Raw genomic sequence first — 57,671 nt, 5'->3', positions numbered from 1 at the left:
TCGTGTTTAGCATCCTCTTTATCATGATTAGAAAGTATCGCAAGAACAATTGGTTTTTTATTTGGTGGCCAAATAATTGCGATATCATTTCTGGTTCCATAAGATCCCGAGCCAGTCTTATCAGCTACTTCCCATCCTCCTGGAACTCCGGCACGAATTAAGTTGTCTCCGGTAGTATTCCTTTTCATCCAATCTATTAATAAATCCCGTTTCTCAGTTGAAAGTACATCTCCTAGCGTAAAAGCCTGAAGACTAGTAGCTAATGCCTTTGGGGTACTAGTATCACGTACGTCTCCTGGAGGCACTTCGTTTAATTCTGGTTCAAAACGTTCAGGATTTGTAACGGTGTCTCCTACTTCTCTTAGTGATTTTTTGAATTCACTAGGTCCACCTAATTGTTTAAGAATAAGATTTTGTGCAGTATTATCACTATATCGAAGAGAAGCATCTGCAAGCTCTTTCAGGGTCATACCACTATCAACATACTTTTCTGTAATTGGATTGTAATTAACAAGATCTTCACGGGTATACAAAACTCTTTGATTTAGATCTTCTATTGATTTCTTTTGTAAAAGTACTCCCACAGCTAAAGCTTTGTGGGTAGATGCGTATGCAAACCGTTCATCTGATTGATAAGTAACGGTTTGATTCGTATCAGTGTCCAATGCATAAATACCGAGTTTAGCATCAAATTCTTTTTCAAGTTTAACAAAAGAATCATTACCAGTAATTTCTTGTTTGATTTGATTTGTTTGTTTCGTTTGTTTAGGTAATTCAGATTGAGTATTACCATCAGAACAGCCTATAAGCGTTGCACATGAAAGAAATACTACAGGTACCATCTTTTTGTAATGTAAAATGTTAAAAAACTTGTTTAAGACTATCATACATTTTCAACCTCTTTCAAGAATATATGTTTTTTAGATGTTATACATATCGATACAATTAAAGAGTGTATCGGATATCACTCTCTTGCATCTCACTTTTCATAAAATGAGTGAACTATCATGAACCCCTGTTTTATACGTATACTTAATAGACAACCTAAATAACAAGTTTGTTCCATTTTTATCAGTAGTCGTATCTAGAAATCTAAAAAAGTCCATTTAGAAAATCTAAATGGACTTTTTCACTCATATAATCCTATCTATAGTTAAACGAATAAGATTAAATAAATTTAATTTTTCTTATTTTATCTAATAAACTGTTTAGGCATTTCTTTAACGTGCTTATCGTCATCACGCCAATCATAGGTTTCTTTCTGTGAAACATCTAAAGTTTGATCTCCAATTCTAACAATATTCTTATTTACCCATTCAATATATGGATCTGTATCTGGATAGTTCCAATATATATTTTTCTCTGAATCTGTATCAAGGTTAACTAATTCACCCCTAACAGCATCCGCACTTAATGATCCTGCATTATGAAAATAAGTCTTGATGAGATATTTTCCATCTGGAGATTTCACTGTTCGAATTAATTCCCCTTTTGGAACACCTTGCAAACTAAAAAGTTTCCAATATCCAAATCCAATTATAATTACTAACATAGTAAGTATAGTTAGTAATACTTTTCTTTTCGTTTTTTTAATTTCACCTTTTGTATTTATAATACTCATTCAACTCCATTCCACAGAACGCATACCATATTATACCATTAAATAAATGGTATAATATATCAAAAATAAAAATCCTCCCGTAATAGCATTATAAAAAGGGCATGTGATGGTCTCCCTATTTATAAAGTGAAACTTTAATCACCCTCACCAATCTGGCTGCCCGTTAATGCGGGATAATCATGAAAATTCCCCTTTAAGAAAAAAATAAAAAATCAGACAGTATACTTGAATTGCTCTTCGCAAGAGAATATACTAATAAAGCAGGCTATGACGTTCCTTCCTTCTAACTTCTTTGGCCAAATAGGGATGTTACTTTCCTGCTAAACACATAGGCTATGACAATTCTTCCTTCTTTGTAGAAATTTCAAATTGTTTTAGAGTTGTCAATTCCCTATGAAAAATAATTAGACTATAAAACCTCTTTCTTCTTTGGGATTGCATAAACTTTAGTTTATCAACCATTGATGTAGAGGTTTTCTTTTCTTAATTAACAAATTACCACTTAACAACTAAATGTTATATCCCTAATTTTCCACTAAAAAATAGCTATGTACCCTCTGTGCATTTTTCTACAATTAGTGTGTTTATACATATAAAAATAAAAATCTACCACTGAAAGGAGGACAGTCAGACTATTCCCCTCTTTTATAAGGCGTGAATAGCTGGCGTTCTCATGAAAAATTCTATTTACATAAGAAGAAGTTTGAAAGTAATTATAAAAAGAGAAGAAAATAAACTACCGAACATTTATTTAGCCACTGTTTTAAAAAACTTGGAAAATTTAGGATTTACTTTTTCCGAGCCTTTAATAGAAGAGTTGCAAACACTTTCGGTTGATGCATTCACATCGTTTTACAAAGAATTGGTAAAACATTTAAAAGAAATGGTTGGAGCACATATTCAGTTTACTCCTATGTATCCAAACTTTCCGCAACAAATGATGGATTTAAGTGACGCTGATTTATACATTAATGCCATTATTCATTATGTGACGTTGCGCCTACCTGTATCAAAAGTAGAAGAACGACTCCCTCTTTTAGATAGAGTTGATTTGAAAGTTATTGACTTAGGAAGTGAAGAAGATTTCAATCAAATGATTTCTCAATTGATTAGTGCAAACAGCTCTATTTCCTCAACTGATAAGACGGATGTAGAATGGGCTATTACACACACTGAAGATGTTTCCTGTTTTCTACCTAATGTAATTCCTCATAAGGAAAATATGTCTTTTATAATTGGGGTTTTATTAATAAACAGAAAAATATCAGCCGATGCTGCTGCAAAGTATTTTAAAACAGCAACTGATGTTCTTCGCCTTGCAGTTGCTTTATCTGAAGGCGATGTGAGTTTAGCATCCTCCGTCCGATTCAAGAAGTTTAACCGAGCAGAAAGACGCTTCCTTTTAGGATTGTTAGAGCAATGCGGAAACATTACCGAAGATATGCTTCGATACAAAAAACGTTGGATTCGTTTAGGTGAAATTCTTCATCCAGCAGAATATCATACTCGTTTCCCAAAAACCCACCGAGCATTTGAAGTGACCCCCGAAAGTTAGACAGGTCGTTTCATTAGGCAGCCTCTAGGGCATGAGCCCGGTATTGTACTGGGCTCATACCCTTTAATTTTGCCTTAATTCTTTTATGATTATAGTATTCTATATACTTTGCTAATTCTTGTTTGAAATGTGTTATACTTTCAAATTCTTTTCGATACAGAAATTCCGATTTCATGATACCGAAGAAATTTTCAATAACGGCATTGTCATAACAGTTTCCTTTGCGAGACATACTTTGAGTTATGCCACAATTCTTAAGAGAATGACGGTATTGTTTCATTTGATAGTGCCAACCTTGATCAGAGTGAATGAGGAGTTTATCCGGATTGGTTACACAATAAAGGGCTTGGTCCAACATCGTTGAAACAAGGGAATAGGTCGGTCTTGAACCAATTGTATACGTGATAATTTCACCATTAAATAAATCCAACATTGGTGATAGGTATAACTTCTCCCCAAATAACTTAAACTCCGTAATATCTGTAACCCACTTTTCATTTGGTTTTTCAGCTTGGAAGTTGCGATTTAAAATATTTGGCGCAATTTTCCCAACTGTCCCTTTGTAAGAGCGGTATTTTTTCATACGAACCAGACATTTTAACCCTAATTCTTTCATAAGGCGATACACTTTTTTATGATTTACTTTGTGTCCACGATTCATAAGTTCATCACGAATACGACGATAACCATAACACCCATCGTGTTCATTATAAATAGCTTGAATCAGTTCTTTTACCTCCGCATTTGGATCAGGACGATTAAAACGTTTCATCCAGTAATAGTACGTACTACGTGGAATGTTTGCGAGTTGAAGTAACTCCTTGATAGGAAATTCATGCCTTAACTCGTAGATTACTTGCGCTTTGTCTTGTTTGGTGATTTTTCTTTGTTTTGAACTAAGGCATTCAACTTTTTTAAATATGCATTTTCCATACGTAAACGCTCATTTTCCGCTTGTAAGGCTTCGATTGATCCTTCATCTACTGGCTTTATTTTTTTAACTTTCATGGTTGGACGCCCCTTTTTCTTTGATTGTAGGGCATCCAATCCTCCTGTTTCATAAGCTATTTTCCATTTCCGAAGTGTTTCATAAGACGGTATATTGAAAAGTGCCGCTGTTTCTCTGATAGATGTCCCGTGTTCATTCATATAATAAAGTACATCTAGTTTATACTGGGCTGGGTAGAATGTATAGCACTTTTCAAAGGCCTTTTCACCTGAAGACTCATATCGTCTAATCCACTCACGAAGTACGCTAGGGTTAACTCCTATAGATTTAGCAATTGTTTTTCCACTTTCTGTACCATCTAAATATCGTTTCACCGCTTGGATTTTTTCTTTTGAAGAAAATTTAGCCATAAAAAATGCACCTCCAATTGTTAGACTGTGTCTAACAATTGGGGTGCACTTCAATTTGAGATTCTTCGCAACAACATTAAAGTTGAAACATTTAATGGAAAAATAGAAGCAGCTTTGTTGAATCGTGATATCATGACAGCAAAAAATCTTTTAAAAACTCGCCCGGGGGAATTTGCCAGACGCTTGGATCATTTAATCCGTTTATGTAGTGATAAGTCAACAGATGTTTTCAATATTCTCGAAGATTTTCTAAGTATAATAGGAAACGTTTCTACTCCTGTATTACTTCAACTCACAGCTCATTTTAAGCATCGAAATGATAAAAATGAATTTCGTACCTTTTTTCCAAAGGGAAATGTAGCAAAAGCTATAGGTATCGAAAATACACTTCCATTTATCTCAGAGGATATTTGTTTAATGATTGTAAAAATGTGTGAAGATACTTTAAAAAATCGCTTCGCAGAACTTCCAAGTCTCGGAAAAGTATTTTTGGATGAACAGTTAAAAAATCACTTAGTTCCCTTCTCTCAACGTTCAGCCAGCAAAGCGCTTCGCACATTATCTCGAGGAAGTAAAGTAGATTTGCCAGAAGGAGATACGATTCGTTTTTTCCTATGGTGGAAAGAAGGCTATGTGAATGGACAACATACAGGACGTGTTGACATTGATTTATCTGCTGCAATGTACGACGAAGATTGGCAATACAAAGAACATGTATCCTTCACGAACTTACGTTCAAAAAATTTCAAAGCCTACCATAGCGGAGATATTACTTCTGCACCAAAGGGGGCATCTGAATTCATTGATTTCGATATTCCGTCTGTGCTGAAATATGGTGCACGCTATGTAGTAATGACTTTGCTTTCTTACACAGACCAACCGTATAAAGATTTACCAGAATGCTTTACTGGTTGGATGGTTCGTCAATATCCTGGTTCAGGTGAAATATTTGAACCTTCTACTGTTCAAGATAAAGTGGATATTACTGCCGACACCCAAATCTCTATTCCAGTTATTTTAGACTTAAAGGAACGAAAATTGATTTGGACAGATTTGTCTCTTACGAGAGATCTAACTTATGATAATACCATCGAGGCTAATCAAAAAGGTATGATACTAGTTGGGAAGGCTTTAACTAATTTAGTTAAACCGAATTTATATGACTTGTTCCGATTACATATTGAAGCTAGAGGTGAACTCGTTCAAGACATCGAAGAAGCAGAAAGCATTTTTTCTTTGGATAAAGGGATTACTCCTTTCGATATTGAAAAAATAATATCTGATTTTATAGCTGACTCAAAAGGCTAACTACATTACAAACATTGATAATGCGTGGAAAATATCGATGTATAATGTCTATGTGAAACAGGACCTGATAGATGCATATCAGGTCCTGTTTTTTATTTAGTAGATACTAAATAGTCCGGTTAATCACTATTCATCTAAATACACGATACTAATAAAGTGAAATTTATTCGAAAGAAGTTTATTAGTTAATATGTATCTAATTAAGAAACAGTCATATACCAGCCCAAACATCTTTTCCATATCGCCCTTCATCTTGCACACGATCCAACCAATTTCTTGCTTCTTGTTCACTGACTTCATGAATTTCTTGATACGCTTGACAAAGGGTATCTTCTACATCCGGAGCCATTTTACTTCCATCACCACATATATAAAGATGAGCTCCATTATCTAATAACGAAATTAAATTGATTCTATCTTGTTTTATTAAATGCTGTACATATGTTTTTGGATGTCCCTCTAGACGAGAAAAAGCTGTGTGTAAAGAGATTAATCCATCTCTTTCATCATTTTCTAGTTCTGTACGATAAAGATAATCTTTTTCAGGATGACGACAACCAAAATATAGATGTGCTTCTCCTAAGTTAATACCTTTTTGCTTTTGAACACGACGCGCTTGCAAGAATCCACGGAATGGTGCAATTCCAGTACCTGGCCCAACCATAATAATTGGTGTTTCTGGATCTTTAGGTAATTCAAAGTTTGATTGTGGCGTTCGAATGAAACAGATAATCTCATCTTTATTATGACGCTGAGCTAAGTAATTAGAAGCGACTCCTTCATATGTCCCTTCCCCACTCCATGCAGGCGCATTAACAACACCGACCGTAATGCTCAGACGATTCTGTACAACGAGTGGAGAGCTTGAAATAGAATAGTAACGCGGTTTGAGCGCAGGAAGAAGTTCTAAAAAGCGTTCAAATCGGATTTCACAAGCCTCATACTTTTCAAGAAGGTCCAACATTGAAATCCGTTTCTTTAGTATTTGTTCATGGTAAACTCCTTCTTCTAATAATGCTTCCAATTCTTTTTTATGAGGAGGACATGCTGTGAATGTTACCATTTCTCGTATTTGTGCTCGAGTGGCTGCTTCTTGAACTTCAACACTATAACTAAGAAGGTCCAATAAACTAACAGGACTGTCTAAAGGTATGTGATTTATACTTCGTCCACTTGCACTCAGTATAACTTGATCCTTCCCATTTAATCCAAAGCGTCTTAAAATTCGGTTGATATTTTTCTCGCTATTAACTGGCAGCACTCCAAGGTGGTCTCCTTCTTTATATGTAGCGCCTTCCGGCAAGGATACCTCGATATGTCGTGTACTTCTATCACTGCTGGATGATTGGAGTTCACGATTTTCTAGTATAGACGCATAAACTGCTTCATATGTTCGTGCAAGAGGAGATCCTCCAAGACGACTGACAAATTGCAGACTCAAAGTACTGCGCTCTTTTTCCATATTTTTGTTGAGCTCCAATCCAAATGCCTTCATCGCATCAGACCACATGCTTTGTTTCCATTGCTCGAGCTGTTCCTCAAAATCACCACTTGCATCTGCTTCTCCGCGTTTAGAAAATCTTGTTGCTCCTTTTTGAGCCATCTGCTCATCAATGTATCTTGGAATCCGTTGATAGGTACTAGCCCAATTATGATCTCCACAACCAAAAACTGCGTATTGAACCCCTTTTAGCTCATCTGTTTTTAGTTCCTCCAACCATTGCACAAACTGCCCTGCATTACTTGGCGGTTTTCCATTATAAGAAGAAGTCACAATAAGTACCGCTCCTTCTTTTGGCAAACTTCCAATTCGATCGTTAAGAGCTACCACTTCCGTTCGAACCCCTTCTAAACTAGCTGTATCTGCTAATTCTCTTGCAATACCTTCTGCTACCCCTGTATCCGAGCCATACAGAACAAGAAGTGAAAGATTATCGGCCCCAATAATAGAAGGTGTCTTCTGAACGTGCTGCTTAATTTCATCGTTTTTCAGCTTGTCCTCTGTAGGTGCAAGAGCAGTAGGATGGCTAATAGTTTGTTTTCGGGGTAGAATCCTAATCTTAAAATCACCGGGCTTTAGCGTTAATGTTTGTTTTACATCCTGCTGATAGTTTTGATAATCGATTAATTCAAAATGTTGAAGAAGCATTCCCATTACAAGAGTGGCTTCATGAAGTGCAAATTGCATACCGATACATGCTCTCTGGCCATTTCCAAATGGCTTATAAGCATGATGAGGAACCTTATCCAGCTCTTCAAATCGTTCAGGTTGGAATTCTTCCACATTGTCTCCCCATGCATCTTTATCCCTATGTAGCTGTGGAATAAGAACAGAAATACGATCTTCTCCTTTCTTAATTGGGTATTTCCCGCCAATCACTGTATCTTCTTTTGCATAGAGACTGAATGCTGGAGCGGTAGGCCATAGACGCAGTGATTCATTTAAAATCATCCGTATATACTTCAGTTTCATAACTTGTTGGTATGTTGGAGTAGGATCTGTCAAAACACGGTCTACTTCTTCATAGGCTTTTTTCAATTTATCCGGATTCTTTAATAAAAAGTAAATTGCAAAAGATAACAATCCACTTGTTGTCTCATGCCCAGCTATTAAAAAAGTGATAATTTGGAAACGAATGTTTTCATCATCTAATTTTTCACCAGTTTCCGGATCTTGTACATTTAACATACGGGAAAGTAAATCATTTTCTTCCTGATCTCCACTACTTTTACGTTCAGCAATAATATTATCTACTAAAGAAAACATAGACTGGATATCATGCTGAAATTGACGTTTCGTTCTCCACATAAGTTTGTCTTCTATATCTAACCGCTGTAATTGGTGCATCGCCTCATCTAGAGCACGGGTCATGCTAGTAATAAAAGGATGAGGGGTCTCACGATAAAAGCTATTAAATCGGTAATTAAAACCACATAGACCAATTGTATCTAACGTAAGACGAGTCATATCCTCCGGAACATCCACGTTTTCATTCGGATTAAGCCGTGCCCATTTTTGAACGAGTTGTACAGCAATATCAACCATCATAGCATGGTAATCTTTCATTGCCCGTTGGCTAAATGTAGGCATCAAAATATTATGAGCTTTTTTCCAGTTAGGCTCGTGAGTCTCGCTTGTAAATAATCCGTCTCCAGCAAAGGCGCGAACTTTTGCTAAAGCACCCTCTATACTTTTATCGAACCGTGTTTCGTCACAGACTTCTGCTACCAGTTCATGTCCGGAAACGACAATAATGGTATCACTTAAAGTTTGAATTTGAAAAATGGGACCATACTCTTCCGCTATCTTGATAAAGGATAGGGTCGGTTTATCTTTATCGATTAATGGGAGATTACCCAGCGGTCCATATGTTTTCGGCTGAGGAATGGCAGATACTTTTTTTTCCATTTAAAACACCCTTTCAAAAAAGCATGAAATAACATATCCCATTTAATAAAGAGGAAATAGCAACTAATCGCCTGGGATAAAGATATGTAATTGATTACCTTATTTTATCTTTTCCCTAACTATTCATGATTATGATATTACGTATAAGCTTGGCAATTAGACTTATAACTTGTAGAAAAATACTAAATTAAAATGAAGCGAATAAATATAGTTGGAGCCTTTTAATGTTGGTGTTAAAAGATAATCTAAACTTGTAATGTTTATGAGAAATTGCAAACGGATCTCATCTCTTGTATTTGTTTATAAAAACGATTATTTTGATTCATTTTTCTTCTAAAACACCCCAAAAATAGAGAAGTTGACGAGCTTAAGATTGTAGTATTCGAAAAATCAGTAGTTTAGTTAAACCAATACGATAAGCAAGTATACCGTGTTACTAATGAAAGAGGACCTGATATGAACATCAGGTCCTCTTTTACTATATAATTATTTCCCTGCTTCTTTTAGTTCTTTTCCAGCTTTAAATACCGGCGCCTTAGCAGCAAAAAACTTGTTGGAATCATTATCAAGCGTTTTATTTTTCTCTACCGATTTAGCTTCTCGACAGCTTCCGCACTTGTATCTACACGTTTAACGAAAAAAACTAATAGTAGTGCAACAACATTCATGCCAAGCGCTACATAAAACGAATATTGAATTCCAGATAATAAAGCCTTCTGAGTTACTATTGCCTTCGTAGTTTCTGTAAAGGTTGTTGGATCTATATGAGACATTAAACTTTCAGCTTTTGTTTTTGTTACAGAGTTCATAATCGTAACAAGAATAGCAGTACCAATCGAACCGGACACTTGTTGAGCCGTATTATTAACAGCTGTACCGTGCGGGTTTAAGCGAGTTGGCAATTGATTAAGACCATTTGTCATAAGTGGCATCATAACCATCGCCATCCCAAACATCCGCAGTGTGTAGATAAGAATAATATGTGTGTGACTAGAGTCAATTTGCAGACTTGCCAACATATAAGTTGAAACAGCTGTAATGGAAAGCCCCACTATGCCAAGAATCCGAGGACCATATTTATCAAATAGTTTACCTGTAATTGGTGACATAATCCCCATTATAACCGCACCTGGAAGCATCATCAGTCCAGAGCTCAGCGGAGAAATGCCACGGACGTTTTGTACATAAGCTGGTGTTAAAATCATACCCGAAAACATGGCCACCGCGTTGACAATTGCAATTACAGACGCAAGTGCAAACATTGGGTACTTGTAAACACGTAAATCCAATAACGGCTCATCCATTTTTAATTGACGAATAATGAAAGCAATTAGGGCAATTGCGCCTATGATTAAGGTTGTTAAGACAACTTTATTTGTCCAACCATCGGAGCTTGCAGAACTGAATCCATATAACAAACCGCCAAAACCGACAGAAGATAATAGTAATGAGAGATAATCAAGTTTTGCATTTTTGTTTTGTTTCATGACATTCTCAGATTTCCAAATCCCTAACAGTAAGCTAATGATTGCTAACGGTAAAATCATTTCAAAAAGCAAACGCCAGTCATAATACTCTACAATATAACCTGATAGTGTCGGCCCAATTGCTGGAGCTGTAATCATAACTAGTCCAAAAATCCCCATTGCTGTTCCCCTTTTTTCTCTTGGAAAGCTTACTAGCATAATATTCATTAACAAAGGTCCCATAACTGAAGAGCCTGCCGCTTGAACCATCCGACCAGTAAGTAATAAACCAAAGTTAGGTGCTACAGCCGCTAAGGCAGTACCAAGAATAAAAATCACCATAGATGTAATAAATAGGCTCCTATTCGAGAAACGCGTTATTAAAAATGCTGAGGCCGGAATTAATATACCACTTACAAGCATATACCCTGTAGAAAGCCACTGGATCGTTGAATAATCTTGAATGTTTAAATCTTTCATTATTGATGGCAAGGCTACATTTAAAAGGGAGTTATTTAGAAATGAAACAAATGCCCCAATAAAAAGGATTACAAGCATTACATATGGTGGTTTTCTTTTATGTAATGTTTCACTCATATATTTAATTGCCCCTTCATTATAAATTTCATTGATTCGTTTAAATCGTTTACATATTTGCACAAGAAAACATTACCCTTACAGTATTTTGCCAAACTCTTCGAATGGATATTCTCTTTTTAGCAATTCCACTTGCTCAACATACCATTTTAAAATCTTTTTGTTGATTAAACCTTTATAAAAATGTTTGTTAACGGAATTTAAATTAGGCTGAAATACAAAAAAGAAGCAACTGAAAATCCCCTTCTAAAATAAAGTGAAACTTTACATCAATGGGAATTTTACAGGCAGCGAGAAAAATCAAAAAGACTACGCACCCATTCCTTTAAATACAGGCTTGTAGATCTAGTTATGTAACCATCCATAAAAAGGAATATTACATAGGCTAAGTCTAACATTACATTTTTAAAGTGAGGAGAATAAGCGTATGGACCAATATTGGTATTTGAATTCAAAGGGAAATGGGCAACAATATACTAACCAAATTTCATTATATTCACAGCCCGAAATAACTACATCTGAGGTAATGAATGATTTGAAGCTTCCTGAGAATTGGAGTTACCGAGTCTATCCAGTTAGTTGGGATTCATCAGCCAATTATACGGGGTTCAATCCCCAACCTCCTCCCTTCTCTTGGGGGCAGCAGCCAATTAATTATGCAGAGATACTACCACAAGGTCACCCTGCTAATTGGACTCCATTACCAGGTCATGCAGGTTTTAATTTTCAAAAACCTCCCTTCCCCTGGGCGCAACCATTCAATCATACAGGGATGTTCGCACAAGGTCATCTCGCAGCTTTACTATCGCCGCCAGCTAAGGCTTTTAAATTCAATACCAATAACGGGGGTATTTTCGGAAACTCTCCAGGATGGGGAGGACAGATAAGTCCCATGGGATGGGGGAATAACGGAGGTTACGGGCAGCTGGGAATGATTGGAAACTTACTTACAGCAGGAAAAGGTACCATGAGTGGAATAGGAATGATCAGTAGTCTAATCGGGATGGGGAAGTTCTTCTTTTAGTTAATTAGAACAGGAGAATGTGGCTGTAGCTTTAATCAACCACATTTAAGGACAGTAATCTCCCACCTAACTTCCTAGCATAGCATTCGCGGAAATTTTAGGTGGATATGTATTATTACAAGTTACTGTTTTACTTTGAGTGCTCCTTTACTTTCTTATCAAGTGCCTTACTATAAGCATCTTTGTTTTCCTGTGATAACTCATAAATTGCTTTTTTCCAATGCTCTCCGTCTACACCTGATAAAAATTCAGTACCTTTCATTGTAGCTTCTTGAATCTTCTGTTTATCTTCTTTACCAGCATCCTTAATTAACTTCGTTGCTTTTCTTGCCTCTGTTACCCCTTCTTGTATGGATTTGTGAATGTCTTTGTATGTATCAGGTACTTTTATGTGTTCCATATTGTCTAAAATTTTATCTATCTCGTTTGATGTTTTTAAAACAGCTTTTGCTTTTTCTTTGTCCTTTAAGGATTCTCCTAAGTTTAGTAACAATTCATCCTTCTTAAATTGGAACTCTACCACTTGCTCACATATGTAGTACAGATACTGTTGTTCAGAAATTACTGTTTTCGTTATTGCTTTACTAGTTTGCTCAGTCTTATGAGTAGAATCTTTATCTCCTACCTCGCATCCGACTAACAGCATAAATGGAACTGCTAACGTTACTAGTTTCTTTGCTCTCATTATGTATTCTCCTTGTAGAAAGTATTGTAAGTAATTAACATATCAAACTATAACATACATTACATTATGGTTCACTTCCATTACGCTTTTAAAATGTAAAATAAGAATACACCCCATAAGCCACAAATAAGATTAATAGAATAGAAATGCCGAGTACCGTATATATAATCCATTTTAAATTTGAATTCATATCATCCTCCCGCCTCCCAGCAATTCCATTATATAACAAAAAAGCATTGGATACCCAATGCTTTTTACACTTAAGCAAATAAAGAAGTATTCGCATATAAAGCTGGTGAACCACCTGAATGTACGAATAAAATATTGTCTTCCTTATTAAATTTACCTTTTCTAATTAAATCGATTAATCCCGCTACCGCCTTACCTGTATACACTGGATCAAGTAAAATACCTTCTGTTTTCGCAAGTAACTGAACTGCCTCTACCATTTCCGGCGTTGGTAACGCATATCCTGGCCCTACATATTCATCAAAGCACGTAACAGCGTCGCGCGGGATAAAGTTTGGAATACCAACGTGTGCTGAAGTTTCATCTACAAGTTTTGCTACTTTCTCTTCTTGCTCAGCTTTTCCTCTACTTACGTTAATTCCGATTACAGGAATCTGGCTTTGCGTTCCAGAAAAACCAGTAATTAAACCGGCATGCATACCGCCGCTTCCACTTACACAAACAACTGAACTGAAATCAATTCCTTGCTCAAATGATTGCGCCATAATTTCTTGGGCACAAGCAACGTATCCCATAGCACCCGTAGGGTTTGATCCACCAACTGGAATTACATATGGTGTATTCCCTTTTTCACTTACTTCTTTTGCTACTTTATGCATTTCTTCCATAAGATCTGCTCCGTTCGGTACAACAATTACATTTTCAGCACCTAATAAGTGATATAAGAAATAGTTCCCGTTAAAGTCTCTCTTCTCTTCTGGCTCAAGCCCTTCCTCTAATACAAGGATACATTTCATTTTTTCTTTTACCGCAGCAGCAAGTGTCAGGCGGCAATGATTTGACTGAATACCACCAGCTGTAATTAACGTATCTGCACCATTTTCCTGTGCATCTGCAACTAAAAATTCTAATTTTCTCGTCTTATTGCCACCAGCTGTTAAACCAAGTAAATCATCTCGTTTAAAATAAATAGTCGGGCCACCAAGTGCTTCAGAAAAGTTGTTTAACTTTTCAATTGGTGTATATGATTCTGTATATTTTTTTCTCGGGAATTTAGCTAAATTCATTGTAACGCTCCTTTTGTACTTCTTTCACAATATATGTAACGTTACTATTATTACACGTAAAAATGGTGAAGTCACCTTTCTCGGTTAAAAATGTATTAGAATTTCGTTTTGATAAGTAAAACCGTATTAATGATTTTAACTTAATTACGGTACATGAAATTTACATCAACGATTTTTCAAATATATCGTTCATTCCTTACAATATATCAACAATTTTTCAAATGTATCTATCGTAACTTGCAATATATCAACGATTTTCTTAATATATCGATCTATCGACAAAAAACGACAGACAGGCACCTCCTTTCTCATCAACAAAAAAAGAGCCTACACATTCAAATGCAGACTCCCTCCAATCACTTATTTACCGAAAAACGAAGTAACTGTGTTAATCCCGGCTCTAAATTCATTTCACCTTTATGGCGTACGTATACGACTTTATCCCCATCAAATTTCGGAGGGTTTGCTTTACTATACGTATGCCACTCATTCGTTCCTTCTATAGAATACTCCATATATTCAGTTGCACCGACAATTATATTTTCACTATCATCTGCCGTTACATTTGGTGCCATCTGCGCAATTTTTGAATCACTAATTAATAACTTCTTTATATCCTTATCACGTTTGTAATCGTAAGCTGTCACAATTACATCGTTACCATATGCTTTCACTTGTAACCCTTGTTTAAATGAATAGCCATCTGGAGCAGTTTTCTCTCCTCCATTTGGCCCTGCTGACATCCAGCCTGTTTCAATCCCGCCCGTATTTACAACAGTGAAACCTTTTTCATCTCCGCCTTTAATTTTCTTTTTACCAGCCCAGTCAGGTAAGTTTAAATCCCAATGCGTATGACTCGTGAAGAAAACAACCTGCGGATAGTCTTTTAATATATCGTACAATTTATCCACGTTTAAATAATCTTGTAAATATGGTGATTGTCTTGATCCAGATACTGTATCAGGTAAAACGTGATGAGAGAAAATAAAGATTGGTTTATTTTTATCTTTTTGACTATACTCTTCTAAATTTTGTTTTAACCAACCTAATTGCTCATCACTCATATATACTTCATCCCACATTTTTGAATCGTGGTATTTCATATATTTTTCAGTTCCTAAAAATAAAAGTGGATAGCCATCTAATTCTTTTTTATGATATACCTTTTCTTGTCCACTAAATTTCAGATAGCGGTTAAATAAAGTTTCCTCAGTTACACTATTTGGCCATGTACTTTGAGAGAGTTTCCCATCTGCTGTCCATTTACCAGCATAAAACTCATGATTCCCAACAGTAGACCATACATTTTCTGGATGCTTATTTTTATTTAACACACGCTTTACATCATCATATTGTGACTGTTGTCCAGTCGGCGTTATATCCCCATTCATAATAAGCGCTCTAGAAAGTGGCGTTACTTTATTCATATCTTTTAATACGTGATCAAAATCTCCTAAATCACCTTGAATGTCACTAATAACATTAAAAGTTGTAGCTGATTTTCGAACTTGCTCTTTCCCTTCCGCATGTGCTGAAAATGTCGGTAATAATGCCGCCATAACTGCTAACGAAGCAACTGTCTTTTTCATACAAATTCTCCCCCTAATAATAGAATGTACCAACTGACATATTCTGCTTCTCTTAGGTGCTTGTCCAATTCACATTATAGGGGGAGATTGTAAAGATTAATGGAATAAAAAATTAAGTGTTTTTTAAGAGATTTTGTCTTTTCTACACACTCCACAATTAGCAATTCGCGCCAATCTAGCTTTTTAGTCTTTAACATTACATAAATGTAAATGAATATGATGAATCTCTTAGTTTAATATGTTGTCTTTTTAATCTCTGTTATATAACCGCCACAAAATATGCTATCTTTTCAAGTTTTCTTTCTTTAATAAACGTTACTCCTCTTTTAATTAGCCTTAAAATTGTAAAGTGGCTTAATAATATGTTTAATATCAATTGTTTCTTTTGTATTCTCAATAATTTCATCCATTGGCTTATATACCATTGGTGCTTCATCTAAAGTACTTTCTGCAACAGATGTAGTCCAAACCTCTGTCATTGTATTTTGAAAATCCTCTAAGTTAAGTACTTCTTTCGCCTTCTTGCGACTCATAATACGCCCTGCTCCATGAGGGCCAGAAAAGTTCCAATCTGGATTTCCTTTACCAAATGCAATGATTGAACCATCTCTCATATTGATTGGAATGATTACTCGTTCATTTTTCTGAGCTGAAATAGCACCTTTTCGTAGAATCATATTTTCCATATCGATGTAGTTATGAATTGTAGTGAATTGATCGGTTACTTTCCAATCCATTTTAGTGACGATTTCATCAATCATTGCCTTACGATTTAACTCTGCATATTTTTGTGCAATTTTCATATCATTCATGTAATCTTTAAATCCTTGTCCTTCTAAATAAGCTAATTCTTTGCGAATCACCGGTTTCTTAATTTCACGTAAAGCTTCATGTATTTCTTGTTGTCTACCTTCTTTCGTTAAACGCTCAATCAGTTCTTCTTTAATAGATTTAACGTTTATAAGTTGCTCGTAAGCAAAGTTTTGATAATACTCTGCTACTTGTTTCCCTAAATTACGCGAACCACTATGAATGACAATGTATACATTTCCTTTATCATCCTCATTCAGTTCGACAAAATGATTGCCCCCGCCAAGTGTACCAATACTTTTTTGAGCACGTTGCAATGTAAACGGGGCTCTTACACTATCAAAATCAATCATTTTTGAAAATCTATGTTCCTTATCTCGAATACGAAAACCACTTGGGACAAATTTACGTATCGTTTCGTCTAAGTGATCGAAGTTGATTTCCTCTTTTTTCTTATTAATCATAACAACTTCCATGCCACAACCAATATCGTACTTACCTCTCAGTTTCCTGAAAGAGTGGACTATACCTTCTCTACAGTCATCGAGATATGCAGTCTCTACTGTAGGCTCACCGTATTAATTATTCCTCTTCAATTCAAAATAGATGAGGAATAATTCTGTACCTTAGTCTGCTAACATGGTACAAGTCTCTGAACCATTCGATTATGTCACCATAACCACTGGCTGCTGATTGCCCTCGCCTTTTATCGTTAGGGTTCCCAGTCAATTGAGTGAGTAGTTTAAAGTCTGAGCCGATTAGTTAACCCCGACTAAATTAGGAACAATCTTATCTTGAATTGTCATTGTTGTCCCAATCGTGCAACCTGCACCCGCATGTGTATCTGGCATAATACGAATCTTGCTATCCTTTACGAATTCTTGGTTACAAAGATCAATAATTTGACCTGCTGCAGTTTTTTCTACATTCGTAGTAAACACTTTTGCTTCATTGTATTTCCCTTGTAATTTCAACATCTTCTATTTCCCCTTTCCTTTAGTTTCTACAAAACATTAATTTATATATATTTATAATTATATTTTCCACCACTACAGCTCATTTCCTTTTTTATAAAAAAAGACACAGAGATTCCTCCCCATGCCTACTAATTTCCTACCTTTTCACCGCATGCACATAATGCACTGTCTCAAAAGCTTTCAAATAATCGTTTCGTCCTTCAAAATATAATTTATTTATGTCTTCTGGCGATAAATGTTCATAAATGAGTAAGCCCGCCTTCTCTAACAGTGCTTCCATTTCGGCATAAGAAAAACATGATTTCATCGGTTCTCCGCCTACCGCAGCCATTTTTACCATATTTTCAACTCGATTGGACAGTCCCTTTTCCGTAAACAAGTTTTCATCGGGATAATCGAAAACGATAGAACTTCCTGCCGGAACCACCTCAAATAAACATTCTATTAAACTAGAAAGTTCCTCTTTCGTTAAATAGTACGTTACACCTAATAGACTAAAGAACGTCTTTTTATTTTCAAATCCTTCATTCCGTAACTGCTCATAGAAAAATCCTTTCGTGAAATCCATCGAAACAAAATGAAGGTTATTTGGAACTTCAAGTTCTACTTCTTTTATTCTTTCCTTCTTAAACGCCTGCGTAGAAGGATGATCCACTTCAAATATTTCTATTTTATTCTCTAACTCTCGGTTTCTAAAACTGAACGTATCTAAGCCTGCACCGAGTATGACGTATTGTTTCGCTCCTAATGTAATTTCATGTAGTAATACTCTTTCACAATATGCGGCACGTGCTAAAGGTGTTGGTGATAACTGAACTTGTGTAATCCATTTTAATATTTCTTTTGGATTGTCTTGAAACCGCTCTGCAATGTCTGTATTGAAAAAGTGAATCCCTTGAACCATGTTCGTTTCAATATTGTTACGTTCTTTTGGCGATATGAATTCTTTAGCGATATAATCATCAAAGACCTTCGGATTATCAAATTCACTATGATATGCCCTGCTGAAAGCTGATACTAACGACGTTACACTTGCTTCACCTTGTTTCACGTACATACACTCTCCTTCATTTTTACAACAAAAATAGGGTTCCCCTGGCCAGGAGAACCCTATTATACACTTTATTTTTATATTGGTAAATTATAGCATAAATAAGTTTTTTTGTCAAGTTTTCAGCCTACTAACGCTCAACAATTTGTGTAATCTCTAGCAGGAAGATTTCGATCTACACCGAATATTCCAGTTCATAACAATACAAATGGAGGGCGTCATAAAAAGATTAGTCATCATTACAGTTGGAAAAACACACAGTGGAAAAACTACATTTGCAAGAGCATTAGAAAAAGAGTTACCCCACTCTTTCGTTATGGATCAAGATAAACAAGCTGAATTTATTAACACGCATGATGAAAAATTACAGCCGGCTGAAGGTGCTAATACATTTAAGCACGGTCTTTCTAAATTCATTGTTGATTATGCGAAAGAACATACAAATTTACACCTTATTATTAGTAACTCCAATCGCAGTAAAAATGGAAGGTTATATTTACTAAACGAATTATTTCCACAGAATGAATATGTACGCATACTCGTTCATTTTGACATTCCAGATGATGTACTTTACGAAAGAGTGGCTCGAAGCACGCGAAGTACCAATATTTTTAGAGGTGGATATTCTAGTTTCAAAGAAGTATTTGATCAACAACAAACTGAATCACTTCACGATGATGTGGTAGATCCTATAGAAAATGAGGCTGATTATTTGTTTGTTATTCGCAATAATAAAGATATAAGCTTTACTATTGAAGAAATTGTTCATCTAGCTAAAGATTTATCCCCTACTCCAAAATAAGAGATTATAAAAATTACATAATCATAGATTATTATGCAAATACTTCCTCTAGGCAGCGCAGATGGTATATAATGATGGAAGAATCTACTTCTATATGCTCAATTTTACACAAAACAGCTCATGCATATGAAAGAAAAGAGGTACAAAAATATGAAAACAAAACAAACAATCGCTGCGTCTACACTAGCTTTAGCAATGATTGCTGGCGCGAACTCTGCTCATGCGGAAGTAAATGATACTACTCCCCAGCAAAGTACAGGAGATCGATTAGCTGAAATTAAGCAACATAAACAAGAGTTAGATGCGAAATTACAGCAACAAAAAGAAAACGTGGATCAAACATTAAACGAACTTAACAAAGTTAAGGAAAATGTTGATACGAAGGTGAATGAACTACATGAACGTAAACAAGTTGCTGATGAAAAAATTAACGAAGTTAAACAGCATAAACAAGAACTAGATGCAAAACTGCAGCAAGACAAACAAATTGCCGAAGATAAAATCGCTGAAATTAAAGAGCATAAAAAACAAGTAGAAGATAAAGTTGCTGAAGTAAAAGAACATAAGCAAAATATCGATAACAAAGTGAATGAGATTAAAGAACATAAACAAACTGTCGATGAAAAAGTGAATGAAATGAAGCAACATAAAGAGAACATTGATCAAAAGGTTAATGAACTTAAGGAAGTTAAAAAACAAGTAGATGAAAAATTAGCTGAGTTAAAAAAAGCGAAACAAACTGCTGAGGACAAACTCGCTGAACTAAAAGAAAACAAGCCGAATACCGGTAACACGTTAGAGGAACTTAAGAAAATTAAAGGCAATTTAGACAGTCTTTCCGCTAACTTAGAATTAGCTAAACAAGATGTAAAAAACAAACTAGCTGTTTTACAAGAAGCTAGACAAGATTTAATTAATAAAATTAACGAAATTAAACAATCGAAACAAACTGTTTCAGATGATTTATCAAAGAAAAAACAAGACTTAGATATTAAAATCAACGACTTTAAGCATACTGAGAAAAAAATTGACGACAAATTAGCTGAGTTACATACAACGAAGCAAAATGTTGACAACAAGATTAATGAAGTATCACAGTCTAAACAAACGCAAGCAGATAATGGTACTAAAAACAATAACGCTAAAGAACTTCCTAACGCTGGTAGCGAGCAATCAAACAATATGGCTCTAGGAATGCTATCTGTATTAGGCGGTGTTTTATTACTTACTCGTAATAAAATTAAAACGTTATTCTCTAAATAAGTCCATAAAAAAAGGAAAACCGCACATACATGTACGGTTTTCCTTTTTTTATATTAACTGTCCATCTCGAAGCGTCAATATACGATCACATACATCAAGCATTCTTTCATCATGTGTAATCATAATTGCTGCTTTTTGGCTCTCTTTCACTTCGCGTTTCATCATTTCAACAACTTCACGTGCGCGTTTTGAGTCTAAGCTTGCCGTTGGCTCATCCGCTAATATTAAATCTGGGTTGTTCATGAACGCACGAGCGATTGCTACCCTTTGTTTTTCCCCGCCAGATAGTTGATTTGGATAATGATTCTTTCTTTCTCCTAATCCAAATGCCGCTAATAAATGATCTGCACGCTTTCCGGATTCTTGTTTACTTTCTTTTTTTAGCTTTGCAATGTAAAGTAACTGTTCTTTCACATTTAAATATGGAACAAGGTTTGCAAACTGGAAAATGAAGCCGATTTTTTTCAAACGAATGTCTGTCATTTCCTTTTCTGATAGCTTCGTAATATTTTGCTCGCGAATGTAAATATCCCCTTTTGACGGTGATAATAAAGCACCAGCAATTGATAATAACGTACTTTTCCCTGATCCAGAAGGACCAACGATTCCGATAAACTCTCCAGCTTTCACATCAAGCGACATCGGATGAAGGGCTGTTACTTCCGTATTTCCTTCTCCGTACACTTTACTTACTTTGTCTAATTTTAATAATGAAGTCATTACATCCCGCCTCCAATTGCTTCTAATGCATCAACTTTTAATACTTGATATAACGAAATAAGTGTTCCTAAAATACTAATAACGATAAAGATTGCCGCATATTGTGCAATCATCGGTGTTGTTAATAAGAATGGCATACCAGCTGGTAAAATTTGTTCTAACCCTTGTACAAGAACAATACTTATTACCATCGCAACGACTGATAAGAATAACGCCTGTACGACTAAGCTATTTGCTAAATAAGAGTTCTTCGTACCAATTGCTTTTAATACGCCTAATTGCTGTGTTTTTTGCAGTGTAATAACGTAGAAGAATACACCGATTAATAACGCAGCGATAACAAGTAAGAATGCAATGATCATCGTCAATGTTCCTTGCTCTTCTTTAAATCCTGGAATACTTTGCAGTACTTCTTTTTTGTCGATAACATGTGCATTTTTGATTTCTTTATCTGTATTCAGCGCAATTGCACTATAATCTTTTTGATTTGGTTGTGAAATAGATCCCCATACGTCTTCATTTACATACACAACTGGTGTATGGCTAAACATTTGATCTTTCGTAAATCCAACGATTGTAAATTCTTTCTTTGAAACAGGATCAATAATTGTATCTCCAATATCAATTCCTTTTTCTTTAATTGATTCGTCAGCAACCATTTCGTTATTTGCTGTACCTAATTTCTCACCTTTTACAATTTTTGGTTCTAAAAATGAATCACGTTCACTTGAGAAAATAGCGATATCAACCTTTTTCGAACTATCTTTCTTTTCATATGTTGAAACTTTCACACGAAACGGAACGGCTTCTTTCTCGCCTACTTGATTTACTACGTTATCTACATCGTCTTTCTTAATTTGTGAACGAAGTAATTTATTTTCCGCATCATCTGCTAAAACGAACTTATTTGCCTCCATATTTTGAATCGATGAAGCATTATCATATGATAGTCCATTTGCTAATCCTGAAATAACAAGAACTAAAAATGATAATAACACCATAATCAGTCCGATTAATCCGTATCTTAATTTTGATTGTTTCAATTCACGCAGAGCTAAAAACATTTCGCTCGCTCCTTCCTCTTTCTTTCTATGCACTTATCATAAAAAAGAAATATGAACGGAATATGAACAGAAGATTACAGAGGGGAAATTAAATTACATCTGATACTTTTTGAGCGCGGGAAAGGTGTGGCTTTATAGCAGAAATACAGTACGTGAAATTTATATCAGCGATTTTTCAAATATATCAGCGCAAATAGAATTATATCGGCGCAGCTCAAATTATATCAGCGATTTTCCGATTATATCGACTTGCCGACATAAAACGACAAAAAAGAGGCAGTTCCGAAACAGCCTCTTTCTTTCCATCTATTTCGGAAGCTCCACCCGAACGGTCGTTCCTTCCCCCTTCGTACTATACACCGAAACGTTTCCATGATGCAGTTCAACAATCTTCTGCACAATCGACAATCCTAAACCGCTACCTTCTACGTTTCTCGTCCTTGCTGTATCTACTTTGTAAAAACGGTCAAAAATACGATCCATTTCTTCTTTTTCCATACCGATTCCGTTGTCTGATATAGAAATAATGACACTAGACTCTAACTCTTCGACGAAAAACTCAATCGTTCCACCATCGTTTGAAAACTTAATGCTATTCGTGAAAATGTTACTCCAAACTTGATGAAGTAAGTTTTCATCACCTTTTATAGTGATATCTGGCACATTAAATTCAACGGCGATATCTTTTTCCCGCCATTTCCACTCAAGCATAAAAATGACGTCTTTAATTTGCTTCTGCAGATTGAATTCTCTTATTTGTAGAACCTTTTCCTCTTTATCTAATGAAGCGAGCGTAAGTAACTGTTTACATAAACTAGACATTCGCTTACTTTCACCCTCAATAATTTGTAAGTAATGATTTCTTTCTTCCTCACTCATCTTTTCTGTTTGCAACGTCTTTGAAAAACCTTGTATGGAAGAAAGTGGCGACTGAAATTCATGTGAAACGTTCGAAACGAATTCTTGTCTCATTTCATCTAGTTCTTTAATACTCTTCGTCATCTTTTGGAAGCTTGTAGATAACGTTCCTATTTCATCTTTTCGTTTTACATCTAATTCAATTTCATATTCCCCACTCGCAATTTTTTGCGTAGCCTTCGTAAATTTACGGATTGGGCGAACGATGTAACCTGCTGCAATCGCTATAAAAATAATACTTAATAGTACGATAAACCCTAATAATACCGCTAGAAAAATTCTCATCTCGCCGAATTGTTGTTGAACGTCAGGGCGAATGAATAAAGCGTACTGTTTATCACCGTGTTGTACTGGGACACCGACGCTATTAATTAATTCATTATCGAAAAAACCTGTAATAAAGAGGCGCGTTGGATAAGTAGAAACACCATTAAATGTCTCCCCCTGCAATACTTTATGAACGGTATCATCACTTATTGTCGTCTTACGAAACGCATTACCGATACGCTTTCCATTCTTTTGATCATCAACAATGTAAATCTCATACCCTAATTTTGCAATAGAATGCAAATACGTCTCTTGATTTTCTTCACTTTGCTTTTCATATAACGATTTAACTTCTTCCGCATACTTTAAAATCTTTTCACTGTTATATGGTTTTAACTTCACTTGATAATATACGTTCGTTAATAAAAAGCCGATAATACTACTAAGTAGCATAATGCCGACCGTCATAAATACAAATCTAGAATATAGTGATTTCATCTTATTTCAACTCCAACTTATACCCGAGGCCGCGCACTGTTGTAATTTGAAAATCATCCGTTCGTTTTGAGAAACGATCTCGCAGCCTTTTCACATGAACATCAACTGTTCGTTCATCTCCTTCAAAATCCATTCCCCATACTAATTCAATTAGCTCTTCTCTTGAAAATGTTCTTCCAGGATAACTAGCAAGTTGTGATAATAACTCAAATTCCTTTAAAGGAAGCAAAATTGTTTGACCGTTACACTTTACTTCTACACCTTTTCGATCAATTGTCGTTCCGTGCAACGTAATAATATCTGCACTCAGCATTTGATAACGTCGTAATAAAGCTTTCATACGGAAAATCACTTCAGCTGGTTCAAATGGTTTTACGATATAATCGTCCGTACCAGAAATGAATCCTTTTTCTTTATCAACTAACTGATCTTTCGCCGTTAATAAAATAACCGGTATATCATGATACTTCCGGATTTCTTCACATAACGTATAGCCATCAACGAACGGCATCATAATGTCTACGATCGCAAGATGAATATTTTCCTTCTCTAAAACATCTTGCGCTACCTTTCCATCTTCTGCTTCAAAAACTTTAAACCCCTCTTTTTGTAAATGATAATGCAACAACTCTCTAATATGCTTATCATCATCAGCTAATAAAATATGTATCATCTTCATTAAACCCTCTCTCGTTCATCCTTCTACATCACTACATTAAGAAACAATTGGATTTTTTGCAAGAAAAAGAAAAAGAATCTATTTTGAAAAAAGATTATTCAAAATAGATTCTTACGTTTTAGTATTAAGATTATTTTAATCAAAAACAATTTCTAAGCCTTCGAAATATCAACAAATCCTTCTCCGAACACATCACGAACATCGTGTATAGCGATGAACGCCGCCGGATCCGTAGTTTGAACAATCCGCTTTAGCTTCACTACTTCTTGCTTATTAATAACAACATAAAGAATTTCCTTCGGCGTTTTCGTGTAATAGCCATGACCTGAATACACGGTAACCCCTCTCCCCATTAAGGTTGTCACCTTCCCGGCAATTTCATCTGGATTATCAGAAATAATCGTAATAGCCTTCTTCGGATTTAACCCTTCAATTACAAATTCCATCACTTTCGTTGCTACATATAGCATAATAATTGTTATCATCAGTTTTTCTGCACCAATGATGAAATAAGATGAAAATGCAACGATTAAATCGAAGAACAGTAGACCGTAGCTAATGCTCCAGCCTAAATATTTATGTGTCATCCTTGCTAAGATCGTAGTACCTGCAGTTGTTCCGCCAACGCGAATGATAAGACCAATACCACACCCGATAAATATTCCTCCGAAAATGGCATTTACAAGCATTTCATCCGAAGCAATCGTCCAGCCTTCTGTTAAATGAAGAAATAGCGAGTTAGTCACTACAGCGATAATCGTATAAATTGTTGTGATTTTATTTAAAAATTTATAACCGACTATTAACAAAATCGCATTTAAAATTAAGTTAACTAAACCTGGTGACCATTCAAATAAATAGTACGTAATAATCGTGATACCTGTTACCCCACCCTCACCAAACTCGTTCGGGATAACAAATAAATTGACACCTAAAGCAAAAAGAAATGCACCAATAATAATAAAAATAATGTCTGTCGTTCTTTTTTTCATACAGTACCTCACTTCTTATGTAAATATTTATTCTGTCATAAACTCTCACCATTATATCGTGGAATATTCAAATCGAACAGTGGTTTGTTTTTTATTTTAATATAGGATGATAAATCAACTTTATCCTATATCCACTTGTAATTAAGAAAGTAAAATAACTGTATTTATTATGTACTACAACTAAAGTTTTGATTTCACATGCAATTCATGCTAAAAATGAATAGGAACACGTACTCGCATTAACTTCGAGTACAAAACAAATAGGCGAAGCTATAGAATAGGCTTCGCATCAAACGTGTGCTCACAGAGATTTATATTCATAAATCTCTGATTTTTTCACTTATCTTTCTCCATATACTCTTTAATTTTTCGTTCTTCCCATTCTTTTCCGAATATCCCAAATGGAAAAGTTGTTAAACCATGTATAACGATACCAATCCCCCAACCTCCAAGTGGATATAAAAACCATAATTTACTTGAATCAGAGCTTATATTTATGAAAAAAAGCATTAAGTTAACTAATATATAGACCGTTAAATGAATGTAAAACGCTTTTAAATTCTCCACTCTTTTTTTAGCTCGTAAATAATTCTCATCTCGCTCCATATATAAACCCCTCTTTCATTATTGTATTTTTTAACTCGCACCGATTTAAACATCATATTCTAGTCGGATATCCCTTATTCTCAATAAAATACAAAGCAAAAAAGTATCCAGCAAATGGTCATACACATCACCATTTGCTGGATACTACATGATACATTTGTTATTTACAGGATTTTAATTAAGACCAAATCCATACACCATCATTATTTTCAGCGTTCGTCTTTGCTTCATGAACTTTTTCAATATGGTCAACTGTGTTCCAGTTAATAGAACTTCCACCCCACCCTACATACTTCATATCAATTTTCACTTTCTCACCCGCATTAAATACTTGTCCCTTTGTTAAGAAAACATCAATAATAGCTTTCTTCCCATTTAACGATGGATACTCAACTACAACATATTTAGTAGCACCGTCTCCCTCATCTTCCATCGTTCCTACTTTTGATACTTCTCCAATTACATAATTAGGTGAGCCATCTTCTTTCATGTGCATACCTAACTTGTTTGTTGTATTTTCAACTGCAGTTGCAACCATATATTCTGTAAAATTACGCATCATAGATCCAGTAGCTTTTACTTCATCTCCTACTTTCACATTTGAAAGTGAATCAATATACACACTAACCGGTTCCTCATATTGCTTAGATTTTACAACAATTACACCGTTATCTACTTCTACTACTCGTCCTTCTAACGTCGAGAAATTCGATTCAATAGAAGCTGCACTCGCTTTTGTTACTTCTAGTCCTGGTAAATTTGTTCCTGATAATGCTGCGATCCCTAAAGCACCTGCTAAAATTAATTTTTTCATACCCATTATGAAACATCTCCATTCACGATGATTTTATTTTTTTGATTGGTATCGACCAACCTGTAATCATTATAGTTACAGGTAGTGAAAATAACAACCGTTTTCCTCATGCAATGTTGCATACTTTGATTTTCAAATATAAATAGGTTATTCCTATATTCAACACTAAGACTGAATTCTTGAATCCCAGCAGGTAAACGGATTGATGATGAAGAAACTAATGTCATACATCATGTATTTCAATGATACAGTTTGTATAATCGTAATCCATTACATTCTGTAGCAGCGGAGTTAACATGTTAATAAAACCAAAGAGGTTACAAGCAGGAGACACCGTGACAACAGTAAGTCCTTCATGGGGAGGCGCAGGTGATTCTGAGATAAGATAACGATATGACAGGGCTCAAATAAATAAAAACACTCCTATAAGATATGACTGTGAATTAGTACTTTTTAAATGATATGGAGATTACTTATCTAATGATAAAGGGGGATTTACGTGTATGGAAGTAACATTTACAGTAAGTAAATGGGATGAAAAACTAATTGATGATACTAGAAAAGATTTCCCTATTAATATTGCCCATGTTGAATATGATATTGATGGAGAATTAAAAGGAAAAGCTTTTGTTGAATACTTATTATATTATCTAGACTCAAATATAAATGATGGTCACTTGGCTACGGCTAAAATTTCTGGATTTTTACACTTTGAAGGAATTTATAAGGGGCAACAAGGGACATTCACAGCTATAGAGCAAGGAATATTTGATAAAGGAAATTTAGATTCCCCAGGAACAATTATTAAAGCTACCGGTAACTTAGAAAATCTGAGAGGGTCCTATAATTATCAGTTTACAGGTCAAACTAGTAAACTGATTTTAGAGTTTGAATTTTAGCAAAATACCTTACATTTTAGCAGAAAGGACATTTCTTGTAATACTCGGAATGTCCTTTTTGTTGACGAGCTTATTCAAATTAAAAATGAACAGAGTATATTATCAATATACAGCAATGCATATCATTTTCGTTATGGTGGAATTAAAAACCTAAGCCCGAGTGACATGGCCCCCACCTATTCATTACTTTTCCTACTAACTAAAGAATAATCCCAGAAAAACTCCCCTTCATAACTTCCTTTTCAAGTTGATTCCTACATATAAACATCGCAGTAATATTTGTACGATTTTTTTCATCGGGTTCAAATTGTTCTATGGTTAAGTCACAACGAATTGTGTCACCACTAAACACAGGACGTAAAAATTCAAAATCCATCTTGCGAGCTAGTACGTTATAATCACCGCCAATTTTTGTAGGTAGTGTTGATGTTAAAAGCCCTTGTACAACAAATCTCCCCTGCTCATCTGGTGTAACATGATGAACACCTTCATCTTTCGATACTTCCGTAAATAACGCAACATCTTCTTTTGTAAACGTTCTTTCAAAGGTAATTTTTTCGCCTACTTGCAATTTCATCGATCCCCCTCCTCAAAAACACTTGTAAAATAAGAAAAACCGAAACTCAAATCATTTCGGTTTTTCAAAACTATAGAAGTCAATATTTACTTTAAAGAATGAACAAACAACCCACTACGCAGTTTCGGTTCAAACCACGTTGATTTCGGCGGCATGACTTCTCCGGCATCTGCGATTGCTAATAAATCTTCCATAGATGTCGGATATAATGCGAATGCTGCTTTGTATTCGCCGCTGTTCACAAGGCGTTCTAGTTCTTCTAGCCCCCGTATTCCGCCAACAAAATCAATGCGTGAATCAGAACGCGGATCATGTATTTCAAGTACTTGGCTTAATAAATGATCTTGCAGGATAGATACATCTAAACCTCTAACAAGATCATTCGCATCAAATGTTTCTTCTTTCACAGTAAGCTTATACCACTTCTCATTTACATACATTCCAAATGCTTTTGGTTCATTTGGTTTATACGGAGAAACAGGTGCTTCTTCTACATAGAAGTATTGCTTGATTTGTTTTAAAAACTGTTCTTCTGATAAACCGTTTAAATCTTTCACAACTCGGTTATAGTCCCAAATCGATAATTCATCATGAGGGAATAGAACCGATAAGAAGAAATTAAATTCCTCTTCTCCTGTGTAATTTGGATATTGTTCTCTTCTCATAAGTCCTACTTTTGCAGCTGATGCAGAACGGTGATGCCCATCTGCAATATAAAGATTAGGAATATCTTCAAATGCGTTTACTAAAGTCGTAATTACATCTTCATCTGCAATCTTCCACGCAACATGCTTAACACCGTCTTCTGCTGTAAATGTATAAATTGGCGCATGCTCTTCTTTCCAGCTTCTAATTAAATGCTTTACTTCATCTTTTGTACGGTAAGTTAAAAATATCGGACCTGTATTTGCGTCACACACATCTACGTGGCGAATACGATCTAGTTCTTTTTCATGACGTGTTCTTTCATGTTTTTTAATTGTATCATCTTCATACTCATCAATAGATGTACAAACGACAAGGCCTGACTGCGTTCTTCCTTGCATCGTCAGTTCATAAATATATAGCGCTGGCTCTTCATCTTGTATGAACACTTCTTCTCGTATAAATTGCTTTAAATTGTCGCCCGCTTTTTCATACACGCGATCATCATACGGTGACAATTCAGGATCTAAATCAATTTCTGCTTTATCAACATGCAAGAAAGAATATGGATTCCCTTTTACAACTTCCCTTGCCTCTTCACTATTTAATACGTCATACGGTAAAGCTGCCACTTGTGCCGCTTTTTCCTCTACTGGACGAATGGCCCGAAACGGTCGTATTTTTGCCACATTCCTCTCTCCTTTACACAATCATTCGAACGGCTACAACACCTGTAATTTTGCTTATATTTTCTACAATATTCTCTTTTATTATATCATCAATTCCGTTATCGATATCAATCATTGTGTATGCCCAAGAATGTTTACTACGATTAATCATATCGGCAATATTAATATGATGTTCCGCTAAGCATCCTGTAATTTGCCCTACCATATTCGGGACGTTTTGATGCATAATTGTAATTCGTTTCTTTCCGATATACGGCAATTCTACGTTTGGATAATTTACTGAGTTACGAATATTTCCTGTCTCTAAATATTCACGTAATTGACGCGCCGCCATTACTGCACAATTTTCTTCCGATTCAGACGTTGATGCGCCAAGGTGAGGCGTCGCTGTTACATTTTTCATCTTTATTACATTTTCATTCGGGAAATCCGTTACGTAATGTGTAATAATATCTTCTTCTAATGCTTTTTGAAGAACCTTTTCATCTACAAGTTCTCCTCTAGAGAAATTAAATAGACGCATCCCTCTTTTCATCTTCTCTACAGCGTGTTCCCCAATGATCCCCTTCGTTTGATTCGTAAGAGGAATATGCAGTGTAATATAATCACACGTTGCAAAAATTTCATCAAGGCTAAATGCTCTTTGCACATGTGTAGAAAGACGCCAAGCTGTTTCAACTGAAATATAAGGATCATATCCGATAACATCCATGCCTAACGCTAACGCATCGTTCGCAACTAAAGCACCGATTGCGCCAAGTCCGATAACACCTAGACGTTTCCCTGCAATTTCTGATCCAACAAATTGTTTTTTTCCTGATTCAACAAGCTGTGGTACTTCTTCACCCTCTAAGTTTTTCGTCCAACTTACACCATTAATAATGTTGCGTGAAGACATAATAAGACTGGCAATAATGAGTTCCTTTACTGCATTAGCATTTGCCCCCGGCGTGTTAAATACTACAATTCCTTTTTCTGTACATCGCTCGACAGGAATATTATTTACACCAGCGCCAGCTCTTGCAATCGCCTTTAAGTCTTTTGAAAACTCTTCTTGATGTAAAGAGTAGCTACGAAGCAAAATTCCATCTGGATGATTGATTCTATCTCCTACTACATAACGTTCTTCAGTAAAAACTTGCAAACCTTTTTCTGCAATTTGATTTAACGTTTGAACACGAAACATATCCCCATCTCCCTATCTATTCTCAAGCTCAAATTCCTTCATATAATCTACTAATCGTTTTACGCCGTGTGCTGGCATCGCATTGTAAATACTGGCACGCATACCGCCAACTGAGCGATGTCCTTTTAACGTAACAAGGCCGCGTTCCTTCGCTTTTTGTAAAAACTCATTGTTAAGTTCTTCTGACGGTGTTGTAAATGGAATGTTCATAAGTGATCGATACGCAGGATCAACTGGTGAAGTAAACAATTTAGATTCATCTAAAAAATGATAAATAAGTGAAGATTTCATTCTATTTTGTTCTTCAATCGCAGATACTCCGCCTTGCTCTTTCAACCACTCTAGTACAAGTTTTGTTACGTAAATACTAAAGGATGGCGGTGTATTATATAAGGAGTTATTTTTACTGTAAGTTTCATAATTTAACATTGTCGGACAAGAGCGATCTGCTCCCCCAATTAAATCTCTTTTTATAATAGCAATCGTTAAGCCCGCTGGTCCTAAATTTTTTTGTGCTCCCGCGTATATAAGACCAAACTTCGAAACATCATATTGTTCTGACAAAATATTTGAAGACATATCCGCAACGAGCGGCACTCTTTCTATATGTGGAATATCCACATATTTTGTCCCCTCAATTGTATTATTCGTTGTAATATGTACATAATCTAGTTTTTCATCGCTTAGTAAACCGTCCAGTTTAGGAATCGTAGTAAACTTCTCTTGCTCGGAAGAAGCAATCACTTGTACTTCCCCAACTTTTTCGGCTTCTTGCAGTGCCTTTTTAGACCATGAGCCAGTTAGTACGTATCCAGCTTTTTTATACGTATTCATTAAGTTCAGTGGTATCATAGAAAATTGTAATGACGCACCGCCTTGTAAAAATAAAACATCATACTCATCAGGAATGCTCATTAATTCACGAAGTAAGTTACTCGCTTCCTCTATAATACTTTGAAAATAAGAAGATCGATGACTCATTTCCATAATAGACATGCCTGTCCCGTTATAATTTAAAAGCTCCTTTTGCACTTTCTCTAAAACTGGCAAAGGGAGTATTGATGGCCCTGCTGAAAAATTATAGACTCTCTCCATTACCCTCATAACCTCCCTATTTCTTATTTGGATATTTTTAAACTTTCTGAATTATAACCTAAAATATAATATACGGTCAATTTGTTTTCTATTATTATGGCGCAAGACGCGATGGAATCGCTTGCAAGTGCAGACTTTTTTATGGACATATAAAAAAGTGTTAAGTACATAATCGTACTTAACACTCTAATAATGAAAGAATAATAGCTAGTCGTTCGTAAAGAACCGATCAAAAATTTGATAAATAGCAGAAAGACCAATGAGCCAATAAATAGTGTCCACAAGCGCCGGCATAGAACCAAACCATTTCTCAACTACATTGTAATCTAACGCTACCAATAACCAATTCAAACCGCCAAGAATCACCAAAATTACTGTAAGGTAAGACAAAAATTTCATTATGATTGCCCCCTAGGTGATAAGATGGTGAAAGGCCTTTCACTAAAAATATATGTAGTAAACTTTAAAACTTACCTATTTTATAAAAATTATTTTCGGTACCACCCGTTAATAACTGTCTCTGCTTCTTTACTATGTATTTGATACGCATGTGTACTATCATTAGAGCCAATAAACCAAATTGAAAAACCTTTAAAATATGGTTTCGGTTCTAATACATCTCGGTAAGCACGCCATCCATTTAATTGTACATCTTTCGAAAACACATTTGAAACATCTGGATTCCATGGATTTTGTAATCCAAGTTCACGTGCTGGAACGTTAAATCCACCGAAGTAAACTGGCTTTCCTGTTGCATTATGTAATTGTTCCAATTGCTGAACAACATTTTGCCCACGATTATATACTGTTGTCGCAAATAAACTTTGCTTCACTTCTTCATATGTTGGATTTCTTTTTCCTGAAACTTCAAACCAACTGTCTATGCTAACAATATCCATCTTTTTTAAATACGGGCGATTGATTTTCTCTTTAAACTTCGCTTCATAAGAAGGATCCCAGCTTGCTGTTAACCACCAGTTCATTTGATACAAAACATTTCCTTTATACTGATTACGAACAAAATCAATTGTATCGCTCCAGTATCCTTCTGCATACTCCATATTCACGAAATTAGAAGCAATCTTTAGTCCATACACATTGTATTTACTTGTAATGGAATTAAAAATATCTTGCAGAATAACCGTCTTCCAATTCCAGAAGAAATCATTAATGTTACTTGGGTTCCATTCTGTCTCTCCAACATTCCCCTGCTGAATATATGGGAACGGTTCCACTATAACTTGAATATTACGCTTTAATAATTCTTGAATTAAAATAATAGCTTGTTGCTTTTGCGCTTGATTAATTACCATGTTAGTAGAAGTCACATTTGGGATATCTACTTGAATCGGTACATTTACTGTATTTAAATTTAAGCGCTCCACATCCGCTAATACTTTCGCTACATTTCCAACTTCCCATACTGTTACGTTTCCTGATTTGATTTTTCCAGATTGAACAGTATTTACATCTGCCTGTACATTTCCTTGAAAACAAAAAGAAAACAACATAATAAACACTCCTAAAAAACTTATTAAACTCTTATTTTTCTTCACAACTTTCCCCCTATAATTTTTGCCTTTCTTGATTATTTTATACAACGTTTCACATTTATTCCAGAAAAAAATGAAGTGCCGTTCAACTATATTCATATAAATCTTCTAAAAATAGTAGGAAAAATAAAAAAGGAGCAGATTTCCGCTCCTTTTTATCCTTTTACGATTGAAATTATTGAATCCCTTCTGGTAACTTAATTGAATCAAACTTTTCATATGAATCAATCTTTATACTCACAACTGCATCCAATTTTTCCTTATCTGTACTAGCTTTTTTATCTGAGTTACTTTCACTCACTTTTATAGTTGTTCGCATCTCTTCAAATTTATAATCTTTTGTTATTATATATTCAATGTTAAACGCATCCATATTAAATCCTTCCGTTAATTTTTTCATATCTCCATTAATTTTTTGTAACGTATCTACCGCTTCTTTTCCCTTTAATTCAAGTGTAAGTTTATATGTGTCTCCATCTTTCTTTGCTTTCATTTTCTTAGCCAAAGCTTCCGGTAAATCTAACTCATTAAGTAAATTTTTACTGACCATTACATCATTTACATTAAATTGATTATTAGGTATCGTAACTAACTCTCCTGTATCAGGGTTTTTCACTTGAGCAGCGACCTTTCCATCTACTTCATACGTTACAATATCTGTACCACTTATTTTCATTTCAGCCCTAGAATTCTTCAGTTTCGGCTCCATTTGTATTTTCATTTTAATTTCTTCTGATTGGCCGCTCCCCTTCATTGACATAAGAGATGTCAATGTAAGATATTCCTCTTGTTTTAATCCGTCAGCTGCTTTTTTAAAAATATCTTTCGCTACTAACTCTTTTTCTTTTTTTACAGATACTGTTTTAGGTCCACTTGTTTTTTCACTACTACAACCAGTTGTTAAACCTACTATTAGCGCCAAACTAGATATTACAACCATTTTCTTCATACTGATTCTCCCCATTTCCCACTTAAAAATATTTTCATCCCATGTATAGTAAATCAACTGAAATAAATATATATACAATAATTATTTAACCTCTAAACGAAACCAGTTATTCAATCCGTATACTAATGTAACTAAAGCTCCTATCACACCAAAAACAACAATATTTATACCAATTGACGAACCAAATAAAACAGCCATCATTGACACCATCAGTAATAGCATAGCAATACTATTTATCTTAATTTCTACTACATCGCCATCCTTTACTTTCTTTTCTTTACTTCCAAAAAAGAATTGTTTTACTTTAATATTCGCTTCATCTAATTCAAAAGGAAGCGTATATTCTTCGTTATTCTCAAGTTTCATTACTACTTCGTTATCTACCTTTACAGCAACTCTTGCTGCTCCTCCCATTACCCCTGTTGCTCTTATTACTTTAATACTCATGCTAAATCTCCTCTCCCCCTATGACTTCTCCATGTCATTCATTTTTGTAATTCTTCTCTTATGAAATCCTTGAATGTAAAACAAAAAATGTATTTGTATGACACCGAAATCTTTTACGCTATACACCCATTTCTCGTTAAACAAAATATTCCAACAGAAATTATAACAAGTTCCTACAAATTTTTTTGTCAAATTTTGTCGCGTTTACAAAAAAAGAGACTCTTACATATAGTAAAAGTCTTTTCTATCATTACCGTGGCTGTAACGTTAACATTTTCCCTTCTATTCCCGCTGTATTCAGTGTAGTCGTATGATAAATCATCTATTTGATCATGATACCAATCCCTTCTAAAAGGATAAAAATCCTCTTCCCCCTAATTCGCTTCTATTATGAAAGAACCTTTTGAAACATTGAAAAACCCCCTTCATTTTCCTACCAATGAAGGGGTTTTTCTTATCGTTCGCTACGCCAACTTTCATTATGCCCAAGATTTGAATCTGTCGCTACTTGCACATCATATAACATTTCACTAAAGAAGCGTTTATCTACTTCTTTTGGTACAATGCGTCTTTCATCATCAATCTCATCGTATTCATATGAACCACGATTCACTGTACCTGCTTTATAAAATTGAATGTCAAATACACATACATCTTCTTCATCTTCATAACCAATCGGTGCTCCGCTAAATGACAATTGCACTCCTAATCCGGTACGAGTATCTTCTTTGTAAAATGTATAATATACACCGCCATCTTGAACAGACCCACGGATCCATCCAAGCTTCGTCATCTTACCGAATAACGAACGACCATTTAGTAAAATACCGCCAAATCTCTCAATAGCACTCTCATCATTCTCTTCTACTACAAACACTGGACGCTCAATTTGTAGGAACGGATGAACAATTCCCGCACTTTCTAATTGCTCTTTCCATAATTCCTTCTCCGCCCCAGACAATTCTAACGGATGAACGAAACCAATAACAGTGCCAGATGAAAGTTCATAACTCTTCCCGTCAATTGTACAGAACACGCCACCTTCTGCATAACGGAATGCCTTCAGCAACTTCCCTTCCTTATACTCACCCCAAATGAGTGAAATAGAAAATTGCTTCATAATTGGATTATCCATAAATACAGACTTCCATGCATTATGTGACCAATAACGCTTTAATGAAAGTGCCGTTTCCAATCGTTGTTTTTGCATGGAAAGAGTATTTCGGAGTTCCTTCTTTAAAGAGGCTAATTCTTTTTTAGCCTCTTCAGCCTTTTCTACATCATCTTTTGCATTCGGCTTTGGAAGTGACTTCATACGTTTTCCTTCTTCTGTCTCTAATTCAATTTTTGACTCTGTAGTTAAAATGGCAGTAAAACTTCGATTCCCGAAATCAATTATTTTTTCACCATGTATAGTAAAGCCGAGGTCCGGCACCAATTGATCTGCCAGCTCTTCCTCTGTTATACCACGTGTTTTCACAGCAAGACTTAGCGCTTCTTTTGTTGCATTACGTACTTGCTTATGTTTATATTTAAATGCTATTGCATGAATAGACATAAGTGCAAGCTTAGATGAAGACAAACCTAAAGCACGAACGGCATCCGCTGCTATCTTTCCTCTCATTTGAAGCACCCATTCATCAATTTGCTTTATAAGTATGTCGACCATTTTGTCGTCACTATACATTCCGTATAACGAAAGAATTCCACGTTTCTTCACATCTGCGTCTTGAGAAATCCATATTTGATATATTGTTTGCACATATTCTTTTAAGTCCTCTTCATTTAAAGCTCTACCAATTACTTCTGCTGTTTCTTTCTTCTCAATAACAGCATCTAAAATATACTGTTGTAAATAGGCTAACGGAATTGCAGCATCAGCAATTTCATCAGAGTCACGTAAACGGATTTGTGGCTCATCCCCAATCAATTGCAGAAGTGAATTTCTTGTTTGTTCAGTTAAAATACGTGCACATAGTTCTTCTATCTTTTCTTCCTCCGTTTGAAATAAAAACGAGAATTTTCCTGCGAAAGATTCATTTTTACTTTCTTGCAAAGCTTCCTGTACAAATTTCGTATATTTTTCAAGCTTATACTCTATAAGTATTTTCATCACATTTTCACGAACAATTTTCTTTTTATTATGAAGTTCAACTGCTACATCTGCTGCAGCTTCTACCTCTTTTGAAAGCAGTTCAACTACAGACTCACGCATTTTTTTAGATGAATCTCCTAAGCTTTTAATTAAAATTGGACGCATTTTAATCATGTTATCCTTTGCTAACTCTTCTAAAATATATGCTTTGGCCACAGCAGAATACTCATCAAATCGTTCAATGATGTACGCTTGTTCTTTTACAATTACACAAACAAGCGCTTCCTTCGCCTTATTTCGCTCTTCACTGTAGCATGCAGCTTCTTCAACTGCATAAGCGATAAGCTTTTCCTTACTTAATCCATACGAAAGCAGATCTTCTAATACTTGTTTCGGTTCTACTCCTCTGACAGAACATTCGTAAAGAAGTTCGTATAAATTAACACTATCTTCATCTCCAAACTGTAGTGTAAGTACAGCTTCCCTCTTCGCTATATCATCTATATCCCAAAGAAGCGCAACCTCTAACACCGGCATACCCCAATACATACTTCTATATTTCGGATTTTTAAATATTTGCTCCATATCCTCAAGTGACAACTTCCCTAGTAAATAATCACGATATGTATTCCGCACTGTAGACAATTTAATTTGCAAAGCAGCAACAAAAAATTCTTCTCGCATTTTCCCTCTATTTAGCTCATATCCTTTTTCAGCTAGCGTTCGTGCGACGATGAGATAATTCATTCTACTTACATATTGCAAAGTACATTGAATAAATTCAGGATTTTCCTCCAACATAAAGCATAGCAATTCATATTCATACGTCTTACAAAAATCCTCACTATTCAAATCATGTTGCCTTAGACGATGCGCAAAAAATCGTTCCTTAGAAATCCAAAACTGTGTACAAAAACTTTGAATTTCTTCATATGTTTCTCTATTTACACTACCAGTTTTTTTGTAGTTTTGAGACTGACCGAGAGTGTGACACATATAACGTGTTGCATAGTTTATAAAACCCCAAACATTTTTCTTCGCCAATATTTCAATATATCGCCTCGCAACATTCGAATATTTATGAACACAAAATAATAGCCGCCAAATATGTTCCGGTAAATTCCCACCTATAAATACTTCACTATCATCTTTACCTTTTAAATACCGTTTAACTGCTTCAACCTTTTCCTTTTCCCCTAGCAGTTTCAATATAAATTCTGTATGTTCTTCTAACCTCTCATTCAATAAAGAACTATATGTACGAAACTTTTCATAATCTACATCAAACATTACAAGAAGTAATGTTACTTGCTGGTTAGTTGGTAAAGTATGTAATTGTCCCTCTATATAGTTCGGATTCTCTCTTGTTAACTCTCTAAGAAAAACATCTGCTTCATTCACATAACTTGAAATACTGGATAAATATTTACATGCGATTGCTACAAGTTTGTCCAAAGGAAGTGCACTTTTTTCTAAATAAATCTTCATTTTAGAAAAACTGACATGCGCAAAACGGACTACAAGAACATTTAATAATTGCTCCTCGAGTATATGGTAAAATAATCGAAAAAAATCCGGATCTTGTTTATGCACTTTCCTAAAATCGTTTATAAATCGCTCCGCAAAATCGCTTCTTTTTTGATCACGAATTGTCGTTAGTTGAATATCTTTTAAAATCTCTTCTTTTGTCTGTAAATATCGTTGTGATAATTGTTTCTGTTCTTCTGTCATATTAATATATTGAAACAACTCAGATGTACTAGTAGTCAAACTTTGTACCCCCCGCATCTTTTTATCTATTATAAAAATACCCTTATTTAATGGTAGTATAGCATAAACCTCACAAAAACGAACATACATTCTATGTTAAGTTAATGTAAATTAAAATACACTACTCAAAATACATTTCCTTCTCTCTAAACTTCCCATTACGCACTTCTCCCCACTAAAATCCTTTAATTTTTCACTACACCAATTCCTCAAAATCCCCCTCACATAAGCTAACGTTTTCTTATTATTTTCAAACGCAATTTTAAGTACCTCTAACACTTTCTCTCCAGAAAGTCTTTGTATCCAATTCTTCAATTCCTTCACAATATATGGGGATAAACTACTAATATTTTGTTCATAAAACTTATAAACTTCACTATTTGGAACGTCCTCTTCTATAGTTTCCACCTCTATCTCTTCCGCTTCTTCTTTCTCTTCAATAACTACTTGTGAACTACTATTATCCTCTTCTTTTGGCATACCAAAATGCTGCAATAATAATGGAATCTTGTATTCTTCTTCAAGGCATTTACGTAAAAATATATGTATGAACTCATTACTTTTTATAGTCTTTAACTCACGTAATACGCACTTCTCCACATTCGTATTTGAAATAGGGTTATAGTGTAACCAATTTATTATGAATACCTCTTTCGTTTCCGTATCATATAAAATCTTTCCATACTCAACAAACCTGTTTAGCAACTTCTCAACAGTCTCCATACTATAACCTGTTTCAAGCTCTGCCACACGCTTCGGTAATATGTAAATACCACATTGCTTTGTTTTCGTACCAGTTAACAAATATATGTAAAAATAACGCTCCTCTGGCGTTAAATCTAATATGAATTCATCTTGCCAAAAGTTCACCTGCACATTACGGTATACCGCCATATGTTTCCCTCCACTCTTTGCTAGTAAATAGGAAAATTTTAATCCTTCATTATAAAGATAGGCATACGGGAATGGTTTTGGCATTCGAATTACAATTTTTTTACTACTACAACGCCGGTTTCATTTTTTCGCGCTTGTTTTGTTCTTGTTTTTGTTTTTGTTTTTTCTTAGTGATTTATTACTTGGTAGGGGCTTATAAGGGGCTTGGAAGGGCATTCTACATTACAATCTATGAAATACAATTTGTTCTTCCTACTAAATAGGAGCTATTCCAAATTATTATTTTGGATAGCTCCTTTCAAATTCTTCTTATTGTAGAGTAGGAAGCGAGCGCCTTGTCATATTGCTATGATAGGTTTCTCAAAACCCCTCACCGAACCGTACGTACTCCTCTCAGAGTATACGGCTCTCCATCAATTGCTTGTCAAAGTTATTTTTTTCTGTTTTTCGCTATAAGTTCTACTCTCATATCATAGTGAATTTCATTATGGCAATCCTCACATACGGCTAATGTTTTGCGTCTACGGGCAATCATTAATTTTTGCCATTTGGCTTTGCCTTTCTCAACATCTTTCATTTTTCGGACATGGTGCATTACTAAGTTAGAATCGGTTTTACCACAATGTTCACATTTGTTGGCTGACAACCTATCCATAAGACTAGTTGTTGACATATGAACTCTTGAGGCTAACAAGTTGTCGATGTTATTTTCTTGTGTTTTCATCTTAGTTATATCAACCATTCTAAATCCTTCCCTGTAGAAAGAATGAGAGTGTTGTTTGCCTTTTTTATCTTTGTAATTGACTATGAATACACCGTTTTTGCAATATTTCCCCTTAATTTTTCCGATTGAGCTTTTATATTTATTGGCGAATGTTTTATACATGCTGTATTCTAGAACGTAACTGAATTTTTGGAGTACCGTTGAATTAACTGCATATTTGTAGTAGTTGTACATCCCTCTGATCTGTAATACATAATTATGTAGTATTTCCAAATCATCTAGGTGTGCCATTTCCGGTCTATGCTTTGGTTTCCAAGTTTCTTTCCCATTCACATACTTCATTTCTAAAACATTCAGGGCAAGTAATTTATTTCGCCATGTTTCATGGGGGATTTCAAGTCTTACTTTTAGATTGTGATGTCTTCTTTTTGCACCTTTCACCGAGTATTTGGTAAATAACTCGTTTCTAGTGATATTGACGTTGTACCCAAGAAATGTTGCTTTCTTGCTAGAGTGGGTGATAAGTGTTTTTTCTTCTGATAAAGTTAATTTTAATTCTTCATTGAGAAATTGAGCTATATCAGATTTAATGGCTTTGGCATCATCTTTACTGCCGATTATCATTACAATAAAGTCATCAGCATATCTAACATATTTTAGTGACTTAAATTTATCCGACATTGGATTGTAGTAGGGACGTTGTCCCCTTTCCTTAACCCATTCGTTGACTTGCTCGATTAATTCCTGAGCTTCATTGTGTTTACCTTGTTCTCTTAGTAAGTCTGCTTTCTTACGCCCTCTTTTTATTTTGAGGTGTAAGTATTGATATCTTTTATCAACTTCTCTGTCTTTTGGTTGACCTTTTCCGAACTTTTCAGCGTATTTTTCCATGTATATATCTAGTTCGTTTAGATATATGTTGGCAAGAAGAGGACTGAGAATCCCTCCTTGTGGTGTTCCACTGAATGTTTTGTGGAATTGCCAATCCTCCATGTACCCAGCTCTTAGGAACTTCCATATTAATCCGATGAGTGTTTCGTCATTGATACGTTTTCTTAGTAGGTTAATTAGGATATGGTGGTCGATATTGTCAAAGAAACCTTGAATATCACCTTCAATAAACCATTTAGTTCCATTACCACTCTTTTTAATTTGTTTCAAAGCTGTATGACAACCCCTATTTTTCCTGAATCCATGTGAGTTCTCAGAGAAGTTTGGTTCATAAATTGCTTCTAAGATATACTTTATTACTAATTGGACAAGTTTATCGTCAAATGTCGGTACCCCAAGAGGACGTTTTTTCTTACTCCCTTTTTTATCAATATATACTCGCTTAACAGGAGTAGGTTTATAGTTACCATTTTTAATGTTGTTGATGATTTTAGATACTCTATTTTTTGAGAAGCCATCAACAGTTTTATTTATGGTTCCTCTGGTCATATTACCTGGATTGGCATATATTTCTTGATAACCTTTATAGTAGAATTCTGGATTATAAAGATTTCTATATAATCTTTTGAACTTATAGTTTTCTTTAATAGTATTCTTCGACAAGGTGTTCAATACATAAACTGGATTTCTCATCAGCATCTCGCTTCCTTCCTGTTTATTATCATCATGAACTAATTGACTACCTTCCTTCGCCATCCTGATTTCACAACCATGACCTAACGTAATTTGTCATACGTTAGTGTGATAGGCTTTCCCTATCTCTGACTACTACGAAGGCTCCGTTACCATATGGAATATTCAAGAGCCACATTTCTTGGTTTTTACCTTGAAATCATCCTCTATAGCCATAAATGGCGCTTCCACTTAGGTAATCCCCATTTAGTACCTTGTAAATAGTTTGTAGTAATGTCGGTTGGGACTTTCAATCTTTACTAATGTACTTTAGTTGGTTCTCTAGTGTGAAACACACCTCTCTCCACAAAAAATAGATGAGCTGAACTAGAGACATATCGTTTCAATGTCTATTTCGATATGGTCGTCGATAAGACCCCTTGATTTATCCTTCACGCAGTTTAGCATTCAACCTTGTTTACCACGGTACACCTAGAAATTCAGTCGCACTCATGACATTAGAGTGACTTATCCCGTTGCAGCCATGCTACACTCCCCGCTCACTTTCGATTACGGATAAGGCTACCGGTGTCGGGTTGTTATCTTGTTTCACTTCACCCGCTGATTTACTAAATCAGAGTTTACAAGGCCCTTATGGGCGCACTTTTACTTCTACCAATGTCAGCTTCTACATACCATTTATTCTGCTATTTGCGGACAGTACAACTCTCATTTCAAAATTCGGTGAATAAACTGCTCGATTGCAATGCGAGTGGCCCTCACTGATTAAAGTTTCATTTTATTTTTGCATTGAATCTAACATCTTCACAATAAAGGCAGCTGCCTGACCACGAGTTGCTGTACCTCGGGGATCAAACTCATTATTTCCAATACCATTAACTACCTTTAGACTGTATAATCGTTGAACCGATTCTTTGTATGTTATTAAATGCTTATCTGTAAATGGTAATGCTACTAACTCACCTGTAATTCCTTTATATCGTAATGCTTTGTCAATCATAATAGATACTTCTTCACGAGTAATTGGTGAGTTAGGATCAAAAATCCCTTCACCACGACCATTAATAATTCCTACACTTGCACAACGTTTAATACCGTCATGAAGTGATGGATGTGCCTCATTAATATCTACAAATGACTTATTTCCCTCTGGTAGTTTAAGAGCATTCGAGATTAATTTCGCAAACTCCGCTCTCGTTACATTTCGATATGGCGCAAATACACCATTACCTTCGCCTTGCATAATACCTAGACTGTTTAATTTACGAATATGCCCTTCAAACCAGCCACCTGTAATATCATCTTTTGGTTTTTGTACTTCTTCCTTTGGTACATTGTAGTTAATTTTAATCCAACTTGGGTCATAGAAAATCCATTCTCCATTACCTACTTTATACCAACCATTTTTAACCGCTAATACTTTGTAACGATCTCCGTTTGAAGCTTTACGTACAACACGATGTTCAATACCCGCATCACTACGTACATTGATACCACTACCATTTACCACTAGTTCCATGCTAGGTTCAGCTGGATTATTTTCATTTGGATTAAATGAGTCATTTTTATCTTGTAAAGGCGTATCAATCTGCGCATTTATATTTGCATACCACTGAATTCCTTGTACGAAACCAGCCCAATTACCACGTGAAATTAAAATGTCAGGACATTTTTTCCCGCTCCATTGTTGATGCTTGTAAATATGATCTGCACCAATTCCTTCTTTGTTCATTAAATAACCTGCAAGTCGTTTTGCATTTTCTAAAGCTTTATTGTAATCACCATCTTGGTTAACCGCGATCTCGATACCGATAGACTCCCTGTTTCCTGATCCATCTCCATCTCCTGCATGCCAACCATTTTCGTTTGTTGGTAAGTGTTGATAAATTTGTTTATCGTCTACAGTAAAATGCCATGAAGCTGTTCGGAAAGTGCCTTCAGTTGCTTGCTTGTATAAATATTTCGCATGATTTTCAGCATTAGCACCAGCGGCTGTATTTGCGGTCTCATGAATTGTAATGTAACGTGCTTTCATCGGATTTGCAGGACGAATATCAGGATTTCCTGCTGGAACAATCCACTCCACAAATGGAACTCCTGCAAGTGTTCCATATTTCTTCGTACTCTGTGCACTATATTGAATACCTCTTGGCTTTGCAACAGGTTTCATTTGACGATCAGATCCATCATTTCGACCATCTACAGATTCAAATGCCTTTTCAATGTTTGAAATAGCTTCCTTTTCTGCTACTTGTCCCTTCTTAGCATTTTGCATTTTGTTTAATTCTTCTGTTTCATCATGTTTATGCTTATATTCTTCTAAAAGCATTTTTTCATTTTCAGATACTTCTGCTTCGTTAATTTGTACATGATCAGGAACTTCCAACTTGAAATTAGAATAATTTAATCCGCTCGTTCCGTGTTCTCCTTGGGCAATATTAAGTTGATCAGTTTGAGATTTGTTTATCTCTTCTGCTGATGCTGATAAAGGTACGCTCCCTAAAATCACTAGACTTGTTGATAGTGCGATTACTTGTTGTTTGATTGTCTTATTCATTATTATAATAAATACATACACACTCCCACCGTGTATGTATCTCAACCTCCCTTTATTGTTACATTAATTTTTAAAAATATGAATCTACTATGTACTTCCAATACATTTTCTTTTTTATTTATATATTTAAATTATCATATTTTATACTCATTAAGAAAATATTTATATGTCATCCCTACAGATGAATTTCATCTAACATACTTTTTATAAAATTCGTCAACAAACATTATTTTACAACTAATTACAAATACCGTCAAAATAATCAATTTAAACTTAGACAAATAACTGGCATACAATTTCATAATAAGAGATCCTATACTATCGAAATACATCTATTACAAATTCCCTTTAACGTTTTCAACAATCTCATTTATCGTATTCCGATCAAACTTATCACTAATTTCATATGACTCACGATCTCCTACGAATTGCACGCCTACGATATCATTGCGATCCTTACCGTATTGCACTTCAATAATAGATCCACGCTCTATTTGCTTCCAAATGAGACCTGCTTCATCTTTATTATCTAAAATAATGCAGTCTTCAATATTTTCGTCAATCCCAATTAACTTATTATCATCCATATATCCAATCTCGTATTGTTGCCGTTCTTTCGCTTTGCCACTTACTAATATACCTTTGCTACCATATGAGTAATCCATATAGTCCTTTTTCTCCGTTTGTACCGCTTTCGGCTTTTGTGCTTCAGTTTTTTCAGCAGCCCCAGAACCTGTAATAAGACTGATTGGGATAACCACTATTAATACTAATCTAGTAAATTTCTTTATCATTTGTAACCAACCTCATATATTTAATGCAAAACTCCATTTATTACTCTATTAAAGAATAACATGATACTAAGTAAACAGAACGAAAGATAACATATTATTTACATACTCGCACTTTAATGAAGGACTAGGCCATTTAAACCTAGTCCTTCATAACTTTAACTTTGCTTCACATACTTAATTGTATTAAATGACGTCTCATTAAATAATCGCAAGTTTTCCCCATCATAATCTTGAACTTTATATGCTATTTTCTTTTTTTGAATTGTATCTTCTACACCGTCTACTAAACGTTTATTGAGATGTAAATAGATTGTAAAAGCTTCCTTATCATATTCCCAAGTTCCTTCAATATAATTCTTTTTATTTGGATACTCACCTTTACCATACGTTTCAAATGTCTTATCACCTTTTAAAATGAGTGACATATTGAAACCGTCTGTTCCTTGGAATCCCCAATTACCGATTAATTCCGTACCATCCTTCACATTCTTCATAACGTTATCTGTATTAATTCCAGCTTTCTTATCTAACTCTTTCAAATCTTTCATTGATACTGTACCGTCACCGATTTTAATATCCCCTTCAAGATCTTTGAATGCCTTAAGCCAGTAAATATCTCCTTCTTTCACTAGCTTTTCAGATTTCTCTATTAACTCTTTATCAGTCTTATCACCTTTTTCTCTTTTTTCTTTTCTGGTGAATACTTCATTTATTAAAGAAAAAGACTCTCTAAAATAACTAATTGCTTTTTCAAAATCTTTTTGTTGGTTTACATACTCTGTAGGGGGATCTATTGACTCAAATTTATCTAACACTTTATTTAATTCTTTCACACTATCTACTATATCTGATTTCTTTTTCTTACCGTCAAAAACCTCTCTTGTAATATTGTTATGCTCCGCAAACAACTTATCAAACTCTACTCCTAATTTATACACTTTATTAGGATAGTCTTCCTTTGAAACGTTTTCTTTCTTACTATTAGACTTCGATTCTTTTACTTTAGACTCTTCCGTTTTCTCCTGTTTAGAAGTGTTCGTTTTCTCAGAAACTCCACAACCAAATAACAACATGACCGGAACTGCTACCCCTAGTAGTTTCTTTGCATTCATGACTAATTTCTCCTTCTACTTGAATAGATTACTCTTACTATACCCATCCTCTTTTTTTATCTTGTAATTAAAGTTACAATCGCAATAACTCCTAAAATTGGTCCCCAATATTCCATTTTTATAAAAAATAGCGAGTGTTTTTTGTTAAACATAACTTTTTCACCAGTTTCGGTATCTATATAAACTTTCCCATCTGGCTTATTAATATATTTACCTAAATACCAAGACATAACCCCTGATATAATAAACATTACCGCCATTGGCCAACTATGGTCTTGAAAATATGTAGCGTCCCCCGTTATAGATCCAAAGATAGCCTTACCCAAAAGAGTATTAATAATTACAATAATTGCGACTAAAAAACCCCAACCAGACCAAATAATCATCTATTTCTCCTCCTAAAGCGTACAACTTTGTACTTTATGTTAATTTGAACTGCAAACGAAAATGTTTAAAAAACCGAATATTCAGACGTTAATAATTATATTTAGCTTACATTCGATTCTAACTTTAATGTCCTAAATGCAAATGAACCAGATATAATTTGTAAAATTGTCGGAATAAGTAAAAAGAATAATGACATAAACAACATAACTATAGGAATCACAATCATACAAACTCCATAAACTTTATTATTAACCTTGTTTACTAAACACGATAAAATGAACAACCCTATTTGAACCGTTAAAATAATAGAGTAATAAGCTAAAAGTTCGTAATCAACCCCTTCCATAATATTAAACGCTACAACTATTAATATTATGGAAATAATAATTCCCAAAATGCCACCAATTAAACCTAATACGAATTCAGGTGTTCTTTTCAATTCAATCCCCCTTTTATGAACCACTAACAACTTGTATATTTTTCCCATTCACCATCATACCAAATATTCACTGGAAAAACTATACATACTTTTCATTCTTCCTTACCTTACAGTGACCTTCTTACCATTATAGATAGCTTGTAGCAGTCACAAAATCAAAACCTTCAAAATTACTAACCGGTTTCGATACTTTTAGAAAGTAGACATACCCCTTGAATACAATTAGTATTAACACATGAAATACGAAAGGCTTAAAAAGGCTTTCACATGAAGAAAGGAAGTTGCACAACTATGGATTTTAAAACAGTTATGCAAGAACTTGAATCTCTAGGTAAGGAACGAACGAAAAAAATATACATATCTAACGGTGCGCATGAGCCAGTATTCGGAGTAGCTACAGGTGCTATGAAACCAATCGCTAAAAAAATAAAATTAAATCAAGAGTTAGCTGAAGAGCTTTATGCCACAGGTAACTACGATGCTATGTACTTTGCAGGTATTATTGCCGATCCAAAAGCTATGAGTAAGTCTGATTTTGATCGCTGGATAGACGGGGCATATTTTTATATGCTATCTGATTATGTAGTGGCAGTAACTTTATCGGAGTCAAATATTGCACAAGATGTTGCTGATAAATGGATTGCAAGTGGGGACGAGCTTAAAATGTCTGCCGGATGGAGTTGCTACTGTTGGCTTTTAGGAAATCGCAAAGACAATGAATTTTCCGAAAGTAAAATTTCCGATATGCTTGAAATGGTGAAAGATACAATTCATCATTCTCCAGAACGAACAAAATCCGCTATGAATAATTTCCTAAACACCGTGGCAATATCATATGTACCACTACATGAAAAAGCAGTCGAGATTGCAAAAGAAGTTGGTATAGTTGAAGTCAAACGTGATAATAAAAAAAGCAGTTTGTTAAATGCTTCTGAAAGTATTCAGAAAGAACTTGATAGAGGAAGACTTGGTTTCAAGCGTAAGTATGTAAGGTGTTAAAAGTATGAAGGTGTCAATGTAGGAGAGATTGACACCTTTTTTGTGGACATTACTAGACTAACGGAGCTGCAAGTTAAAGGGAACCAATCATTCATCTCCCACTATACATCTCAAACTTCTTCTTTCAATTTATATACCCTATCTCTTTTCTCATCATCTTTGATAAAAATAAGTTTTCCTTCTGTAACAAAACCTTCTAATAGTAAACATACTTGTCCATATGCTTTAGGCTTATTCGTAGTGAATCTTTCATCGGCTATTTTACCAGATCGTATTAATCGTTCACATAGCTCAAGCGCACTTATTTCTTCAGAATCAATTAATTCTAAAATATCTTTTTGTAATGGTGATAAAGGGGCTGGTACCTTACATACCTCAGCTACCTCCACCTTTTCTTTTTCTTCTTCAAATAAATCTTCAAATGAAATTTGATTCATTACACCTGTTCCTTTCTAACAATTGATTTATATAACATGAATTGAATTCTATAGGTACGAAAACTTTAAATATTAGTCATTGTTATGTAGTGCTTACCTCGTTACATGAATTTCAAACTCATGTACATCATTTCATATAGTATATTTTGATTATACCAAATATACGTTCTGTCTTCTATTGTAGAATTTTTATAACAGAAATGAAAGTAATAGTGAACATTTTTCTTCTCTTTAGTTGTATAGAAAACTATGTAAAAAGTTTACATAATAAAATTATAGTGATCTGTTAAATTTCTACGCAAAAAAGCACTTGTTGCCTTTAATTGACAATCAAGTGCTTTCAGTTCATATGTTTTTTTAGTAGCATAAATTTTGTAGGTCTTCGCTTGATTTTATATTACATCTTTCTATAAAAAACTGCAGTCCAATTATATCTAACACTTGGGCTACACTTCATATCAGACATTTTTTCATATAAATGTTCTTAGTATATTATTTTTGTAACTTTAAACTAGCAATTAACTCATCTAAACTATCCGAAATCTCTTCAAATGAACCTCGTTCAAAATCCTCCAATTCAACCTTACCACTTACATTATCTAAAACAACTATCAAACCGTTCCCCTCTACACCTATTGGAGTCTTATCAACCTTATTATGATTGTTTTTATACCCTTCTAAATTACTTTCGAAGGAATCCAATTCAATATTTGGTAATACAGGTTCTAGCCTAATATAATGATTACCAATAAATCCATCTAAATCAGCAAACCAATAAGAATTAAAATAATCATCAATTGAAGTGTGCAGTTTAATTTCAAATCTTTCCTCAATCTTCGTTAAATCATTCTTATTATTTTTTTCAATAGGTTTCCATGAAATTTCTTCTTCATCATCCATTTCACCCTGATATATAAATGAATCAACTTCTTCGTTATATGGCGTTTTAAATAAAAAATCTAACCCTTTATCAAAATATTCTTTTCTTAAATTAAAATATTTGCTCATAGCATCCTTCATTACCAAAATAATCACCCTTACTTTTCTAAGAATTTTTCTAATAGTTCAGCATATTTTTGGTCATTTCCCCAAACTCCTGCGCTTTTCTCAGCATTATGAATCCCTCCTAAACCTGGATGTAGCTTTGAGGGTACAGCCACAGCTTGACCTCCACCACCAATGTGATGATGTATTAAAGTGTCATTATATAATTCTTTTAAATCATATTGGGGAAAATGTTTTCTAAACGTTGGATTGTTTATAGGTGCGAATCCTAATTCTATTTTTTGTCTATTTGACCTATTAAACGCTTCTGGGTACTTCTCTAACATCTCTTTCCAATAAAAATCTTTATCGCGTAACCAACCCTCTGCATTGGTGTTTTTTTGCCCTTTACCAACATAGGGCATCTCAACAGTTAAGCGAGGATCCGCAGTATATTTAGCCTCTAGCTTACCTAAATCAGCACCACGATATGTTCTAATAGGATCATTAATATCACCTATCTTCTTAACCGTTTCACCCGTACCCTTACTAGCAAGAGAAGCCTCTACACCCTTAATCTCATCATCTATAATCTTATTACTTGCTGTATGATGCTTATTCACCCAGCTTTGTTTAGACGTTATTAAACCTTAGTCGCCACTTTCAAAACTTTTCGATTTGGCTGTCATATCATCTATGCTTTTTGCTGTTTTTTTCCAATCTTATCCCCTTATGAATTCTGGATTTCTCTATACTTAGCAAATTTGCAATAGCATAGGTAGTAGTTTATTGAACCTCTCTGTTAAATAACCGTTCTATTCTAAAATAAAAAGGGGTATCTCATAAGCAAGTGAAACCCGCCACTTATAAGATAGCCCTTTAATTTTAACGCTCTATTAATCATGTAATTTACTTAAGAACTCTGTGAATGTATTAGCAACAAAAAATACATTTTCTCTTGCGATTTTCTCTGCTTCTTCTGCCGTAATCCCTTCACTTTCCATCAGCGCTTCCTTTTCCCATGCATCTTCATGTTCCCAAAAAACAACAATTGGATTTTCTTCATGATTTTTATAATCAAAGCAAATTAAATTTCCTGCTGGATCAATTCCAAAAGGAATTACATCTCTAGGTAAGGTAGCACGGTAGTTATTATAATCTCTTACAATATAATCACTACTCTCCTCATCAAAAGAAAGTAATGCACCAAAAACTCTTTCTATTCCTTCAACATCAAAACAATATGGTATTACATTAGCCCCATGATTTACCTTTGCACACTCGATATAATCTTTTGGAAACTCAACTCCCAGTGATTGACCTATTTTCTCCACAAATTCTTCCGTAACCGAATCATCCGCATACTTCCATTCTAAATTCTTCATCTAATTCCGCCTCCCCATAATCTATTTCCACCTAAATGATTCACACTATGAACTTCTTTTATTACTAATTGCATTTTCCCCGGTATTTGATGATGATGCCATATTAATCCATCTATTCTAGGCAAACCATCATTTATTTGAGCTAACTGCTTTTTAGTGAATAATTCTTTTGAGATTTCGCCTTTCTCAATTGCTTCTTTTACCAATTTAGTACATTCCCTAAATTGATCTGTATCTTTCATAACATAGAAATCTTTCTCTAACTTTAAAGAAAACTTAACATCATCCCCTTTAAATATTGGGAATCCTAAAATATCAAAATCTACTCCTTTTTTCACATGTGTTCCTCCTGCTAAAGGCTTATTTAATATATTATTTTTCGTTTTAGTATTCAAATATGTTTCTGTTAGTTCTACAACTTCTTTAAACTCTTCAACACTATCATACCCAAATTCTTTGATGGTAGTATCATCTACTTGTTTTAAGAAATCTTCAACACTATCATATCCCTTAGGAACAATTGATCTATTAATCAAGTTTCCGTCTTTATCGTAATTATTTTTAATTACTTCGTCAATTTCAGATCTATGAACAGCGTTACCCGTACCCTTAACCCCACCACTCTCCAAATTCGAGATCCTACTCTGAATACTCGCTTTTTAGGCATCATGGGCTTCTTGGAATTTCCCGCTATAGTTCGTTCCAGTTCTAACGACACTTCCATCTGGCAGTATTTCTACACCTTTAACGAATGGGGTTACGGAGTCCGCACCTTTTGCTAGTTTAATTTCAATTATATAATACTAGGAATTTATGTTAGCCTTAATTCATAAAAAATTACTTCTTATAAATTTAATCCAAGTTTCTCGTTACCACATTTCTATATTATAACATTAACTCAATCGTATCTTTTAAAGCTTCATTTACATTAATAGCCTTTTAAATAAAAAAACTGAAAGAGGATTAATCCACCTTCCAGTTTCTTCTTTCATTATTCTATCGGCCCCATAAATTGAGTAATTAAATAAACATGCTCGATAAGTTTGACTTTTTGTAAGTTTTCTACTTTTTCTGGTCCACCTAGTGCAAGTAAAGGTGTGTAACCAAAACATTCATCTATTTCAAGCTTTCCGTATTTATTTAATGCCTGCTGATAATGCTTCCAATCCAATACTTTCTCTAAAAAATAATCATCTTTCGTATTTTTAAAGAAAAACTTGAATTTTCCAGCTACTACATCTACCGTACCTTTTCGATACTTAAGTAATAATAAATAGTTATTTTCCCACACAAGAATATCTCCCATACCTGTTGTAAAAATTGGGATAGCTTCTTCATAACGGATATAACTTTCCTTTAATATATCTAAATATTTTTCTGGGTTTATTGCTCTTAAGTATCCATTTAACATACTCCCAAACCCATAGCATTTCCATAAATCTATTATTTGATCTGGAACTTTCCCTGTATACTTTTCAATAACCTCTGTTGATGGTTTTTCGAAAGATATAAAATCATTTATATTTTCCATAGTATCCCCCTACTCCGATTTCAATCTAACATTAAGATATGTCAATTTTTTTCTTCCTCTGATAAGGTGTCAGCAACTCGTCTAATTTCCTTATCCACATTACCAATCCTGCTTTTCCACTGCGAACCTATTGATGAATTAATTCTAGAATCACCCATGCCAGTTATTTTTAATGGATTTCCACCCGCAATTTGATCTGGGTCATGTAATGCAGCTTTATCCTTTATCCGCTTTAAAGCTTGCTCTTCTGCTTCCCTAAATGAAAAACCTTCTTCCATAAATTCATCAATTTTATCTTGCACAGCTTGTTTTCGTGTTAATCTTTGAGCTGAATTTGCTTGTTTTGATCTCCCATATTTTAAAAATTGGTTCCGATTCTAAATAAACTCATAAACTGTCAATTTTCCCAGTCCATCTTCTTGGTTTTTTAATTGTCGTATAAACTCATCTTCATTATGTTTCCGATTACGTTTAAATTCGATTCCAATTTCGTCAGTACGCGAGCTATTATTACCCACTCCGCTAGTTTTATTACTTCCTTCTAATTTACTATGCCCATGAGCAAGTTGATAAGCGTCATCCTTAGTTACCGTACTTGCCTTTGAAAACTTTCCAGTTACTTCTCCAACAGTTGAAGGAAGCTTCACTCCTATTCCAGTATCCACCATCCTAACCGTTACTGGAATAGGAGTATTTTTCATAGCATCTAGTGCATTCTTTAAAGTCTTATTTTCCCTAGGCGATTGTACCACATTATTTCTACGCTAAAACACAAAAAAGCACTTGTTGCCTCAAATAGACAATCAAGTGCTTTAAGTTTCATCTGTTTTTAAGCAGCATAAATTTGTAAGTTTTGTAGTAACAGTATGACACCGTTTATATGTGGTAACAAGTACTAAGTTAAAACTTACGAGTTTGTACGAGTTCGTTAGTTTAACTACTTTCTTTCGTTGAACTACTAAAAGAAAATTTCTATTTTCAATAAAACTACATTCTCGAACTGTAATCAATTGTAAATACCTTTTTATCATCTGATCCTTGAATTCAAATAAAAAGTTTTTAATAGAAATAAAAAAGCGCTTGTTGTCTTTCGTAGACAATCAAGTGCTTTAAGTTTCATCTGTTTTTAAGCAGCATAAATTTGTAAGTTTTGTAGTAACAGTATGAAACTTTTTATACTTCATAACAAATACTCTCTAAAAACTTACGAGTTTGTACGAGTTCGTTAATTTAATATACATTCCATGCGTTTATATTCATCCCACAGTAAAATGTCATCTCGCCTAAGCTCGTACTTCTTTTTCTATTCTATCCTTGCACGTAATACTCTATTTAAAGCAGTTACATAAAAACCTTGATAAGTATTCAACTTATCAAGGTTTTAGCTCTATAACTTATAATTTTCCCATAGTTTTTTTCTCATTATATGTGTCTCTAAATCTGCTAATCTAACAGGTATGGGTAACCGACTTTCTTTATTAATAAGCCTCATGACAATTTCAGTACTTGTCTCTAAATCAATCCAGTTACCACATGAAATAAAAATGGGTTTTACACTTTTGGTTGTTCTTAAAGCTCGACCATATATTTCATTATTAATGATAATATCCGTATACGATCCCTCTTGATTTTCAGGCATAGTAAAATCTACACCTTTAATCTTTAAATAACTTTTCGCTACACCAATTGTTGGTTTATTTAAATAGAAAGAAGCATGTGTTGCAATACCCATGTGTCGATAATGCAAATAACCATTCCCATCAAACATATAGATATCTGGTTGCTTAGTTAGTTTTTTTGCTGCAGCTTTAATTAAAGGCAACTCACGAAAAGCAAGAAAACCTGAAATATACGGAATTGTTATTTCTCCATAACTGTACACTTTTTCAACAACTTCATGTGTACTAAAATCAATGACTACAATACAGCATGTACCATACGTTTTACCATTTAATTCCCAATACGCTAAATCTACTCCTGCAACAAATCGTATTTCTTCTAATTCAAAGGTATTTCTAAGTTGTACTTTTGGTAAGAATGCACGCTGCTCATTTTTAAATTCCTCTATTAAAGGTTTTAATTTAGAATTATCCATTGCAATCACAGCGTAAATTTTTTTCAATAAATAGTAAATTCTCTTTGGCTGATTCAAGATTTTGTTTTTTTATATATTCTTGTTGATCCCACTCAGCGCAACATAAACATATCGCCGCATTTAAATTTCTCTTCATATTTCCCTCTCCACTTTCATACCAAATTTAGTGCATACCTCCTGTATGTCTTCTAACCATACTTCATTTAATGAATTACAACTCAACATTTCAACTGATTTTGTATAGTATTTACTTTATTATACTTTTGGCTCCCTACTGAATTTTTTAGCATATAATAAATCTGATTCACTTGGTTCTGTTTTTTGTTCTATAATATTCCCTTGTTCATCATACTTTTTAAAAGTCATCTCACGTCCGGCAATACATTCAGACTCATACTTTTTAGCCCTGTTTTCAAAGAATTCAACCTGGTAGCCTTCTGCCGAGTTTTTATTCATATTTCCTATCCTTTTTATATTACCACTCGGATAAAATTCCACATATTTTCCTTGTTTAACACCATTTTCTACGTAGAAATAACTTTCTATATTCCCATTTTCATAAATATCGTAAGCTAATCCAGTAAATAATTTTTCTTTTCCATCATCAGTATACTCTACTATTCCTAAATCATAAGGCCCTCCGTATTCTAAGTACTCCTCAAACTCTAGGCCGTTCTGTATTATATATTCCTTCGTTAATATATCATTTAACATTTTTTGAAACCTCCGTGATTATTTCAAATTCATCTGTAAGATAAGCACAATGAGGACACCTTAGAAACATCATTCCAGCTGGTTTTGTTCTATTTTGACCCGTACGAATTACATTGATAACAAAATTATCCAAACCAGCACTTGGATTAGCCTTTAATGCTTTATTCAAGGCAATTACTTCAGCGTGTGAACCTGCACCTTTTGTAAATGTATATGAATCAATAACTTCTTGTGGCATAGAATCATATCTTGACTTTATTAAAGGATGGAAATCGGGCAATATTCCATCGTAGTCATTTATCGCATAATAAATTTTACCAGTTGTTTTATCATACACTCCAGCAAAGGCTGGACCAATTTTTTTCTTACTTATCCCCGTATCCTTTAACTTTTGCAATTCCTTAAGTGTTTCGCCGCGTAAGTTAATCCTATAATTCAATTCTTTCGAAGTAAATTTTCCATATTTATTACGTAAATAATCTATTCGACTATTACCCGTACCCTTAGCTACACTACCTTCCTTACTAACTCCTGAACCACCACTACCCTTAGCAAGTTGATAAGCGTCATCCTTAGCTGCCGTACTTACCTTTGAAAACTTTCCAGCTACTTCTCCAACAGTTGAAGATTCTATATAAGGAAGCCTCATTCCTATTCCAGTATCCACCATCCTAACTGCTACTGGAATAGGAGTATTTTTCATAGCATCTAGTGCATTTTTTAAAGTCTTATTTTCCTTAAGCGATTGTACCACATTTCCACCCAAATTTGGATTAAAACCAGGCATTCCTTCTTTGAATTTTAATAATTTGGCTAAATCAGCTAATTCACTCGTCCCTTTGAATGCTTTTACTCCTTTTCCTACTGCTCCAACAACTGGGATTGCATCTAATCCGCCAAAAATGATGTTTCCTACCCGCTCTTCTTGGCTCAATTTCCTATGTGTTCCCCAGTCTTCTCCGTCGATACCGCTTTTTATTTGTACACCTCCGTATACTACTGCGGCAGCGGCCCCGAGTGGTGGACAAAGGATTGTTGTGATGATGATTCCTACTCCTATTCCTATGTCTCGCACCATTTCTAGTTTTTTCTGTTCATCTTCTATCGATTTGTATTCAAATCCTCGTGTGGATGGGACTACTTTCTTGTATTCTTCATAATTTAATTTTGCATCTGGATTTTGTTTTTTTAGTTCTTTGTATTCTGCCCTAAGTACGTTATCAAATGCAGGTGAATCTCTAAAAATATCTTCTACTGTTATTTTATCTTTCTTCTTCTGTATTGTTTGTGGTACACTTCCGTAGCCTGCATGCGCACCTGGTAATACTGTCGTTGTTGTAGAGCCAATTCGGTTATTTGTTTCAAAACTGAGAATAGATGTATCTCTCATTTTTTGAGCGAATTTATCCATTTCTACTAAAAAAGGTTTATCTATATGTTCAGATACTAATCGCCCTGCTTCTCCGCAATATTTTTGTAATGTCGAATAGCTATCAAGTAATTCCCCGATTTTTTGCGATTGATCTTTAGGATTAAAATGTATACTACCATCCGAGTCTAAATCTCGTATTCTTCCATCAATTCTTTTTAATGATTCATTTGCTTCCCGTAATTTTATGAGTGCATCTTTTGTAATTCGATTCATACCATCCCCCATGTTTTGCCATGGTTCAGGTCTATATTTCACATCCATCTCGTTTTCATCCCCCCAGCCGTATGGTGATTTCTACAACTTACTTAATATTTCACGTAATTGTTCGTCCTTTTCAAGCATTTCTACACATACATTTCCTACAACTG

49 protein-coding genes and 4 pseudogenes (2 of these 53 running past the window's edge) are annotated in these 57,671 nt (G+C 34.7%); 7 read left to right on the top strand and 46 right to left on the bottom strand.

The annotated features are described in order from the left end of the window. Nucleotides 1–887, bottom strand: partial view of a class A beta-lactamase gene (gene bla, locus QCI79_RS24650; RefSeq protein WP_000636457.1) — the 5' portion only. The gene continues 64 nt to the left of window position 1, outside the view; only the first 887 of its 951 coding nucleotides appear in the window; it begins with the start codon at nucleotides 885–887; its stop codon lies beyond the left edge, outside the window. Between the two features lie 305 nt (nucleotides 888–1,192). After that, a complete protein-coding gene (locus QCI79_RS24645; RefSeq protein ID WP_000022542.1) occupies nucleotides 1,193–1,621 on the bottom strand; it encodes a DUF5412 domain-containing protein in 429 nt (142 codons plus the stop codon). Nucleotides 1,622–2,294: 673 nt separating this feature from the next. Between QCI79_RS24645 and QCI79_RS24640 the strand changes: the two are divergent. Next, nucleotides 2,295–3,161, top strand: a pseudogene (locus tag QCI79_RS24640) (cytoplasmic protein); the annotation flags it as partial. 28 nt (nucleotides 3,162–3,189) lie between these two features. Here QCI79_RS24640 and QCI79_RS24635 read toward each other — a convergent pair. Next, a protein-coding gene (locus QCI79_RS24635; protein WP_209291797.1) for an IS3-like element ISBth10 family transposase occupies nucleotides 3,190–4,535 on the bottom strand; the annotation gives its coding sequence in 2 pieces (ribosomal slippage) (nucleotides 3,190–4,094 and nucleotides 4,094–4,535; 1,347 coding nt in all). Between the two features lie 54 nt (nucleotides 4,536–4,589). Here QCI79_RS24635 and QCI79_RS24630 point away from each other — a divergent pair. Next, a pseudogene (locus QCI79_RS24630) lies at nucleotides 4,590–5,843 on the top strand (TerD family protein); the annotation flags it as partial. Between the two features lie 211 nt (nucleotides 5,844–6,054). Here the strand turns inward: QCI79_RS24630 and cypD are convergent. After that, nucleotides 6,055–9,252, bottom strand: a complete 3,198-nt coding sequence (gene cypD, locus QCI79_RS24625; protein ID WP_021727775.1) for a bifunctional P-450/NADPH--P450 reductase — start codon at nucleotides 9,250–9,252, stop codon at nucleotides 6,055–6,057. 584 nt (nucleotides 9,253–9,836) lie between these two features. After that, entirely contained in the window at nucleotides 9,837–11,315 is a 1,479-nt protein-coding gene (locus QCI79_RS24620) for a DHA2 family efflux MFS transporter permease subunit (protein WP_000005138.1), read from the bottom strand. A gap of 427 nt (nucleotides 11,316–11,742) precedes the next feature. Here QCI79_RS24620 and QCI79_RS24615 point away from each other — a divergent pair, with 427 nt between their 5' ends. Then, complete coding sequence (locus QCI79_RS24615; protein WP_000373141.1) at nucleotides 11,743–12,339, top strand: hypothetical protein; 597 nt, start codon at nucleotides 11,743–11,745, stop codon at nucleotides 12,337–12,339. A 130-nt stretch (nucleotides 12,340–12,469) separates the two neighbouring features. On the opposite strand, the gene QCI79_RS24610 is transcribed toward QCI79_RS24615, so the two are convergent. From QCI79_RS24610 to QCI79_RS24585, 6 genes are all read right to left on the bottom strand, one after another. Further along, nucleotides 12,470–13,024 (bottom strand): hypothetical protein, encoded by a 555-nt coding sequence (locus tag QCI79_RS24610; protein ID WP_001201799.1) that lies wholly within the window; start codon nucleotides 13,022–13,024, stop codon nucleotides 12,470–12,472. 260 nt (nucleotides 13,025–13,284) lie between these two features. Beyond that, nucleotides 13,285–14,280 (bottom strand): D-cysteate sulfo-lyase, encoded by a 996-nt coding sequence (gene cuyA, locus QCI79_RS24605; protein WP_001046617.1) that lies wholly within the window; start codon nucleotides 14,278–14,280, stop codon nucleotides 13,285–13,287. Between the two features lie 356 nt (nucleotides 14,281–14,636). Beyond that, on the bottom strand, nucleotides 14,637–15,869 hold the full coding sequence (locus QCI79_RS24600; RefSeq protein WP_021727774.1) for a DUF4073 domain-containing protein: 1,233 nt from the start codon (nucleotides 15,867–15,869) through the stop codon (nucleotides 14,637–14,639). 326 nt (nucleotides 15,870–16,195) lie between these two features. Beyond that, nucleotides 16,196–17,155 carry an RtcB family protein gene (locus QCI79_RS24595; protein ID WP_000454390.1) on the bottom strand — a complete coding sequence of 320 codons (960 nt, stop codon included), beginning with the start codon at nucleotides 17,153–17,155 and terminating at the stop codon, nucleotides 16,196–16,198. A gap of 282 nt (nucleotides 17,156–17,437) precedes the next feature. After that, entirely contained in the window at nucleotides 17,438–17,656 is a 219-nt protein-coding gene (locus QCI79_RS24590; protein WP_000916240.1) for an RtcB family protein, read from the bottom strand. A gap of 136 nt (nucleotides 17,657–17,792) precedes the next feature. Continuing rightward, the gene (locus QCI79_RS24585) at nucleotides 17,793–18,713 is read right to left on the bottom strand and encodes a class I SAM-dependent methyltransferase (protein ID WP_000289379.1); all 921 of its coding nucleotides are present in this window, start codon (nucleotides 18,711–18,713) and stop codon (nucleotides 17,793–17,795) included. A gap of 214 nt (nucleotides 18,714–18,927) precedes the next feature. On the opposite strand from QCI79_RS24585, the gene QCI79_RS24580 reads away from it, so the two are divergent. Together QCI79_RS24580 and QCI79_RS24575 are read left to right on the top strand one after the other, a co-directional pair. Then, nucleotides 18,928–19,509 carry an ATP-binding protein gene (locus QCI79_RS24580; protein ID WP_031303583.1) on the top strand — a complete coding sequence of 194 codons (582 nt, stop codon included), beginning with the start codon at nucleotides 18,928–18,930 and terminating at the stop codon, nucleotides 19,507–19,509. Between the two features lie 150 nt (nucleotides 19,510–19,659). After that, nucleotides 19,660–20,772 carry an LPXTG cell wall anchor domain-containing protein gene (locus tag QCI79_RS24575; RefSeq protein WP_000851015.1) on the top strand — a complete coding sequence of 371 codons (1,113 nt, stop codon included), beginning with the start codon at nucleotides 19,660–19,662 and terminating at the stop codon, nucleotides 20,770–20,772. A gap of 48 nt (nucleotides 20,773–20,820) precedes the next feature. Here the strand turns inward: QCI79_RS24575 and QCI79_RS24570 are convergent, their stop codons facing one another. From QCI79_RS24570 to QCI79_RS24540, 7 genes are all read right to left on the bottom strand, one after another. Next, nucleotides 20,821–21,492, bottom strand: coding sequence for an ABC transporter ATP-binding protein (locus QCI79_RS24570; RefSeq protein ID WP_000202607.1), 672 nt, complete (start codon nucleotides 21,490–21,492; stop codon nucleotides 20,821–20,823). After that, on the bottom strand, nucleotides 21,492–22,556 hold the full coding sequence (locus QCI79_RS24565; protein WP_000477750.1) for an ABC transporter permease: 1,065 nt from the start codon (nucleotides 22,554–22,556) through the stop codon (nucleotides 21,492–21,494). The genes QCI79_RS24570 and QCI79_RS24565 overlap by 1 nt, the downstream gene beginning before the upstream one ends. Nucleotides 22,557–22,862: 306 nt before the next feature. After that, nucleotides 22,863–24,239 carry a sensor histidine kinase gene (locus tag QCI79_RS24560; protein ID WP_000839528.1) on the bottom strand — a complete coding sequence of 459 codons (1,377 nt, stop codon included), beginning with the start codon at nucleotides 24,237–24,239 and terminating at the stop codon, nucleotides 22,863–22,865. A 1-nt stretch (nucleotide 24,240) separates the two neighbouring features. Further along, on the bottom strand, nucleotides 24,241–24,918 hold the full coding sequence (locus tag QCI79_RS24555; protein ID WP_000781961.1) for a response regulator transcription factor: 678 nt from the start codon (nucleotides 24,916–24,918) through the stop codon (nucleotides 24,241–24,243). A 152-nt stretch (nucleotides 24,919–25,070) separates the two neighbouring features. After that, nucleotides 25,071–25,910, bottom strand: a complete 840-nt coding sequence (locus QCI79_RS24550; protein WP_000747492.1) for a YitT family protein — start codon at nucleotides 25,908–25,910, stop codon at nucleotides 25,071–25,073. Between the two features lie 336 nt (nucleotides 25,911–26,246). Next, complete coding sequence (locus QCI79_RS24545; RefSeq protein WP_000438994.1) at nucleotides 26,247–26,516, bottom strand: 2TM domain-containing protein; 270 nt, start codon at nucleotides 26,514–26,516, stop codon at nucleotides 26,247–26,249. 178 nt (nucleotides 26,517–26,694) lie between these two features. Continuing rightward, complete coding sequence (locus QCI79_RS24540) at nucleotides 26,695–27,336, bottom strand: F0F1 ATP synthase subunit alpha (RefSeq protein ID WP_000525525.1); 642 nt, start codon at nucleotides 27,334–27,336, stop codon at nucleotides 26,695–26,697. 497 nt (nucleotides 27,337–27,833) lie between these two features. Between QCI79_RS24540 and QCI79_RS24535 the strand changes: the two genes are divergently transcribed. Further along, nucleotides 27,834–28,229, top strand: a complete 396-nt coding sequence (locus QCI79_RS24535) for a DUF3224 domain-containing protein (RefSeq protein WP_000454079.1) — start codon at nucleotides 27,834–27,836, stop codon at nucleotides 28,227–28,229. Between the two features lie 199 nt (nucleotides 28,230–28,428). On the opposite strand, the gene QCI79_RS24530 is transcribed toward QCI79_RS24535, so the two are convergent. The 16 genes from QCI79_RS24530 to QCI79_RS24455 all read right to left on the bottom strand — a co-directional run bounded on the left by QCI79_RS24530 (nucleotide 28,429) and on the right by QCI79_RS24455 (nucleotide 47,726). Beyond that, nucleotides 28,429–28,806, bottom strand: a complete 378-nt coding sequence (locus tag QCI79_RS24530) for a hotdog family protein (RefSeq protein WP_000776359.1) — start codon at nucleotides 28,804–28,806, stop codon at nucleotides 28,429–28,431. 86 nt (nucleotides 28,807–28,892) lie between these two features. Continuing rightward, nucleotides 28,893–30,140: a DUF1015 domain-containing protein gene (locus QCI79_RS24525; protein WP_001063069.1), complete on the bottom strand. Its 1,248-nt coding sequence runs from the start codon at nucleotides 30,138–30,140 to the stop codon at nucleotides 28,893–28,895. 13 nt (nucleotides 30,141–30,153) lie between these two features. Beyond that, on the bottom strand, nucleotides 30,154–31,326 hold the full coding sequence (locus tag QCI79_RS24520) for a 3-phosphoglycerate dehydrogenase family protein (protein WP_000490232.1): 1,173 nt from the start codon (nucleotides 31,324–31,326) through the stop codon (nucleotides 30,154–30,156). A 12-nt stretch (nucleotides 31,327–31,338) separates the two neighbouring features. Further along, entirely contained in the window at nucleotides 31,339–32,421 is a 1,083-nt protein-coding gene (gene serC / locus QCI79_RS24515; RefSeq protein WP_000442917.1) for a 3-phosphoserine/phosphohydroxythreonine transaminase, read from the bottom strand. Nucleotides 32,422–32,628: 207 nt separating this feature from the next. Further along, complete coding sequence (locus QCI79_RS24510) at nucleotides 32,629–32,820, bottom strand: DUF378 domain-containing protein (protein ID WP_000670805.1); 192 nt, start codon at nucleotides 32,818–32,820, stop codon at nucleotides 32,629–32,631. A gap of 89 nt (nucleotides 32,821–32,909) precedes the next feature. Beyond that, complete coding sequence (locus QCI79_RS24505) at nucleotides 32,910–33,977, bottom strand: glycoside hydrolase family 113 (protein WP_000739765.1); 1,068 nt, start codon at nucleotides 33,975–33,977, stop codon at nucleotides 32,910–32,912. A gap of 172 nt (nucleotides 33,978–34,149) precedes the next feature. Beyond that, on the bottom strand, nucleotides 34,150–34,923 hold the full coding sequence (locus QCI79_RS24500) for a DUF6612 family protein (RefSeq protein WP_000738993.1): 774 nt from the start codon (nucleotides 34,921–34,923) through the stop codon (nucleotides 34,150–34,152). Nucleotides 34,924–35,004: 81 nt separating this feature from the next. Next, nucleotides 35,005–35,370, bottom strand: coding sequence for a hypothetical protein (locus QCI79_RS24495; protein ID WP_000025026.1), 366 nt, complete (start codon nucleotides 35,368–35,370; stop codon nucleotides 35,005–35,007). A 454-nt stretch (nucleotides 35,371–35,824) separates the two neighbouring features. After that, nucleotides 35,825–39,235 (bottom strand): DUF4132 domain-containing protein, encoded by a 3,411-nt coding sequence (locus QCI79_RS24490; protein WP_021727772.1) that lies wholly within the window; start codon nucleotides 39,233–39,235, stop codon nucleotides 35,825–35,827. Between the two features lie 111 nt (nucleotides 39,236–39,346). Next, nucleotides 39,347–40,129 carry a DnaD domain-containing protein gene (locus QCI79_RS24485; RefSeq protein ID WP_000312089.1) on the bottom strand — a complete coding sequence of 261 codons (783 nt, stop codon included), beginning with the start codon at nucleotides 40,127–40,129 and terminating at the stop codon, nucleotides 39,347–39,349. A 430-nt stretch (nucleotides 40,130–40,559) separates the two neighbouring features. After that, a complete protein-coding gene (locus QCI79_RS24480; protein ID WP_309009757.1) occupies nucleotides 40,560–42,437 on the bottom strand; it encodes a reverse transcriptase domain-containing protein in 1,878 nt (625 codons plus the stop codon). Between the two features lie 778 nt (nucleotides 42,438–43,215). Next, on the bottom strand, nucleotides 43,216–44,994 hold the full coding sequence (locus tag QCI79_RS24475) for an S-layer homology domain-containing protein (RefSeq protein ID WP_021728559.1): 1,779 nt from the start codon (nucleotides 44,992–44,994) through the stop codon (nucleotides 43,216–43,218). A 335-nt stretch (nucleotides 44,995–45,329) separates the two neighbouring features. Beyond that, nucleotides 45,330–45,788, bottom strand: coding sequence for a hypothetical protein (locus tag QCI79_RS24470; RefSeq protein ID WP_000591638.1), 459 nt, complete (start codon nucleotides 45,786–45,788; stop codon nucleotides 45,330–45,332). Between the two features lie 155 nt (nucleotides 45,789–45,943). Beyond that, a complete protein-coding gene (locus tag QCI79_RS24465; protein ID WP_021728560.1) occupies nucleotides 45,944–46,900 on the bottom strand; it encodes a DUF3994 domain-containing protein in 957 nt (318 codons plus the stop codon). Nucleotides 46,901–46,956: 56 nt separating this feature from the next. Further along, nucleotides 46,957–47,286 carry a hypothetical protein gene (locus tag QCI79_RS24460; protein ID WP_000587855.1) on the bottom strand — a complete coding sequence of 110 codons (330 nt, stop codon included), beginning with the start codon at nucleotides 47,284–47,286 and terminating at the stop codon, nucleotides 46,957–46,959. A gap of 101 nt (nucleotides 47,287–47,387) precedes the next feature. Further along, the gene (locus QCI79_RS24455; protein ID WP_000831724.1) at nucleotides 47,388–47,726 is read right to left on the bottom strand and encodes a DUF4064 domain-containing protein; all 339 of its coding nucleotides are present in this window, start codon (nucleotides 47,724–47,726) and stop codon (nucleotides 47,388–47,390) included. A gap of 291 nt (nucleotides 47,727–48,017) precedes the next feature. On the opposite strand from QCI79_RS24455, the gene QCI79_RS24450 reads away from it, so the two are divergent. Beyond that, the gene (locus tag QCI79_RS24450) at nucleotides 48,018–48,725 is read left to right on the top strand and encodes a DNA alkylation repair protein (RefSeq protein ID WP_000346352.1); all 708 of its coding nucleotides are present in this window, start codon (nucleotides 48,018–48,020) and stop codon (nucleotides 48,723–48,725) included. A gap of 110 nt (nucleotides 48,726–48,835) precedes the next feature. Here QCI79_RS24450 and QCI79_RS24445 read toward each other — a convergent pair whose 3' ends face one another. The 12 genes and pseudogenes from QCI79_RS24445 to QCI79_RS24390 all read right to left on the bottom strand — a co-directional run. Further along, the gene (locus QCI79_RS24445; protein ID WP_001071907.1) at nucleotides 48,836–49,162 is read right to left on the bottom strand and encodes a DUF3895 domain-containing protein; all 327 of its coding nucleotides are present in this window, start codon (nucleotides 49,160–49,162) and stop codon (nucleotides 48,836–48,838) included. 492 nt (nucleotides 49,163–49,654) lie between these two features. Then, complete coding sequence (locus tag QCI79_RS24440) at nucleotides 49,655–50,170, bottom strand: SecY-interacting protein Syd (RefSeq protein ID WP_002101116.1); 516 nt, start codon at nucleotides 50,168–50,170, stop codon at nucleotides 49,655–49,657. A 29-nt stretch (nucleotides 50,171–50,199) separates the two neighbouring features. Next, on the bottom strand, nucleotides 50,200–50,769 hold the full coding sequence (locus tag QCI79_RS24435; protein WP_001032811.1) for a hypothetical protein: 570 nt from the start codon (nucleotides 50,767–50,769) through the stop codon (nucleotides 50,200–50,202). Nucleotides 50,770–51,042: 273 nt separating this feature from the next. Further along, entirely contained in the window at nucleotides 51,043–51,531 is a 489-nt protein-coding gene (locus QCI79_RS24430; protein ID WP_000792753.1) for an SMI1/KNR4 family protein, read from the bottom strand. Beyond that, nucleotides 51,528–52,319, bottom strand: a pseudogene (locus tag QCI79_RS24425) (HNH endonuclease). Before QCI79_RS24425 ends, QCI79_RS24430 begins: the two are co-directional and overlap by 4 nt. Nucleotides 52,320–52,522: 203 nt before the next feature. Further along, the gene (locus QCI79_RS24420; protein WP_000427866.1) at nucleotides 52,523–53,062 is read right to left on the bottom strand and encodes a T6SS immunity protein Tdi1 domain-containing protein; all 540 of its coding nucleotides are present in this window, start codon (nucleotides 53,060–53,062) and stop codon (nucleotides 52,523–52,525) included. Between the two features lie 9 nt (nucleotides 53,063–53,071). Continuing rightward, nucleotides 53,072–53,817 (bottom strand): annotated as a pseudogene (locus tag QCI79_RS24415) (polymorphic toxin type 15 domain-containing protein); the annotation flags it as partial. 632 nt (nucleotides 53,818–54,449) lie between these two features. After that, the gene (locus QCI79_RS24410; protein WP_015382421.1) at nucleotides 54,450–55,157 is read right to left on the bottom strand and encodes an endonuclease V; all 708 of its coding nucleotides are present in this window, start codon (nucleotides 55,155–55,157) and stop codon (nucleotides 54,450–54,452) included. Then, entirely contained in the window at nucleotides 55,150–55,293 is a 144-nt protein-coding gene (locus QCI79_RS24405; RefSeq protein ID WP_000828061.1) for a hypothetical protein, read from the bottom strand. The genes QCI79_RS24410 and QCI79_RS24405 overlap by 8 nt, the downstream gene beginning before the upstream one ends. A gap of 119 nt (nucleotides 55,294–55,412) precedes the next feature. Next, nucleotides 55,413–55,871: a toxin-antitoxin system YwqK family antitoxin gene (locus tag QCI79_RS24400; RefSeq protein ID WP_000930862.1), complete on the bottom strand. Its 459-nt coding sequence runs from the start codon at nucleotides 55,869–55,871 to the stop codon at nucleotides 55,413–55,415. Continuing rightward, complete coding sequence (locus QCI79_RS24395; protein ID WP_000382723.1) at nucleotides 55,861–57,564, bottom strand: YwqJ-related putative deaminase; 1,704 nt, start codon at nucleotides 57,562–57,564, stop codon at nucleotides 55,861–55,863. The genes QCI79_RS24400 and QCI79_RS24395 overlap by 11 nt, the downstream gene beginning before the upstream one ends. 33 nt (nucleotides 57,565–57,597) lie before the next feature. After that, nucleotides 57,598–57,671 carry the 3' portion of a hypothetical protein gene (locus QCI79_RS24390; protein ID WP_001198203.1) on the bottom strand. The gene runs 253 nt beyond the window's last position, so the window shows 74 of its 327 coding nt (coding positions 254–327); its start codon lies beyond the right edge, outside the window — the gene reads right to left on this strand; it ends in the stop codon at nucleotides 57,598–57,600.

The sequence above is a fragment of the Bacillus cereus group sp. MG1 genome (genome assembly GCF_040460035.1).
Taxonomy (GTDB): Bacteria; Bacillota; Bacilli; order Bacillales; family Bacillaceae_G; genus Bacillus_A; species Bacillus_A cereus.
The sequence above is the reverse complement of the archived record's forward strand: the minus strand, read 5'-3'. Positions and strand labels throughout refer to the sequence as shown.

Coding starts and splice junctions, on each gene's coding strand:
- QCI79_RS24645 (WP_000022542.1), bottom strand. CDS start 1,621: ATGAGTATTATAAATACAAAAGGTGAAATTAAAAAAACGAAAAGAAAA.
- cypD (WP_021727775.1), bottom strand. CDS start 9,252: ATGGAAAAAAAAGTATCTGCCATTCCTCAGCCGAAAACATATGGACCG.
- QCI79_RS24620 (WP_000005138.1), bottom strand. CDS start 11,315: ATGAGTGAAACATTACATAAAAGAAAACCACCATATGTAATGCTTGTA.
- QCI79_RS24615 (WP_000373141.1), top strand. CDS start 11,743: ATGGACCAATATTGGTATTTGAATTCAAAGGGAAATGGGCAACAATAT.
- QCI79_RS24610 (WP_001201799.1), bottom strand. CDS start 13,024: ATGAGAGCAAAGAAACTAGTAACGTTAGCAGTTCCATTTATGCTGTTA.
- cuyA (WP_001046617.1), bottom strand. CDS start 14,280: ATGAATTTAGCTAAATTCCCGAGAAAAAAATATACAGAATCATATACA.
- QCI79_RS24600 (WP_021727774.1), bottom strand. CDS start 15,869: ATGAAAAAGACAGTTGCTTCGTTAGCAGTTATGGCGGCATTATTACCG.
- QCI79_RS24595 (WP_000454390.1), bottom strand. CDS start 17,155: ATGGAAGTTGTTATGATTAATAAGAAAAAAGAGGAAATCAACTTCGAT.
- QCI79_RS24590 (WP_000916240.1), bottom strand. CDS start 17,656: ATGTTGAAATTACAAGGGAAATACAATGAAGCAAAAGTGTTTACTACG.
- QCI79_RS24585 (WP_000289379.1), bottom strand. CDS start 18,713: ATGTACGTGAAACAAGGTGAAGCAAGTGTAACGTCGTTAGTATCAGCT.
- QCI79_RS24575 (WP_000851015.1), top strand. CDS start 19,660: ATGAAAACAAAACAAACAATCGCTGCGTCTACACTAGCTTTAGCAATG.
- QCI79_RS24570 (WP_000202607.1), bottom strand. CDS start 21,492: ATGACTTCATTATTAAAATTAGACAAAGTAAGTAAAGTGTACGGAGAA.
- QCI79_RS24565 (WP_000477750.1), bottom strand. CDS start 22,556: ATGTTTTTAGCTCTGCGTGAATTGAAACAATCAAAATTAAGATACGGA.
- QCI79_RS24560 (WP_000839528.1), bottom strand. CDS start 24,239: ATGAAATCACTATATTCTAGATTTGTATTTATGACGGTCGGCATTATG.
- QCI79_RS24555 (WP_000781961.1), bottom strand. CDS start 24,918: ATGAAGATGATACATATTTTATTAGCTGATGATGATAAGCATATTAGA.
- QCI79_RS24550 (WP_000747492.1), bottom strand. CDS start 25,910: ATGAAAAAAAGAACGACAGACATTATTTTTATTATTATTGGTGCATTT.
- QCI79_RS24545 (WP_000438994.1), bottom strand. CDS start 26,516: ATGGAGCGAGATGAGAATTATTTACGAGCTAAAAAAAGAGTGGAGAAT.
- QCI79_RS24540 (WP_000525525.1), bottom strand. CDS start 27,336: ATGGGTATGAAAAAATTAATTTTAGCAGGTGCTTTAGGGATCGCAGCA.
- QCI79_RS24535 (WP_000454079.1), top strand. CDS start 27,834: ATGGAAGTAACATTTACAGTAAGTAAATGGGATGAAAAACTAATTGAT.
- QCI79_RS24530 (WP_000776359.1), bottom strand. CDS start 28,806: ATGAAATTGCAAGTAGGCGAAAAAATTACCTTTGAAAGAACGTTTACA.
- QCI79_RS24520 (WP_000490232.1), bottom strand. CDS start 31,326: ATGTTTCGTGTTCAAACGTTAAATCAAATTGCAGAAAAAGGTTTGCAA.
- serC (WP_000442917.1), bottom strand. CDS start 32,421: ATGGAGAGAGTCTATAATTTTTCAGCAGGGCCATCAATACTCCCTTTG.
- QCI79_RS24510 (WP_000670805.1), bottom strand. CDS start 32,820: ATGAAATTTTTGTCTTACCTTACAGTAATTTTGGTGATTCTTGGCGGT.
- QCI79_RS24500 (WP_000738993.1), bottom strand. CDS start 34,923: ATGAAGAAAATGGTTGTAATATCTAGTTTGGCGCTAATAGTAGGTTTA.
- QCI79_RS24495 (WP_000025026.1), bottom strand. CDS start 35,370: ATGAGTATTAAAGTAATAAGAGCAACAGGGGTAATGGGAGGAGCAGCA.
- QCI79_RS24485 (WP_000312089.1), bottom strand. CDS start 40,129: ATGGCGGTATACCGTAATGTGCAGGTGAACTTTTGGCAAGATGAATTC.
- QCI79_RS24480 (WP_309009757.1), bottom strand. CDS start 42,437: ATGAGAAATCCAGTTTATGTATTGAACACCTTGTCGAAGAATACTATT.
- QCI79_RS24475 (WP_021728559.1), bottom strand. CDS start 44,994: ATGAATAAGACAATCAAACAACAAGTAATCGCACTATCAACAAGTCTA.
- QCI79_RS24470 (WP_000591638.1), bottom strand. CDS start 45,788: ATGATAAAGAAATTTACTAGATTAGTATTAATAGTGGTTATCCCAATC.
- QCI79_RS24465 (WP_021728560.1), bottom strand. CDS start 46,900: ATGAATGCAAAGAAACTACTAGGGGTAGCAGTTCCGGTCATGTTGTTA.
- QCI79_RS24460 (WP_000587855.1), bottom strand. CDS start 47,286: ATGATTATTTGGTCTGGTTGGGGTTTTTTAGTCGCAATTATTGTAATT.
- QCI79_RS24450 (WP_000346352.1), top strand. CDS start 48,018: ATGGATTTTAAAACAGTTATGCAAGAACTTGAATCTCTAGGTAAGGAA.
- QCI79_RS24445 (WP_001071907.1), bottom strand. CDS start 49,162: ATGAATCAAATTTCATTTGAAGATTTATTTGAAGAAGAAAAAGAAAAG.
- QCI79_RS24440 (WP_002101116.1), bottom strand. CDS start 50,170: ATGAGCAAATATTTTAATTTAAGAAAAGAATATTTTGATAAAGGGTTA.
- QCI79_RS24430 (WP_000792753.1), bottom strand. CDS start 51,531: ATGAAGAATTTAGAATGGAAGTATGCGGATGATTCGGTTACGGAAGAA.
- QCI79_RS24420 (WP_000427866.1), bottom strand. CDS start 53,062: ATGGAAAATATAAATGATTTTATATCTTTCGAAAAACCATCAACAGAG.
- QCI79_RS24410 (WP_015382421.1), bottom strand. CDS start 55,157: ATGGATAATTCTAAATTAAAACCTTTAATAGAGGAATTTAAAAATGAG.
- QCI79_RS24405 (WP_000828061.1), bottom strand. CDS start 55,293: ATGAAGAGAAATTTAAATGCGGCGATATGTTTATGTTGCGCTGAGTGG.
- QCI79_RS24400 (WP_000930862.1), bottom strand. CDS start 55,871: ATGTTAAATGATATATTAACGAAGGAATATATAATACAGAACGGCCTA.
- QCI79_RS24395 (WP_000382723.1), bottom strand. CDS start 57,564: ATGGATGTGAAATATAGACCTGAACCATGGCAAAACATGGGGGATGGT.